The organism is Butyricicoccus sp. AM27-36, assembly GCF_003480945.1.
Classification (GTDB): domain Bacteria; phylum Bacillota; class Clostridia; order Oscillospirales; family Butyricicoccaceae; genus Agathobaculum; species Agathobaculum butyriciproducens.
The window spans coordinates 56997-114667 of record NZ_QUJR01000003.1; the positions used below are offsets into that span (position 1 = coordinate 56997).

Genomic DNA, 57671 nt, shown 5'->3' on the forward strand with positions numbered 1-57671 from the left:
TCGGGCACTTAACGACAGGGGACGCGTCGATCCCAAGGTTGCGGCACGCGTGCGCCGCATTGCGGCAGAGCGAGGCTACCGCCCGAACCGTGCGGGACGCATGCTGGCACGCGCGAAAAACCCGATCAGGATCGGTGTGATCGTCCAGTCGGTCGAGACCATGTTCATGCACACGGTATTTGAGGAGATCGAACGCGCATCGGCGCACTTTACCACCACCGGCGCAGAGGTCCTCGTGCGGCCGCTTGAGGGCATTGATGCACAGCAGCAGCTGGACGTGATCGACGAGCTGCTCGAGGCAGGCGTGCAGGGCATCGCGCTTTCTCCGGCGGAGGACGAGCGGATACGCGCCCGTATTCAGGAGCTGTCCGGGCGCATGCCGATCGTTACCTTCAACTCGGATCTGCCGGACTCGGGCCGCCTGTGCTATGTCGGCGTGGACAATTTCGCGTGCGGACGTATGAGCGCCGGTCTGATGGACCTGCTGCTCGCCGGTCACGGGGAAGTCCTGCTGGTTGCCGGTCAGGAAAACAACTGGTCGCATCAGCAGCGTGTGGACGGCTTTCAGACCGAGGCTGCCGCAAATTTCCCCGGTTTGAGCCTGCTGCCGCCGCAGACCTGCGGGGACGATCAGCAGCTGGCGCATGATATTGTGTGCCGCGCCGTGAAGGAGCATCCGTCGCTGCGCGGTGTGTACGTTTCGGTAAACGGTCAGCTTGGCGCGTGCGACGCGCTGCGTGAGCTGGGGTTACAGGGCAAGGTGCATTTGATCTGCCACGACTTGATTCCGGCAAATGCGGAGAATGTCCGCCGCGGACTCATCGACTTCCTGATCGATCAGGATGCCGCCCTGCAGGGGGCACGTCCGATCGAGCTGCTTATGGACTACCTGTTGGCAGGCGAAAAGCCGGAGACCGACCGCATTCTTGCGTGCATTGATATCCGCAACCGCTACAACGTGTGAGGTGCGCGATGAAAGAGGTTTTGCGGCTCGATCACGGCGTTTTGACACATTTTCCGGCATCAGCCGGACGGAATAAGCCTGCGCTCATCCTGTGCCCGGGCGGCGGCTACGAATACTGCTCCATCCGGGAGGGCGCACCGGTCGCGCGTGCGTTTGCGCGGGACGGCGTGGAAGCGTTCGTGCTCGAGTACGACTGCACGGAGGTGCCGCTTGGCGTAAAGCCGCTGCACACGCTGTCCGCGTCTGTCGCCTGGGTGAGAGAACATGCGGCACAGCTCGGCATCGCGGCAGACCGCATTGCGGTCGGCGGATTTTCGGCGGGCGCCCATCTGGCGGGACTGCTGGCGGCGACGTGGCACGACGCAGACTGGTTTCCCGCGGGCACGGATCTGCAGGCGCACCGACCGAATGCGGCGGTGTTGTGCTATCCGGTGGTCTCGGCGGGAGCATATGCACACCGCGGCAGCTTTGTGCGTCTGGCAGGTGAAAATGCTGCGGAACAGCGGAGATTTTCGCTGGAAACGCTGGTTTCCGCGCACATGCCGCGCACTTTTTTGTGGCACACCCTGACGGACGCGACCGTTCCGGTCGAGAACACGCTGCTGCTCGAGGCGGCTTTGCGCCGAGAGAACATCAGCCACGAGCTGCACCTGTTCCCGCACGGCGTGCACGGACTCGCGCTCGCGGATTTGGAGACAGCCGACCCGATGAAAGGGCGCGTGCCCGACCGGCATATCAACCGCTGGCAGGCGCTCTGCACGGAATGGCTGAAGGAGGAATAACAATGCAGATTCGACACGCCCGGCCGGAGGATCTTCCGGTGATGCAGGAAATTTTTGCAGACGCGCGGGCATTTATGCGCGAAAACGGCAATCCCGATCAGTGGGGAGACAGATTCCCGACGCGGGAAATGCTGGACAAGGATCTTGCACTGCACCGCAGCTACGTCTGCGAGGACAGCGGCAAAATCGCAGCGACCTTTGCGTTTACGACCGACGGTGAGCCGACCTACCGCGTCATTCGCGGCGGCGCCTGGCTGGACGATGCGCCGTACGGCGTTGTTCACCGTATCGCGGCGGCAAAGGGCACGCACGGCGCAGCTTCGTTCTGCATGAACTGGTGCATGGAGCAGTGCGGAAACATCCGCATCGACACGCACGCGAACAACAAGCCTATGCAGGGTCTGCTGAATAAGCTCGGCTATACCTATTGCGGTGTCATTGAGCTGGAGAACGGGCGCGGAGAACGTCTGGCGTTCCAGAAACGAGTAGAAAAGTAAGTAAGAAACAGCAAACGGCATACCGGAGAGAATCTCCCGGTGTGCCGTTTTTATTTTCGGATTTTGATAAAATTAAAGGTTGACTTTAATATAATTTAATATTATAATGAAGTCACAATGAAAGGAAGTGATAGACGTGGCAATCGAGGTAATGCCGGAGTGGCTTGCGTCGCTGGACGAGGAGGACGTGTCGTTCATCAAAAAATTCGTGCTGGCGTCGGGGTCGCTCAAGGAGGTCGCGGGCATTTACGGCGTGACCTACCCGACCGTGAGACTGCGTCTGGACCGTCTGATACAGAAGATCAGGCTTGGCGAGCAGGCGGACGAGGAGCCGTATATCGCGCTCATCAAGCGTCTTGCGGTCAAGGACAAGTTGGATTTTGACACGGCGAAGCTGCTCATCAACGAGTACAAAAAGCTGAGAGAGGGGAACAAATCATGATGATTGCAACGGTTTCTACAATTATTTCGCTGATTTTTCTGATCGCGTTTGTCGCGGCAATGATTATTTTGCAGGTCTATCTTTCCAGACGGGAGAGTAAACTGCCGGGACTGGTACTGCCTGCCATCACGTTTTCGGGGGAGCTGTTCATCCTGCTGAACGTGGTGACGAATGTGGTGATGACCTCGGTGGCTGACAATGCGGTTGGCGGAGTGGATTCGTATGACGTGTTCGTGACGGTGCTCAACACGGTGCTGACGCTGCTCGTTATCTCCATGCCGACCATCGTGATGCTGGTAATCTACTTCCTCTGCCGCAGAGGGATGAACCGCAAAAAGCAGATCGAGAAGATGAATATTCAGGATTTGTGAGTTTTTCGCTTACTTTAAGCGAGGGGATGCGCCGTCTGCGGACGGCGGGGATTTGCCGCGCCCCGCGGCGGGGAATGCGCTGACGCCGCGCGGGCGTACAAGAGGGTAGACAACCTGCGGTTTTCCACCCTCTTGTAAATCTCCCCTTTTCCCTTGGAGAGTCTGGCGCAGATTGCCGACATGTGACTGCTTCGAAATAGGGGAACGGCAGAGGATTTTTTCTACCGTAGGGGAGCACAGTGTGCTCCCATTTCTTTACCTATTCGCAGTGTCAGATACCGTTCTGCTACACATAAGATTAAGTCCACGCAGAGGGCGGCATGACAGTGCCGCCCAATTTTTTTGCGTGTTATACCGCCCGGCACCTGCGAAGATAAATTGTACCGAATGCTTATTCCGCAGGTGCCGTGCGTTACAACATGCCAAAGTGTTGCGCGACACTGTTATGTCGCGCCTGCGTAGAATAACTCGCCTGTGTAGCAGTATGCTATCTGTGAACTGCGAAAAGGTGGAGAGAGCCACGCAACGGTAACCCGACTGCCGTTCCTCTTTTCGAAGCGGTCGCCGGTCTCTGGTCTGCGCCAAATTAGGAAGCAAGGGAAAGGTAGGAGTTCAAAGAGGAAGGAAAACCGCAGGTTGTCCTTCCTTTTTGCCCCCGCCGCGGGCGCGGCGAATCCCCGCGCTCCGCAGAGCGCAGCTCCCTGCTGAGGTTCAGCGAAAAACTCCCCGCCCGTCAGGGACGAACCCGCCTGCGGCAGTTCGTGTACCCCGGTCAGCCGATGCAGAAAAAGAGCCGCCCGTCAGGGGCGAACCCGCCTGCGGCAGTTCGTGTGCCCCGGTCAGCCGATGCAGTAAAAGGAGCCGCCCATTAGGGCGAACCCGCCTGCGGCAGTTCGTGTGCCCCGGTCAGCCGATGCAGAAAAGGAGCCGCCCGTCAGGGGCGAACCCGCCTGCGGCAGTTCGTGTGCCCCGGTCAGCCGATGCAGAAAAGGAGCTGCCCGTCAGGGTCGAACCTGCCTGCGGCAGTTCGTATGCCCCGGTCACCTTGTGCCGAGAAAAGAAAAGCACCGCAGAATTACTTCCACGGTGCTCAAAGTATGCACTTTTACTCAAATCGCAGCAGCGTATCGACATCCTTACGCGCCGGAGCCTGCGGGTCCTGTGCCGGATGACCGAGTGCGATGAGCGCGGCCACTTCCTGACCCTCGGGGATTTCCACGACCTTGGCAACTTCGGCGGGATCGTAAATGCCCATGATGACCGTGCCGAGACCGAGCGCGTGCGCGGCAAGGCAGAAGGTCTGCGCGGCGATGCCCGCATCAAAGGACTGCCAGTGAGTGGCAAGCGGGGTGCTGAACGAGCCGTCGCGCTCGTAGCCCGAGCGACCCTTGATCATGGTCAGCACGACCAGCGCCGGTGCGCCGTGGGTGGTCTTCTGGTTGTAGGCAAAACCGAGCATGCAGTTGTCGGCCAGCTTGTCCTTCTTTTCCTTGTCGGTCACAACGATGTAGCGCGCGATCTGCGTATTCTTCCAGCTCGGCGCAAAGGCGGCAGCTTCAACGACCTGACGAACCTCGTCCTCGGTCACAGGCTGCTCGGTGAACTTGCGGATGCTTCGGCGGGTTTTGATACATTCCAGTGCTTCCATGAGAATATCTTCCTTTTTAGAGTATGTTTGACTTTATTATAGCAGAGCGGAAAAGCAAGTGCAAGTTAATTATCCGCCATTACCTTAATATAGTAGCGGCGATGGCGCGGACCGTCGAACTCGCAGAAGTACACGCCCTGCCAGATGCCGAGGAGGGGCTTGCCGTCCTCGATGAGCACGGTCTGGCTCGGGCCGACATAGCTGCACTTGAGGTGCGCGGTCGAATTGCCCTCGGCATGCCGGAACTCGCGTCGGTCGGGAAACGCCTCGCGCAGACCGAGCAGCAGGTCGTGCTGCACATCCGGGTCAGCGTTTTCGTTGATGGTGATACCGGCGGTCGTATGCGGGCAGTACACCACGGCAAGGCCGCTCTGCACGCCGCTTTCGCGGATGACTTCACGCAATCTGGCGGTGATATTGTACATGCCCTCGTGATCGGTCGAGATGGAAAATTCTCTGGTTTTCATGCTCATTCTCCTCGGTTTTCGTGCAGATAGGTCGCTTCCAGATCGGAAAGGTGCAGCTTTACGGCAAGCGGGTACTTCTCGAACGCGTGCGCGAGTGCGAAGCTGCCGCCCTTGACCGATTCGTCAAAGCCGCCCATGTGCCAGCGCACGGCGATGGCCTCCTCCGTGCGCAGCCGCATGAACCGCTCGATAAGGAACACGGATTTTTCGCCGTGACCGTACGGAAACTGGTCGTCTACTGCGTAAACCGGCACCTTTTCCCACTCGCCGCGGTCGTTTTTGCGGTTGCGGAGCTCGGTCTTGTAGAAACCGGCCTTGCACAGATCGTGCAGGAGCGAAACGATGGTGTAGCTTTCCAGATCGTCGGTTTCGGGATTGAAATGCTTGGAGATCAGCACGTTGTACACGTTGAGCGAGTGGTCGAGCAGACCGCCCTCATACGCAGCATGGAACCGCGTGGACGCGGGAGCCGTGAAGAAATCCGTGCCCTCAAGCCACGCAAGCAGCTTTTCCGCGCCCGGACGATGGATGTTTTTGTTGTAGGTTTCGATGAAAATCTCTTTATTTGACATGTTGTTCCTCCATTCGGATGCGGGCAAGCCGCAAAAGCGTATCCCGCCGATTGTCGGTCCGGCCGTCTATCACGGCGTCCAGCAGGGCGTGCAGCATTTCACCGACCGACCTGCCGCGCAGACCAAGCGCCTGTAAATCGGCTCCGTTTACGGCAAGCTGCCGCAGCGAGAAGCATTGCTCCTGCGCGAGTACGCGGTTCAGCAGCGCTTCGGTCTCAAACAGCTGCGCCACATAGTCGCGGCTGGTGCCCTGACCGACCGCATCGCCTTTTTTGATCGCCAGCAGGTCGCGGAACCGCGCCTCTCCGATGCGCGACAGGCTGCGCCGCACCAGCTTTTCGTTGTCGCCGAGCGGTGTGTCGTGCCGCTCGACCAGCAGGAGAATGCGCTCGCTGTCCTCGGTCGAAAACCGCAGACGCGCAACAACGCGCTCCGCAATCTCTCGGCTGACCTTGGGATGTCCCCGGAAATGCCCGATGCCTTGCTCGTCCACGGTCTTGCAGGCGGGTTTGCCGCTGTCGTGCAGCAGCATCGCCCACCGGAGCACCGGCTCGGCCGGCACCTGACCGACCGCGCGCACGGTGTGCTCCCACACATCGTACAGGTGGTGCGGATTCTGCTGCTGACAGCCCTGCATCGGCGCAAGCTCGGGCAGGGCAGAGGTGATAAGGTCAGCATAAGCCATCAGCGTGCGCTGCACATAGCGGCCGCACAGCAGACCGGTCAGTTCCTCGCGGATGCGCTCGGCGGCAATGCAGTCCAGGCGATGTACCTGCCGCCGCATAGCAGCGGCGGTTTCCGGCTCGATGGCAAAACCCAGCTTGGATGCGAAGCGCAGTCCGCGCAGGATGCGCAGCGCGTCCTCCTGAAATCGGGTGTCTGCATCACCGACAGCACGCAGAACGCCGTTTTTGAGGTCGGTTTGCCCGCCAAACGGGTCGCACAGACCGCGTTCCGGGTGCCACGCCATCGCACCGACCGTAAAATCCCGGCGTGCCAGATCCTCACGGATGTCGGTGACAAAGCGCACGCCGTCCGGATGCCGTCCGTCCGAGTAGCCGCCCTCCGTGCGGTAGGTGGTAATCTCGAGCGGGCCGCCGTCCGTGAGCACGGTCAGCGTGCCGTGCCTGAGTCCGGTCGTGAGCACACGCGCGTCCGCGAACACAGCCTGCATCTGAGCCGGAGACGCGGACGTACACAAGTCCCAGTCGTGCGGCGGGACACCGCGCAGGCTGTCGCGCACGCAGCCGCCGACCGCCCACGCCTCAAATCCGGCACGCTCTAATCGCCGGATGGCGTGTGCCGCGTGTTCGGGCAGCCGCATCACTTTTTGTCCTGCTTCAGCTTGTACGAGCTGCCGTCCGGATTGATAACCACCGTGTTGTCCAGCTGTGCCTTCAGGCTCTTGCGGAAATCGGCAACGTACTCTGCGCGGAGCTCCTGCTGCTCCTTCTTTTCCGCGTCGGTCAGTCCTTCGGTCTTGGCCTTTTTGGCAAGCGCGTTGATGCGTGCAATTTTTTCGTCTGTCATATTGCAAAATCTCCTTGATTATCCTTATGCTATCTTTATATTATATCAAATTTCTATCCGTAATGAAAGCCTTTTGCGGACGCTGAGCAGCCGTTTCCGGTTATACCGCTGAATCCATGCGAACGGCAGGTTCGCCAGCTGAATCGCAAGCGCAATGACCGCATACCGGATGAGCCACGCCGTCCGGTCGGCGCTCAGCAGACAGAACGTAAGCGATACCCAGCCGAGCACGCCGATCACATAATGAATTACCTCCGCACGGCAGGTGATGAACAGAAAACGGTCGAGGTATGCCGTATCCCGCCCGGATTTGAGGTGCCGCTTGTCAAATTCGGGATTAAACTGCGGCAGCCGGTCCTTCCATTTCGGCAGACCGATCTTGCGGAAAACCCGCATTTCCCAATCGGAAACCGTGAAAAAGCGCCGGTTTGGGTCGAACCACCGTGTCTGCACGCCCTGCGGCAGAGCGCACACTGCGCTAGCCGTACCGAAATGCAGTCCGACCCAGAACGCTGTATTCAGCAGAGTAATGAGCAGATCCTTCATGTGGTTTGCCTCCCTTCGTACTGCCTCTATCATACCATGATACCGCCGTTTGTTCAACCGAACCGCCTTGACCGACAGGCTTCTGCATGCTACAATAAGTGGAGATTCTTCTACGTTAAATCATAGTAAAGAGGTAGTCTATATGAAAATCGAAACAAAATGCCTGCATGAAGGCTACAAGCCGGAAAACGGCGGTCCGGGCGTCATGCCGATCGTGCAGTCCACCACTTACCGCTTTGACTCGACCGAAAAGATCGCGTCCCTGTTCGATATGCCGACAGAGTGCATCTACTCGCGCTTTGCCAACCCGACCTGCGACGCGGTAGAGAAGAAGATCGCGTCTCTTGAGGGCGGCGTCGGCGCGATGCTGACTTCCTCGGGTCAGGCGGCATCCCTGCTGTCCATCCTCAACCTGTGCTCGGCAGGCGACAGCTTCATCGCGGCTTCCACCATCTACGGCGGCACGATCAACCTGTTCGGCGTAACGCTCAAAAAGCTCGGCATCGAGTGCATCTGGGCGGACGCAGAGGCGAGCGAGGAGGAAGTGCAGAAGCTGTTCAAGCCCAACACCAAGGCTGTGTTCGGTGAGACGCTGGCCAATCCTGCTCTGACCGTGTTCGACATTGAAAAGTGGGCGAACATCGCGCACAAGAACAACGTGCCGCTCATCGTGGACAACACGTTTGCAACGCCGGTGCTGTGCCGACCGATCGAGTGGGGCGCGGATATTGTCATCCACTCCACCACCAAGTACATGGACGGCCATGCCGTACAGGGCGGCGGCGTGATCGTGGACGGCGGCAAGTTTGACTGGGCGGCATCGGGCAAGTTCCCGGATTTCACCGAGCCGGACGAGAGCTACCACGGCGTAGTCTACACCCGCGAGTTCGGCGCGATGGCATACATCATCAAGGCGCGTATGCAGCTGATGCGTGACTTCGGCTGCTATCCGGCGGCGCACTCGGCGTTCCTGCTCAACCTCGGTCTGGAGACCCTTCCGGTGCGTATGCGTCAGTACTGCGAGAACGCGCTGACCGTTGCCAAGTTCCTCGAGTCGAGCGACAAGATCGCATCCGTTCGCTATCCCGCACTGCCGGGCAACGAGCACTACGAGCGTGCGCAGAAGTACCTGCCGATGGGCACCTCGGGCGTTATGTCCATCGATATCAAGGGCGGACGCGCTCCGGCGATGAAGTTCATGGACAGCCTCAAGCTGGCGTGCAATGAGGTTCACGTTGCCGACATCCGCACCTGCGTGCTGCATCCGGCGTCCGAAACCCACCGTCAGCTGACCGACGAGCAGCTGGTTGCCGCAGGCATTGAGCCGGGCATGGTGCGTATTTCGGTCGGTCTGGAGAATGTTGAGGACATTATCGCTGACCTCAAGCAGGCGCTCGACACCCTCGATTAAGACGATTTCATCGTCTTAATCGAAGAGAACGTACCGAACACGTTCGGATACGTCCCATACGAACATCGGCGCGTCGCACGGCGGCACACCGATGTTCTTTCTTGTATAAAAAGTCAGGCGCATGTCCTGACTTTTTATGAATTTCTGCGAAATTCTATTAAATGCGCGCTACGCGCAAAAAGAAAGGTTAAACTATGCGTATTCGCTCTATTGAAGCCGCTGACCGCGAATTCTTTATCGACCGCTGCCATGCGTTCTACAAAACGCCTGCCTGCGACCATGAAATCCCGCAGCAGAACGCCGAACGCACGTTTGAGCTGCTCCTGCACGGCACGCCGTATGCGGACTGCCTGATTGCCGAGGACGAGAACGGACAGCCGTGCGCGTACTGTCTGCTGGCGCTCACCTGGTCGAACGAGGCAGGTGGCTTGTGCGTCTGGCTGGAGGAGATCATGGTGGATGACGAGCAGCGCGGCAAGGGCATCGGCAGCAGGATTATTGCCGCGGTGCACGAAAAGTACAACACAGCCGCGCGTTATCGTCTGGAGGTAACAGAAAGCAACGTGCGGGCAAGTGCCCTCTATCACATGCTCGGCTTTGAGGATTTGGAGTACAGGCAGATGATACTGGACACGCCGCCGCTCGGCTAAGCAGATCGTTGGTATTTTTGTCACAAACTTGTTACAAATTACCTCTTGATTTTGTGCACTAAGCGCACTATAATAAAGACATCAAAAGGAAGGAAGGTGGATCCGATGGACAGTGAAATTCAGCAGTACGCGGGAGATATCCTTGCACATCCGCGTTTTCAGCAGCTTCGCACGTTCTGTCACCACGGACTGGACAACTCTGTGTATGACCATTCCGTTGCGGTAGCGGAAGCAGCCTGTCAGATCGCCCGCCTGATGCGTCTGTCGGAGAGCGAAACGACTTCGGTTGTCCGTGCCGCGCTGCTGCATGACTTTTTCGGCTATGACTGGCACGGCGAGCGCTTCCGCCGTTATCTGAGCCATTTTTCCGGCGTGCACCGCATTGCCCACATGCACGGGTTCATTCACGGCCACATCGCAGCCGACCGCGCCAAGCATACCTTCGGTCTGTCCGAGCGGGAGTGCGAAGCCATCGCACGGCACATGTTTCCGCTGGCGGCCATGCCGCGCACAAGAATTGCGTGGATCGTCACCGTGGCGGATAAAGCCGTGGCGTCCAAGGAAATGACCGCCGCTGTCGGCGGTTACGTCTCGCACGCGTACCATAAAATTTTCGCATAAAAAGCACCCGATCTCCATTGTGTCTGTTGGAGATCGGGTTTTTGTTATTCGTAGATGGAGTCGATGATGGATTTCATTTCGTCAACAGATATGGGAGCAGATATAAGCACCTCATAATCGTCCATCATCGCAGCAGCATTCAACCGCTGTAAGTTGTGCATAATATACCATGTTGTATTTTCTTTGGTATATTCAATGACAGGTCGATCATCTTTTTCAATCGTATCACCGGTTGTGTCGGTGATTTTTAAGATTTGAATAAACATTTTAGAATCACCATTGTCATAATCCGCACGCACATCATAAGTACCGAGCATGTGGTCATTTGTAACCTGGATACGAGTTTGTTTATATCCATCGGGAAGCCGAGATGGTGCCATTGGATAGTTTATCTGCAATGCCGTTAAAGTCTCTTTTAATGATACATTTTCGACTTCAAACCATTCTATTGTATGTGAACCATCCCAAGAAGAAGTACCTTTTTGCAATCCTATATCAGATGAATCGGTATCGGGTAAATCTGCATATTCCGGAAGTGCTTCACCTTGTTCGATTGGCGTTTGTGTTTCCGCTGAATCTTCTGCGGCAGAAGTATCATTTTCGGGCAACGCAGTATAGGTGGTATGGTCATAGTCGGGCATGTCTGTACGGTCATCATGTGAACCATCTGGATAATAAATGATTTTTCCATCTTCTGACGTAGCAAAATCATCATGGTAAAAGCCGAATGTTTCCGCACCCCACATCGCCGCATAGTCGAACGGATTGTGTCCGGTAGCCAGTGCAAATACGGTTCCTGCGGCGAAAACAGCCGCCGCGACAACAAAAACGCGGTAGCACAGCCGCCGTCCGCGGTGTGGCTTGACGAAAAATTCCTTATGGTCGGCCTTGAACTTTTTGAGCGACGCTTCTGTGTCGATTTCCGGCGCGTCCGTCTGCGTCTGCAAATACTGCTCGAGCGCAGGCAGAGCCGCATCACCGTTTTCGCAAACGTCGTCCATCAGCCGGAACAGCTCGTCAATCTGTTTAGAATCCTGCATTGTCATCACTCCTTTCCATAAGTTCGGCGCAGTGCCGCCGTGCGCGGCTGTACTGGCTGCGGCAGGCGGTCTCGGAAATGCCGAGTATTTCCGAAATGGTGGAATAGTCCATGTCCTCAGCGAGCCGCAGGGTCAGAATGCGCTGTTCGGACGCGGATAAGCCCTTTGGCAGCATGCCGGAAAACGGTATCAGCTCGGGTTCGGCTGCACGCAGAATGCTTTCCTCAAGCGGCGCGGCCGCGTGTCTGCACTGCGCGCGGTATTCGCTGATGGCGTTGTTTTTCAGCACACGGAACAGCCATTTGACCGGCTGCTCGTGCTCCATCACGCTGTTTATCCTTGCCAGCAGGATGAAAAAGGTGTCGGCCACAATGTCCTCGGCAATATCGCGGCTGCCGACAATGGGCAGAACGGTCTGCACCATCATCGAGTAATATTTTGTATATAATTCCTCGAAAAAGAGGATTTGCTCCTGTGTCAATTTGGTTCCCCCTCGGGTTGGAAATGATACCATTCAATTATACAACGCCTGAGCGGGATTTTCTGTGGCAAATTTTTTGAAAAAAATCCTTAGCGGTTTGTTGTCACAAAACGGCGCTCCCGGTCGTTATAATGGTATCAGGAAAATGGATTGACAGAATATGATTTTTGTTGTATGTTATAGGTATGGATAGAAAAAACTGTATTTTATTATGTGGAGGGGCAATTATGACTAAGTTCAAGAAAATCGTAAGCGGCACACTCGCGGGCTGCCTGATGGCGTCCGCGCTGATGATGAGCGCAGGCGCAGCCAATGTGCAGACCACCGTGATTTCCAAAGCCGGGGTGCAGGCGGCAGCGCAGACTGCGGCACAGGTTCGCACCGCCGTAAAAATCAATCCGCAGAGCGCGGACATCTATGTAGAGGGCATTCCGGCCACCTTCCCGAGCGAGGACGGCAAGACGGTTTACACGGCGCTGAGCTACAACGGCTCAACCTACATGCCGCTGCGCACGGTTGGCCGCTGGATGGGCAAAAATATCTCGTGGGACAGTGCATCGCGCACGGTATTCCTGTCGGGTACTACGGAAAAGTCCTATCCGTGTGCGGATGATGACGCGTACCACAAGGAAGGCGTAAAATATGTCGGTGCGACCGGCACGGCTACGCTCGATAAGGGCGTGAAGGTGCTCGTGGATGGCAAACAGCAGACCTTCAAGAACCAGAAGGGCGAGACGATTTATCCGCTGTTTTATCGAAACTCCATCTATCTGCCGCTGCGCAACATCGGTGAGCTGACCGGCATGGACGTAACGTGGTACAGCGCCAAGGCGGAGAACGACGTGAATGCCATCTTCCTGCGGATGCCGCTTTCGGACAGCAAGCGCGCCGAAATGGAAACCTACGCGACGAACCTCATGAAGCAGCTGCTCGATATGCGAACGGATACGCAAAAGTTCAAGAATTGCGATTCTGAGGTGAAAAACGGCAGCTATACCGACTATGTGATTACTGATAAGGCCGTTGCTATGGCGGCTCTGGATTCCATCAAGCGCAAGGCGCAGACCATCCGCAGCGGCATGACCGAGCAGGCCAACCCGATTCGCTACTACAACAGCAGCCTGATGAACGAACTGGATTTCCTCATCAATAATGCGGATACCGTAATGGATCGTGTAAAGAACGGTCGGGTCGTGGTCGGCAGCAGTAATCCGGATACGAGCGTAGTCGATCAGACCGCCGTTATGTTCGGCGCGGATGATACCATGCTCGACTGCGAACGTATGGTTCGCATGCTGCGGCAGAATATGGATAGACTGTTTTAACAGACAAACAAAAGAAGCTGAGACAAAATCTCAGCTTCTTTTTCATGTTATCCGCCGCAGACCGAGCAGGCCGTGTAACCCTGCCGCTTGGCCTCGGAAAGCGACATTGGAATCTGGCTTTTCTTCAAATACCGGCAGCCGGCGCTGTGATATTTAGAGCCGGTGTTCGTGACGTAAACCGTTTCGCTTTGGTCGTCCGAGCTGCTGTAAGCCGCCGGGACGGACGCAGAACTGCCGCCGCTCGACGAACTGCCCGAACTCGAGCCGGACGAGGAACCGCTCGATGCACCTGCTTTGAGCGTATCCACCTGTTTCTGTAAATCCGTCTTCTGGCTCGTGAGCGTGTCCACCTGACTTTGCAGGCCGTTCTTCTCCTCGGTGAGTGAAGCCACCTGCGCTTTCAAACCGTCAATGGCCGGCTGGGATTCGTCCACCTGCGCCTGCAGGTCGGAGACCGAGCCTTCCAGATGGCTTACCTGCGACTGCAGGGAAGCGGTCTCGTTCATCTGCTCCGCCAGATGATGATAATAGGTGTACGATGCACCGCCTAAAATGCAGTTCAGCAGCAGAGAAGCCGCGATTACAAGTGTTTTCAGCGTGTTTTTGTCAAATTTTTTGCCATCCATGGATGTCCTCGCTCCTTTCAGTCCGGTTTCATTGTATCGCCTAAAATCTGGCTGTGTAAATGCGACAGAGCGAATTGTCGATATCTGTCGAACTTATGGCAGCACTTTTGCGGCGATGTTTGTATAATTTTCGTGTCTAACATTGAAAAACAGTCGGGAAGTGTGTATAATGAAACTAACTGAAAGTATCTGAGGATATGCAAAGTTATTTCTCATTTTGGAGCGTAAAAATTTATGGCATATGAAAAAAACAGACGCCGTCCTCCGGTCGAGGATGACGGCACACTGATCGAGGGACGCAACGCCGTCCTCGAAACGCTGCGCGCAGGCCGTGCAGTGGATAAGGTGTTTGTGGCCGAAGGCGCACACATCGGTGATGTGGCGGCAGAAGCGCGCAAGCATCGCGTTCCGGTCGTCACCTGCGACCGGCGCAAGCTGGACGGCATGAGCCCGACCGGCAACCATCAGGGCGTTATCGCACAGGCGGCGGCACAGGAGTACGTTTCGCTCGACGATATTTTCCGCGTCGCCGAGGAGCGCAGTGAGGTGCCGCTCATCGTTGTCTGCGACGGCATCGAGGACCCGCATAATCTGGGTGCCATCATCCGTTCGGCAGAGACCGCAGGCGCACACGGCGTTATCATCCCGAAGCGCAGAGCTGTCGGTCTGACCGCGGCTGTCGCTCGTTCGGCGGCGGGTGCACTCGCATATGTCGGCGTACACAAGGCAAACAACCTTGCGTCCACGCTCGATGAACTCAAGGAACGCGGTGTATGGCTGTTCGGTGCAGAGGCTGACGGTACAGTCGGCCTGTATGACGCACCGTTTGACCGCCCAACCGCCATCATCATCGGCTCGGAAGGACAGGGCCTCAGCCGCCTGACCCGCGATAAGTGCGACTACATCGTCAGCATCCCGATGAGAGGCCGTGTTAACTCGCTGAACGCATCCAACGCGGCGGCTGTGCTGCTGTTTGAGGCGCTTCGCCGACGCACGCAGGGCAATTAAGGGGGAAGTGAACATGGATAGAAAAGACGATATGGATCTGGAATCGCTGAAAAATATGCTCAGCGATGTACCGGATACCGATGAATTTGATTTGGATTCCATCATCGCCGAGGTGTCCGGTCAGGCGCCCGCAAAGGCGGCAGAGCCAATGCCTAAGGCAGCGGCAGAGCCGGAAAAGCCGGTCGAGCCGCAGCCTGCACCGGCGGCAGAGACCAAGGCAGAGGAGCCGCAGACGGCTCCCAGGAATAAGAAGGATAAAACGGCAAAGAAGGCCGCAGAGACCGCAGCCGCCGCCGAACACGAGTCTGTTGAAGAAGCGCGCGAAGCGCGCATCGCGGCGCGCGAGCAGAAAATGGCAGAGCGCGAGCGCAGGACCGTGCAGAAGATCGCCGAGCGGCAGGCACGCCGCGAGGCCAAGCTGGCAGAAAAGGAAGCCGCCGAGCAGGCTGCCGAGCAGCAGGAGATCGTGGAAGAAGCCGCCGCCGAGGAAGCAAGCCGCAAGGCGAGCATCTCGCGCAAGCAGGCAAGAGCGGCACGCATTGCCGCCGATCAGGCCGAGGAAGAGGAAGAGATCAAGCTGGTCGATCCCGAGACGGCTATGCACGCGGCACGCCGCCGTTCGGGCATTCTGTCGTTCCGGTCGGTGCTGGTGCTGATCCTTGCCGCAGCTGCCGCGTATCTCAGCTTTGCACCGAGTTTTGAGGCACTGCCGCTTCCGGTCGTGCTCGATATTCTGCAGAACCCGACCATCGGCATCGGCGCACTGGCTGCCCTGCAGATTCTGGCGCTGCTGATCGGTATTGACGTGTTCGGCAACGGTTTTTCCTCGCTGCTGCACGGCCGTCCGGCACGCGGCACGCTCGTGTCGTTCGCGGCGCTGGCATCGCTGCTGCACTGTGCCTCTCTGCTGGTATTTCCGGATCAGGGCGGCGTCGCCGTACCGTACACGGCGGTTTCCATCCTTCTGCTTTACGCCGAAATGCGTGAGGCACGCGGCCGCAGTCTGGCGCAGGCGCGTTCCTATCGTGCCGTCTGCGAGGCAGAGCAGCCGCTGGCGGTTTACAGCCATTACGACAGCGAGATTGACGCGTGCAATGCCGTCAAGTGCCCGCTGTACGACGCAAGCTCGTTCCTGACCGAGATCGAGCGCCCGGACACGGTTGACCGCTTCTCGCTCATCTATACGCCGATTGCACTGGCGCTCGCAATCATCCTGTCGCTGGTCGCTTCGTTTAACTGCGGCGAGCCGGTGCGCTTCTTCTGGGCGTTCTCGGCAATCCTGTCGGTGTCCGCTCCGATCGGTCTGCTGTGCGCGTTCGGTGCAAGCTACAAGAATACCGCAAGCCGCCTGCTGCGCTCGGGTGCAGCCATTGCGGGTGCGCGTCAGGCCAACCTGCTGCGCGGCACGGAGAAGGTCATGCTGCTCGAGAACGATCTGTTCCCGACCGGCTCGATCGAGCTTGAGGCCATCGACAATCTGGGTCGTATCACGGACGAGCAGATTCTCGGCTGTGCAGCCGCGCTGACCGAATCCGCCGGTCTGGAGCTGGGCCGCGTGCTGACCGATACCACGAAGGAGCGCTTCGGCATCACCTTCACCGCGCGTGACGTGCGTCTGGTCGAGGGCGGTGTAACCGGCGCTGTCGGCACCAGCCGTATCGTGCTCGGCACGGCAGCGCTCATGGTCAAGATGGGCGTTCCGATCGAATCCGGCCATAAGGGTCAGATCAATATGTATCTGGTTGTGGATAACGCGCTCGCAGGCGTGCTGACCATGCGTTACCAGACTACCAAGAATACCTATAAGGCGATGCGCCTCATGCGCCGCATGCACATGAATGCGGTCCTCGCTGTTCGTGATTTCAATATCTCCCCGGCGATGATTGAGGAGGAGTTTGACCTTCGACGCGGCTTTGCCGACCAGCCGGACCCGGCAGGCGTGGATCGTCTGCTGAATCCGAATTACGCCAAGGGCGATGCACCGGCGGCTATCCTCACTCGCGAGGGTGCCGGTCCGTTCATGCAGGTGCTCCGCGGCGCGGATAAGCTGGCGGGCGCCGTCCGCTCGGCGCTGACGCTCGGCACGTTCGCCGGCCTGCTCGGTATGCTGATCGTGTTCTACCTGCTGTACCAGAACGCCGCAGATGCGCTTCCGGTGATGAATATCCTGCTGTATCAGCTTATTTGGTACATTCCGGTGTTTATTATCACCCAGCAGACGAGATAAGACATAGAAAAACCTCCGTATGGTTCATACGGAGGTTTTTACATCTGTTGGCAGTAATTAGGCGGGGGACACGAACTGCGTCAGCGGGTTCGCCCTGTCCGTGCGTCACCTTTTTCTCTGCACCGGCTGAGCGGGGGGCACGAACTGCCGCAGGCGGGTTCGCCCTTTCCGGGCGGCTCCTTTTCTGCATCGGCTGAGCGGGGCACACGAACTGCGTCAGCAGGTTCGCTCCTAACGGGCGGGGAGTTTTTCGCTGAACCTCAGCGAGGGGATTAGCCGCGCCCCGCGGCGGGGCAAGAGGGTAGACACCAAGGTTTCTACCCTCTTAACTCCCACTTCCTTTTATTTCTTAGCCTGGCGCAGATTGCCGACATGTGACCGCTGCGAAAATAGGGGAACGGCAGAGGATTTTTTCTACCGTAGAGGAGCACAGTGTGCTCCCATGTCGAGACATATTCGCAGTGTCGGATACATTACTGCTACACAGACCGGAAAGTCTTCGCAAGCGCGGCATAGCAGTGCCGCGCAATTCGTTAGCGCGTTATGATAGACAGCACCTACGAGGATAAATTGTACCGAACGCTTAATCCGTAGGTGCTGTCCGCAAACTCCAGACTTACGACTTGCGCGGCACTGCTATGCCGCGCCTGCGCAGATTTAACCGTATGTGTAGCAGAACACTATCTGACCCTGCGAATAGGTTAAGAAAAACACGGAAGAAAAAATCCTCTGCCGTACCCCTTTTCGCAGCGGTCACATGTAGGCAATCTGCGCCAGACCCTCCAAGGGAAAGGTAGGAGTTCAAAGAGGAAGGAAAACCGCAGGTTGTCCTTCCTTTTTGCCCCTGCCGCGGGGCGCGGCACGTTCCCGCCGTCCGCAGACGGCGAATCCCCACGCTGAGGTTCAGCGGAAAACTCTCCGCCCGTTAGGGGCGAACACGCTGCGGCAGTTCGAGCACCCCGATCAGCCGGTGCAGAAAAGGAGCCGCCCTGTTAGGGCGAACACGCTGACGCAGTTCGAGCACCCCGGTCAGCCGGTGCAGAGAAAGGAGCCGCCCCGTTAGGGCGAACCTGCTGACGCAGTTCGCGTGCCCCGGTCAGCCGGTGCAGAAAACAAGTCTCGTGTTCAGGTTAAACTGTTTTTCCGATAATGCGACGGCGAAACGCCATACACAAGCCGAAACCGCTTGATAAAGTAGCTGAAATTATCAAATCCGACGCGAAACCCGACCTCCATGACCGGCAGATCGGTCTCACGGAGCAGACGCGCCGCCTGCTCGATTCGCAGGGAATTGATATGCTGGGTGAATGTTCTTCCGAAATTATCCCGGAAAAAGGTGCTGAAATACTGCGGCGACAATCCAAACTCCGCTGCAACCGCCGGCAGCGAGAGCGGTTCGGTGAAATGCTCACCGAGGTAGCCGACGATCTCCTTAAGCTGCTGCGCCTTATAGTCCGCGCCCGGGCGCATTTGATGTCCGACAAGTCTGCCGTACTGTGCGCACACCGCCACGATGCCGAGCAGCGCGGCCTTCACGGCAAGCTGACAGCCGGGCGCCTGCACCTGCCACGCGCGCACGATCTGTGCGAGCAGCGCACGGATTTCGTTCTGCCCGGGTTCACCGGCGCGAATGCAGGTGCCGAATCGCAGCCGTCCCTCGGCGAGCGGCGACAGCAGCGCGAATTCGCTCTGGTCGGCGCGCGAAAACTGCAGGAAATCCGCCGCAAACACGAACGAGCGGAACTGATTTTCCCGTCCGGCGGCACGAATTTCGTGCAATTCCTCACCGGCGGCGAAGAACACATCGCCGTGCGCGCCCTCGTAGGTGTGGTCGGCGATGGTGAGCGAAACGTGGCCCGCGTCCACCGTGATGATTTCCAGCTCCGGGTGCCAGTGATAGGGGATGAAATCGCTGTCATCGGCCTCACTGCCGTCCAACGCGGGGTAGATCTGGAACGGGAACGCCAGTGTGCCGTGCTCTTTTTTCTCTCGGCGGGCTGCATCCATGGCGAAAATCCTTTCTGATGCACACGCTGCGTGCATACCTTAAAATCGTGTTATTACTGCTGAAGAAATTGCAAGCAATCCTTTGAATATCTGCTATAATTATAGTTGAAAAAGGAAGGGAAGGCAAGAGTGCGACACAAACCAATCGTATTTTTGTTGTATCATTTGCGAGAAAATCCACTCGGTTTTTTGTGCTGAATGCCAAAGCCTTTCCGCACCGCGCCGAATCCGTTCAATGAGTGGTTGAAACTGGCTGTTATGGCGTGGTATAATGATAACAGATAGGCTGTTTTGCACAGCTGAATCTGCGTGACCGGATGCTCTGCACCGGTCACCGCACCAAAAAATTATTTTTTGGAGGGAATTCCTATGTACATGGATAAGCAGGTCAAGCGCGGATACAACGAGTACATCCGTCTTGACGAAGGCATCGGCAAGGATGCCATGATGGACGTTGCTCTCCTCGTGATGGAAGACGGCGACACCTGGAGCTGCGAGGAGCCTGAGAAGGAAGTTGCAGCACTGGTATTCGACGGCAAGTGCACCATCAAGTGGGAGAATGAGTCCTACGACGTAGACCGTCCGAATCCGTTCGATTACAACCCGTCCTGCCTGCACGTTTGCAAGGGCGTAAAGTTCGAGATCATCGCACACGGTCCGTGCAACATCTACATCCAGAAGACTTTGAACGAAAAGACCTTCCCGAGCAAGATGTACAAGCCGGAAGACACCGATACCTGGGCACGCGGCAACAAGGGCGAGCTGATGGGCTGCATCAAGCGTGATGTACGCACCTGCTTCGACCTGGACAACGCGCCGTACTCCAACATGGTACTGGGCGAGGTTGTCAACCTGCCGGGCAAGTGGTCCTCTTACCCGCCGCATCATCATCCGCAGCCGGAGTGCTACTTCTACCGCTTCGACAAGCCGATGGGCTTCGGCGCTGGCTGGGGCAACGGCGAGATCTACGAAACTCACCACAACGGTCTGGCTATCATCACCGACAAGATGCATTCTCAGGTAACTGCACCGGGCTACTCCTGCTGCTACGCTTGGGGCATCCGTCATCTGCCGGGCGACCCGTGGGACAAGACCCGCATCGACGATGAGGAGCACCTGTGGCTGCTTGAGGACGATGCAAACGATCATATCTGGCACTGCCCGAGCGGCAACTAAAGCCTGCCGGAGTATAGGGGGGACGCTGTCCCCACTATATACGAAAAAAGTTCCGTAGAAACTTTTGGCGATACCCCTCTCACCTTTGCACGGCAAAGGTGGCTGCGCCGCCACGGCGCAGGCAGGGGTATCAAAGTCCGGCGGAGCTGGACTTTGATAAGGAACTGCATCTGCCGCGTGCGCGCGGCAGGCACGAGACCTGTCTCGTGCGTTTGGGAACCTATGGTTCCCTTGCCCCTCCTTTTGGAGAGGGAGGGTGCTAAGTCAAGGCTTGTTGGAGACTGGCTTTGATTCATCATTATTTGTATTCTATTTAGGAGGATTTCCAACATGATTCATATGGAAACCGTTCGTCTGACTGCGTCTCAGGCACTCGTTCGCTTCCTCGAGAACCAGTATATCAGCTATATTGATATGGATGGCAACGAGCAGGAGCACAAGTTTGTTAAGGGCATCTTCATGCTGCCGGGCCACGGCAACGTAGTTGGCTTCGCTAACGGCGTTGAGCAGGAGCTCAAGGACATGGTTGTTTACCAGGGCAAGAACGAGCAGGGCATGGCTCTGGCTGCAGTTGGCTACGCTAAGCAGATGCGCCGCAAGTCCATCTTCGCCTGCACCTCTTCCGTAGGCCCCGGCGCGTGCAACATGGTTACCGCTGCTGCAACCGCAACCGCTAACAACATTCCGGTTCTGATCCTGCCGGGCGACATCTACGCTTCCCGTCAGCCGGACCCGGTTCTCCAGCAGATGGAGCAGCCGCAGAACCTGTCCATCTCCGCTCATGATGCTTTCCAGGCTGTTACCAAGTACTGGGGCCGCATCAACCGTCCGGAGCAGGTTATGACCGACATGATCTCCGCTATGCGTGTTCTGACCGATACCGCTAACACCGGTGCTGTTGCAATTTCTCTGCCGCAGGACGTTCAGGCTGAAGCATACGATTACCCGGTTGACTTCTTCAAGAAGCGCGTATGGCGCGTTGACCGCCGTCCGGTTACCAAGTACGCTCTGGACAAGGCTGTTGAGGTCATCAAGAACGCAAAGAAGCCGCTCCTGATCTGCGGCGGCGGCGTTCGTTACGCTGAGGCACACAAGGTATTCAAGAAGTTCGCTGAGGACTTCGGCATCGCATTCGGCGAGACCCAGGCCGGCAAGTCCGCTGTTGTTTGGGATCACGAGCTGAACCTCGGCGGTCTGGGCACCACCGGCGGCATCGCTGCAAACAAGCTGGCGCACGAGGCTGACGTTGTAATCGGCGTTGGCACCCGTTACACCGACTTCACCACCGCTTCCAAGTGGCTGTACCGCACCGACGCTAAGTTCGTCAACATCAACCCGTCTGAGTTCCAGGCTTACAAGATGGATGCTACTCCGGTCGTTGCTGACGCAAACGAGGCTCTGACTGCTATCGGCGAGGAGCTGGCTAAGATCGGCTACCACACCGACAAGGCTTACGCTGAGGAAGTTGCTGCTCTGCGCAAGGAGTGGTGGACTGAGGTTGAGCGTCTGGACAAGGTTGAGTACACCGATCCGGAGCACTTCACCCCGGAGTGCAACGACGACAACCGTGAGTGCGTTGAGAAGTACATCGAGGATACCGGCTGCAAGCTGTGCCAGACCACCGTTCTGGGCACTATCAACCATCTCATTGATGACAACGCTATCGTATGTGCAGCAGCAGGCTCTCTGCCGGGCGACATGCAGGGTCTGTGGCGTGCACGCAAGGAGAACACCTACCACATGGAGTACGGTTACTCCTGCATGGGTTACGAGGTTGCTTCTGCTCTGGGTGCTAAGATCGCTTGCCCGGACCAGGAAGTTTACGCTATGTGCGGCGACGGTTCCTTCGACATGCTGCACTCCGAGCTGATCACTTCGGTTCAGATGGGCCACAAGATCAACGTTATGCTGTTCGATAACGCTTCCTTCGGCTGCATCAACAACCTCGAGGTTTCCAACGGCAACGCTTCCATCTGCACCGAGAAGAACATGCTTGAGGAAGGCGTAACCAACGGCGTACACAAGGGCAAGGTAATCCAGGTAGATTACGCTGCAATCGGCGCTGCTTACGGCTGCAAGACCTACACCGTTAAGACTCTTGACGAGCTGAAGGCTGCAATCGAGGATTCCAAGAAGCAGACCGTTTCCACCCTGATCGACATGAAGGTTCTGCCGAAGACCATGTCCGCAGGCTACGAGGCTTGGTGGCGTGTAGGCGTAGCTGAGGTATCTCAGAAGGCTGAGGTTCAGGCTGCCCGCAAGCGCATCGAGGATCACCTGTTCGAGTCTCGCCACTATTAATAGCGCGCGATAAACTCGCTTTAGGTTTACGAAAGCTCCCAACCGTGAGGTTGGGAGCTTTTTTGCGGTTTCAAGTATGCTGAATGGAGAATGGGAAATGGCGCTATCCTGCGCTCAGCCCGTCCTGCGGTACCAGTATAGAATAAAAGAACTCCTCCCATCGCTTCAGACGGGAGGAGTTCTTTTTTACAGCATTTGCAGCAGCTCGATCTGCTCACCGGACGGACCGGTAAAGAACCAGTTCTGGAGGCCGCCGAAGGTATTCGGCAGCACCTTCTTCTCCGGTGCGGTGAAGCTGATAACGCCTGCCGCCTTGAGGTCAGCCGCGGTCTTGTCGAGGTCATCAACGTAAACGGCAAAGTGCGGGATGCTGCCCTCGCCGGACGGCACGAGCGTGCCTGCGGGCGGCTCGATCAGCTCGAGCAGGAAGCCGCCGAATTCAACGAGCGCCAGCTTCTTCAGGCCTTCCGGCGTCTCTACGCCGTCGCGCTTGAATACACTGCCGCCGATCATCTCGTAAAATGCAATGCTCTGGTCCATATCTACGGTGTAGATCGCAATATGGCCGATACCTTTATAGTGTTCCTTCATGGTGATTCCTCCTTGTGCGGGCGTTCTCGCCTTAGTATTAGCATAGCACGTTTTTGCGGATTTGCATAGGGGATAGGCATAAAAAAACGACCGTCGAAAGACGGTCGTTTTGAGTTGCATTACTGAACGGAATCGGAAACCGAAGCAGTGGTCTGATTCTCGAGGTAGTTCTGGTAGGTGGTCTTCTCGCTCTTGCCGAAGCCAAGGGGAGAGAAGATTACATAAGCCAGAACCATGATCAGCAGGGTAACGGTAGCCCAGATCTTGCCGTTCTTCCACGGGGTCAGATCTACAGCGCCTACGTCCTTCAGCTCGAAATCGGTTGCACGCGGATGCTTCTTAACGATTACCCACATCAGCAGCATGTCGAATACGAACAGGATCGCGGTGAAGTACAGGTAGTGGATGTTGTTCAGTGCCGGGATTACGTTACGCAGACCGAACTGGAGAATGAAGTACAGTACAACGTGAACCGGGATGACGATCTTAGCAGCGATAGCCGGAACCTTCTTCCAGAAGAAGCCGCACAGCAGGCAAACAAAGATCGGGGTGTTGAACGCAGCGAAAGCAGAGTTTACGAAGCTCGTGATGCCGCCCATGTACAGCATGAACGGGGACATGATGGTGGAAACAACTGCTACTACAGTACCGAAGTTCTGGCCGATCTTAACCATGCGGGCATCGGATGCGGTCGGGTTGAACAGCGGACGGTGAATGTCGAGTGCGTAGATGGTGGATGCGGAGTTCAGTACCGAGTTGAAGGAGGACAGGATCGCGCCGAACATTACAGCAGCGAAGAAGCCCAGAATCGGCTTCGGCATAACCTGTGCTACCAGCATCGGGTAAGCGGAGTCGCCGGAACCCCAGTCCATGCCCGGGTAAGCCAGTGCGCAGATAACGCCCGGAACAACGATGATCAGCGGAGTCATGATCTTGAGGAAGCCTGCAAATACGGCGCCCTTCTGTGCTTCCTTCAGGTTCTTAGCACCGAAGGTACGCTGGATGATGGACTGGTTGGTTGCCCAGTAGTACATGTTGTTGACCAGCAGACCGGTGAACAGCAGCGGCCACGGGAGCCACGGCTCCGGGGTGTTAACCTCGTTGATGGCGTTCAGGTAGGACGGATTGGTGTGCAGGAACTTGTCGAAGCCGTCCATGAAGGAGCCGTCACCGCCGAGCTGGCCGGACAGGAACATGAAGCCGAATACCGGAACCAGCAGGCCGCCGACGATCAGGCCGAGGCCGTTGATGGAGTCGGACAGTGCGATTGCCTTCAGGCCGCCGAAGATGGCGTAGATAGAACCGATGATTGCGGTTGCAACACAGACGATTGCGATTGCTGCAAAACGGGAAATACCGAACATCTCGTCAATGCCGAAGATGTTTACGAATACCTGTGCGCCTGCGTACAGGATGTTCGGCAGCATGATTACAACGTAGCTGAGCAGTACGATGATGGAAACCAGACGGCGGGTGCCTTCGTCGTAGCGCTGCTCAAAGAACTGCGGAACGGTGGTCAGACCGGTCTTCAGGTACTTCGGCATCAGGACGAATGCGAGGATTACCAGAGCGATTGCAGAGGTTACCTCCCAGCCCATGGTGGACATGCCGACGCGAACTGCCTGACCGTTGTTGCCAACGAGCTGTTCTGCGGAAAGGTTGGTCATCAGCAGAGAACCGGCAATGACCGGGCCGGTCAGGCTGCGGCCGCCGAGATAGTAGCCGTCCTGCGTGTCGAGGTTGTCACCGCGGGTTTTCCACCACGAGATGAGTGCGACGAGTGCCGTGAACGCCACGAAGGTGATCGCGGTAAACGCCATGGAGTTTACGAAGTTCATCTTTTTCTCCCCTTGTAAAAATTTCGTGTCCCGGCGGAGATCCCTCAAAATCCACCGAAACGATTTCTGAATGACGGCCTCGGTCTGCGCTTGCGTGCGCGTGCCCGCAAGATCCCAAAAAACAAGACCGTCAATCGAAGGACTGAAGATCTGTCGAATGGGCAAACCGCGTTGCCGTTTGTCCGAGAGTTATTTTAACACTATACAGAGGCTATAGCAAAACATTTTTTTTACTTTTTTTGCACTTTGGATACTTGCACATAAACAAGAAGGCGTATTTGTGCATTTCGACGTTAACTAAAAGCGGATTTACAAAGTGAACGTTAAAAAATTATCAATAACAACGAAAAAATTCGTAAAAATGTATCTTTTTTACAAGAAAAAATCCCCACATAAAGTGGGGATTCTGTACGGAATTACGGTGTATACCATTCATCGCTGCGATTTTTTGCGTCAAAAATCTGCGCATATTCCGCATGGTGATAATCGTTCAGCAGGTCGTTTTCCGGCTGTTCACTCTGCGGATACCAGGAGCCGTCCGGCAGGCGGTAGCCGTTGACGTTCATCACCGGAATCTGCTGCTGCAGGGCAAGGCGCATCTGGTCAAAGCCCGAGGTCGAGCAGCCGAGCGCGTTCAGCGCATACGCGGACAGATAGTTCGCGCTGATCTGCACGTTTGCCTGCTCCTCGATGTCGTAGTTCGCCCAGATGAAGAACGGCGTTACCATCTTTTTCTGGCGCAGCTCGGCATCTGAGAGATCGCCGCGCTGACTCTCGAGCAGGGTGTTGTAAAAGTCCTCCGGCAGATTGGGCTGGTGGTCGCCGAAGAACACGATTGCCGTCGGCTCATCCACCTTGGAGAAGTAGCTGATCAGCTCCTGTACGGCATCGTCGCTGTACCGCACGAGCGACAGGTACTGGTCAACCGTCGGGTACTTGTCCTGCTCCTCGCCGGTGAGGTAGATGCGCTTGTCGAAGTAACCGTCGCCGTCCCAGTCGTAGCCGCCGTGGTTCTGCATCGTTACGTTGAACACGAACAGCGGCGTGTTTTCCCTCTTGTTCTCGTACAGCTCGAAAATCTTCTTGTAGCTTGCGCTGTCGCTGATGTAATCACGCACACGACTGGCGTCAGCGGCAAAATCGTCCTGATAATACTGCGCTTCAAAGCCGAAGAAGCGGTAGACGTTCGTGCGGTTCCACGAGGTGGACAGATAGGGGTGAATCGCCGCCGTCTGGTAGCCGAGCGAATCCAGACCCGAGGTCAGATTGGGCATTTCGCTCTTGATGAACACCTGATACGCCGAGCAGTTGTACGGCAGGAACGCCATCGAATCGCCGGTGAGGAACTCCAGCTCGGTGTTGGCGGTGCCGCCGCCGAAGGTCGAAACGGTCAGCTGACCGCTGATGGTGTTCTCCTGACCCTGCATCAGCTTGTGTACATACGGCATGGGGTCCTCGTTGGTCTCAAGCGCACCGACCGAGCCGAGATCCGAGAAGGATTCGTTCATGATCACGATCAGATTGGGCGTTTTCGTGCCCTGTTTGCCGGTAAATTCGCTCTGTGCGTCAGAAAGCGAATCCACGCTGTAGCCCTCCGGCTGCTTGACAAACGAGCTGGTCGCGCAGCGCAGGAAGTAGAAAATCTCGCTGTACTGGCGGCTGGACTGCCAGAAAGCCAGTCCGGTGCCGACCGTCTGGATGCCGGTGTAGGCGATGAACGCCAGCACGAGCACGCACGGCAGCGAAAACAGTCTGCGGAAGTACCAGCGCTTGTGCACCTTGAAGCTGCGCTGCATCAGGCACACGCTCACGCAGAACAGCACAGCCGCCGCCGCGGCGCGGAGCACGGAAAGCTCTATCGGTGCAGAGTAGCCTTTGGACACGTTGGCTGCCGTGCCGATGGCGGCAATGTCGCTCAGCATGACAGGCGTGCCGCGGAACAGCATAACGTAGTGGTCGATCATGCCGTGGATCATCGAAATTGCCATGCCGAGGCATACGCCGACACGCACGTTGCCGCAGATCAGATACGCTGCTGCATAAACCGCCACATAGCAGATCCAGCCCTGAAAAAACGACTGCTTGAGCGTGATGACGCAGCCCTTGACCATGTATTCCACCAGGATCAGGCTGACAGCCGCCGCAGACAGGAACAGCAGCACGTCATGCACCAGCAGAACCGCCGCGTACAGCCGCGTGTGATTTTCCGCAAACGGGTGGTTGCGGCGCCACGGACGCAGCACCAACGGAACAAATGCGCCTGCGGTCAGCCAGTGCGAGATGGTCGGCTGATACATCAGCGAGCCCCTGCTCAGCAGGGGATGGAACAGCAGGAAAAACGCAACGAGCAGCAGTACGTTTGCACCGATTCGGTATGGATTTCTTCCGGTTTCGTTTTGAACCTTGCGTTCAATGCTCAAAAAAGTTGCTCCTTTCGCAGAAACGGAAAAGCCGCTGTGGTGTTTCCGCAGCGGCTTCTCAAGTCGTTAGAATTTATGCCTCAGGCGTTTCTTCTACGCGGGTAACTGCGATAGAGAGATCGTCCAACTGCTTGTCATCTACGATATCCGGGCAGTTCATCATCAGGTCGGACGCGTTCTGAACCTTCGGGAAGGCGATCACGTCGCGGATGGAATCCAGACCGGCGAGCAGCATGCACAGACGATCCAGACCGTAAGCCAGACCACCGTGCGGAGGTGCGCCGTAGGAGAATGCAGTGATCAGGTGACCGAACTGCTCCTTGGCCTTCTCCTCGGTGAAGCCGAGGACCTCGAACATCTTGGTCTGCAGCTCGGGATCGTGGATACGAATGGAGCCGCCGCCCAGCTCACAGCCGTTGAGGATAATGTCGTACGCCTTGGCACGAACCTTGGCCGGATCGGTGTCCAGCAGCGGGATATCCTCGTCCATCGGTGCGGTGAACGGATGGTGCATGGCAACGAGGCGGTTCTCCTCTTCGCTGTACTCGAACTGCGGGAACTCGGTGACCCACAGCAACTTGAAGTCGTCCTTCTTGGCAAGGCCCAGACGCTTAGCCAGCTCGCAGCGCAGCGCGCCCAGAGCCACAGCGGCGGTCTGCCAGTTTGCGTCGGCAACAACGAACAGCAGGTCGTTCTCCTTTGCACCTGCGCGCTCCTTGATGGCTGCAATCTCGTCCTCGGACAGGAACTTGGCAAACGAAGAAGTCATGCTGCCGTCTGCGGCAATCTTCATCCATGCCAGACCCTTTGCGCGGTAGGTCTTGACGAACTCGCCGAGCTTGTCGATCTCCTTGCGCGGGAACTTGTCCGCATAGCCGTTTACGTTGATGAGACGAACCGTGCCGCCGTTCTCCACGGTGTCCTTGAACACCTTGAACGAGCAGTTTGCGGCAATGTCGGAAATATCGCGGATCTCAAAGCCGAAGCGAACGTCCGGCTTGTCCGAGCCGTACTTGTCCATGGCGTCCTGCCAGGTCATGCGCGGCAGCGGCAGCTGAATGTCAACATCGAGCACTTCCTTGAACACGCGCTGGAGGAAGCCCTCGTTGACGGCGATAACGTCATCCTGCTCAACGAACGACATCTCAAGGTCGATCTGGGTGAACTCCGGCTGACGGTCGGCACGCAGGTCCTCGTCGCGGAAGCAGCGGGTGATCTGAATGTAACGGTCCATGCCGGACAGCATGAGCAGCTGCTTGTACTGCTGCGGGGACTGCGGCAGGGCGTAGAACTTGCCCGGATGTACACGGGACGGCACGAGGTAGTCGCGCGCACCCTCCGGGGTGGACTTGGTGAGCATCGGGGTTTCGATCTCGAGGAAGCCGTGCTCATCGAAGTAGTTGCGGGCAACCTGCGTTACGCGGTGGCGCAGCATCAGGTTCTTCTGCATGGACGGACGGCGCAGGTCAAGGTAGCGGTACTTCAGACGAATCTGGTCGCCGACTTCCTTGGTGTCGTCGATCTCAAACGGGGTGGTCTCCGCCTTGGACAGAATGCGAATGTCCTCGGCAATAATTTCGACCTCGCCGGTCGGCATCTTCTTGTTGATGGCGGCCGCGTCGCGGGCGACCAGCTTGCCCTTTACCGCTACAACGAACTCGGTGCGGCAGGTGAAGGCAATGTCGAACAGGTCAGCATTGACCGACTTGTCGAACGTGCACTGTACAATGCCCGCACGGTCGCGCAGCAGCAGGAACAGTACGCCGCCGTTGTCGCGCACGCGGTCAACCCAGCCGTTTACGGTAACGGTCTGACCGGCGTGCTCCAGGCGAAGATCGCCGCACATATGCGTGCGCTTCATGCCTGCAATAGATGTGTTATTCATGTTTATCAATCCTTATTACTAAGATTTCGGCTGTCGCGAAACTACAGTTTCGCCGACAAGCAGGAACGGACCGGGGGCCGTTCCAAAGTCGTCCGAAAGTTCCTGTGCAGAAACTTTCTCCCTCTTAGGGTATAAAAACCGTGATACATGCTCCCGGTTTTTATGAATTTGCAGAGCAAATTCTATTTAATACGCGCTGTCGCGCGGATTAGCTGAGATATGGATAATTTAAGTTACTCATTGTCTGTATTCTTCATCGCCGGGCGGACATGCTCATAATAGCCGAGAAAGACCATAATCGCAAATAAAATAATGCCGGCGAAGGCGATAAGGAACATAATGGAAGCGCCGTCGGCAATCGACGCGGAAAGCGCCAGAATAGCCGCAATGACACCGAGCATGCCGGTTATCATGAGAATACCGCCGTAAATAAGCTGTTTCATAAACAATCCCTCCATATTCAGTTGAAAATCTATCTCTACCAAAGGCGGGTCACCCGCCCTGCAATTTAGCGATTTATTTGTCGCAGATGACCTTGCCTGCGTTTTTCTTCGCCAGACCGTCATGGATGAGCTTTGCTGCCTCGTCAAGCGAAATTTTGACCTGCTCGCCGCTCTCCATATCCTTGACAGCGACCACGCCCGCGTTAATTTCATCCTCGCCGAGGAAGATAACGAACGGAATGCCCAGCTTGTCGGCGTAGCCGATCTTGTGCTTGAACTTCTTCTGCTCGCTGTACAGCTGGGTGCGGATGCCCGACTCGCGCAGAGCGGTAGCGGTCTTGATGGCCGCGCCCATGTCGTCGGTCATCGGCAGGATGAGTACGTCTGCCGGTGCCTTGTTCATCTGGTCGTTCAGATAACCCTGCTCACCGAGAACGTAGAACAGACGGGTCAGACCGATGGAGATGCCAACGCCCGGCAGCTGCTTGTCGGTGTAGTACTCGGCGAGGTTGTCGTAGCGGCCGCCCGAGCAGATGGAACCGATCTCCGGATGGTCGAGCATAGCGGTCTCGTAAACGGTGCCGGTGTAGTAGTCCAGACCGCGTGCAATGGTCAGGTCGATCTCGAAGTGGTCAGCCGGAACGCCGAACGCCTGCATATAGGTTGCAACCGTTTTCAGCTCCTCAGCGCCGAGGTCGAATACCTCGTTCCTGCCCTTGTATCCCTCCAGCGCCGCGAGGATACCCTCGGTGCCGCCCGGGGTCTCGATGAACTTCAGCAGCTCGTCAGCCGTAGCTGCTTCCACGCCGAAATCCTCGACCAGAATGGTCTTTACCTTCTCTGCGCCGATCTTCTCCAGCTTGTCGATGGTACGCATCACATCGCCGGCCTTCTCGGTCAGACCGAGGATAGCAAAGAAGCCGTTGAGCACCTTGCGGTTGTTGATGCGGATCTTGAAGCGCTCGAGGCCCAGGGAGGTGAACGTCTTGTAGATGATGCTCGGCACCTCGGCCTCGTTGATGATGTCCAGCTTGCCGTCACCGATGACGTCGATGTCCGCCTGATAGAACTCGCGGAAACGGCCGCGCTGTGCGCGCTCACCGCGGTAAACCTTGCCGATCTGGAAACGGCGGAACGGGAAGGTCAGCTCGCCGTAGTGCTGGGCAACATACTTTGCCAGCGGTACGGTCAGATCGAATCGCAGGGACAGATCGCTGTCGCCCTTGGTGAAGCGGTAGATCTGCTTTTCAGTCTCGCCGCCACCCTTGGCAAGCAGCACCTCGGAGGACTCGATCAGCGGGGTATCCAGCGGATAGAAGCCGTACAGCGCATAGGTTTCGCGCAGTACCTGCATGATGCGCTCCATCTGCACCTGCGGTGCCGGAAGCAGCTCCATAAAGCCGGATAAGGTTCTGGGTTTTACTTTTTCCATAACTATTTTGATTCTCCTCAAGACAGACGTATGCACCGAATTGGCGTACCCGATCCGGTGCAACGAATGCTATTGTTTATTTTTTGTTCTTCGGGTTGACAATATTACGCCAATCCAGATCACCGCGATCCAGACCGAGGATGAGCATCTCGGCGGTTGCCGAGTTGGTTGCAATCGGGATATTGTGCATGTCACACAGGCGGGAAATCGCATGAACGTCCGGTTCGTACTGTGCGTTGGACATCGGATCACGGAAAAACAGCACGAGGTCGATCTCGTTGTAGGCTACGCGCGCGGAGATCTGCTCCTCGCCGCCCTGCATACCCGCAAGGCACTTGTCGATTTTCAGACCGGTAGCTTCTTCAACAAACTTGCCGGTGGTGCCGGTGGCACAGATATTATGCTTTGCAAGAATACCGCAGTATGCCATGCAAAATTGTACCATCAGTTCTTTTTTGCGGTCATGTGCGATCAGTGCTATATTCATCAGGAATAACCCCTTTCCTGTATATTCATTTTGAGATTACTTACAATTTAAGTGGAATACGCTCGCCGTTGAGCCGCCGGGCGATATTCATAAAGGCGCGAGCCGCGCCCGTGTGCTTGACGGCATGAATGCTCCTGCCGCTGTTGCTGCACGAAATGAGGTCCACATCCTCGGGCACGAGACCGAGCAGGGGAAGTCCCGCTTCGTCCATCGCGTCGTCGATGTTGCCGGATTTGCCGTGGCTGATGAGCTGCGGACGCACGCGGTTAAGCACCATGCGGATGCGCTGTATGCAGTATTCCTCCTCCAGCTTGCGGGCGCAGCGTTCTGCGCCGCGGACACACACGCGGTCGGTCGAGGTGACGATGATCGCCTGCGTGGCAATATGCGCCAGAAAGGAAAGCTCAGCCGGCAGTCCGGCGGGACCGTCGATCAGCAGGTAGTCGAACCCGGCCTCCTCGGCCTGCACAGCCAGCTGCTCCATGCCGCGCTCGCTGAGAGCGGGAAGCGCCACCGGTGCAGTGAGTAAGTACAGCGTTTTCATATCCGGATGGCACGCCATGGCATCCGCGAGGGGAACCGCGCCGCCTGCCACATCGGCAAACGAGTAGACCACCCGGTCGGACATGCCGAGCACGATATCCAGATTGCGCAGACCGCAGTCGCCGTCAATCAGCAGCACTTTGCTGCCAAGCTGCGCGAGAGCCGCGCCTACGCCCGCTGTAAGGGAGGTTTTTCCTGTGCCGCCCTTACCGGACGCAACAAGAATCACCTTCAACATACCGCCTCCGAAAGAAAACCTTATTTAAGGCAATGCTGCATAATTAAAGCTGCGGCGCTTTGCGGAAATTTTGTGCCCTGACTTTGGCTTCGGTTCCTTGCGCGAGTTCCGTCCGCGCTGCCGAGATTTCACGGTAATACATCAAGTATTACCGCAAAACCGCGCCTTGTCAGAACGCAAAATTTGCTCGCAAATCGCTCTTGTTCAATTATGCGGTATTGCCTTAAGGCAATACTGCATAAATCTGCAGATTCGCCTACAAGTGTATTATAAACTAACAGCGGGCGGTTTACAAGCGTTCCTCGAGATTTTTTTGTTGAAAACTTGGAAAGCCGCCTGATTTAAACGCAGAAAACCCGGCAAAATCACATTTGCCGGGCTTAGGCTGCCGCGAAACTGCAGTTTCGCTTACAATTGTTTTATCGAATCAGGGTGTTCTCCGCCTGACGAGAGGCTGCGCTGTCCGACTTGCCGATGGAGAAATACTCATCGAGCATATCACGTACGATCGGCGCAACGTAAGCGCCGTGGCCTGCGCCTTCACCGACCACGCAGATAACGATCTGCGGGTTGTCAAAGGGCGCAAACGCGATGAACAGACCATTGTCGAATGACTCGCCGTTCTCGAACATCTCGGCCGTACCGGTCTTGCCGCCGACCTTGATGGGGTAGTCTGCGAAAACGCTGCCTGCGGTACCGCCCTCGTCGGTAACCTCGCTCATGCCCTGCATGACAAGCTCACGCGTGGCATCCGAAATGTCGATCTTGCCGCGCACCTCGGATTCATCGGTTTTCATAAAGCTGCTGTAATCGTAGCTTTTGATGCTTTTGACGAGCGTCGGCTTGTACAGCGTGCCGCCGTTTACAATCGCGGAAACATAGTTTGCCAGCTGCAGCGGCGTAAAGCCGTTATCCGACTGACCGATCGCTGCGTTCAGATCATCGCCGCCCTGCCATTCGCGGATCGCCGGGTCGGCCTTGCGCTGCTGCTCACGGTAGGTCGGGCCTGCCGCCTGACCGGTGGCTTCGCCGACCTCGATGCCGGTCGCCGTGCCGAGACCGAACTTCTTAGTCCACTGCTCGAGGTGCTCACCGGTCAGCTTCTGGCCGACCGTGTAGAAGAACGTATTGCACGAGTATTTGAGCGCATCCGTGACGTTGAGCGTCATGGGCGTGTCGTGGTTGTTGCAGCGGAAGGTCTGTCCGCCGTACTCGTAGGTGCCGGTGCAGGTAACGTAGGTGTCGCCGGAGATGATGCCTTCCTCCAGACCCGCGATGGCGGTCACCATCTTAAAGGTGGAGCCCGGCGGGTACACACCCGAGGTTGCACGGTTTACCTCCGGATGGCGGCTGTCCGCCTGGATGGAGGCGTAGTTTTTGTTGTAGTTTGCCAGATCGTAGGTCGGGTAGGACGCCATCGCGAGCACCTCGCCCGTGTTCGGGTCGAGCGCAACAGCCGCGCCGCCCTTGCCGTAAGCGGAGAGATTGCCTGCCAGCGATTTCTCAGCGACTTCCTGCAGGTCAAGGTCAATCGTGGTGATAACATTGTCGCCGGGCTTGGGAGCCGTAGCGGTGGTCTGCTCGGCAATAGCCGAACCGCCAAGGTCGGTCTCCACCGTGCGGGAGCCTGCCGTGCCATGCAGGTAGGACTCGAGCGCGCTCTCCAGACCGGACTTGCCGATGAGATCGCTCATCTGGTAGCCTGCCTTGTCCTTGTAAGGGCCGCCGTTTTTGTCGGAACTCCACTCGTCGGAGGTCAGGGAGCCGATCGTGCCGAGCAGGTGCGCGGCGGTGGCGGTGTCGTACTGGCGGACGGCTTCGCTCTGGATTTCAATGCCCTGAAAATCCGCGCTGTGCTCCTTGATATAGGCGATCAGGTCCATCGGCACATTGTCCGCGAGCGTGTAGGTCGCCTGATTGCTGAAGCCGACCGTGCGCATGCTGTAATAGATGCCGACCATCGTGCGGGCGTCCGCAAGCGAGAGATCGGTCGGCATGCCGAGGTTTTTCTCCATATAGGCGCGCATGGCATTGATAAACTCGGTCGGGGAGACCAGCTTGGTCGCATCCACCTGCGCTGCCTGATCAATGATGCTGCCGTTCTCGTCGGTCTTGGGGTCGGTCTCGCTCGCCTGCTTGGCAGCGTCTACGGCCGCTGTAACCGCATCCAGACCGAGCGACTTGGCGCTGTCCTTCATATAACCCGACAATTCGGTCAGCGATGAGCTGTTGTAGGTGAACGGCGCGGACTGCGTGATCGGCAGCCGGTCGTTGATGGACGGAATTGCCGCTGTGTCCGCAGAAACCGCCTGCGCGGTGTCGGTCGGGGTGTCCGAGGACGTATCCGTGCTGCCTGTGGCATCCGCAGAGGTGTCACTCGAGGTATCGGTGGCAGCAGCCGCCTTTGCGGCATTCTGCTTGGCGGTCGCGTCCACGGCTGCGGTTTGGATACGGTGCGTCAGATCGAGCAGGGTATCAAACCGCTTGTCGTTGCCGTCCCAGAAGGACGAGTAGATGAGCACGAGCGAAAAGCCGGTGTTGTTGGTGACGAGCGGTCTGCCATAGCGGTCGAGAATCTCACCGCGGGCTGCGGAAACCGTAGACGTGGTGGTGAGAAACTCCGCCGAGCGGCGGACATACTTTTCGCCGCTCAAAATCTGCAGCTGGAATAACTGCGAGAGCGCCACACCGCTGCACAGCAGCAGCAGTCCGCACAGCGCGAGCAGACGGCGAAGCAGTTGAGGTTTATTTAACATGGGGAAGTGCTCCTTTCCGCAAAGGGTCAGCGGCTGCGCTTGCGGGATTTGCCGCTGAGCCTGCGCAGCGGCAGGTAAACGACAAAGCAGAACAGGCAGGTCAGCACCGTACCGACGGCAAGCTGCCGCAGGACGATCAGGAAGGACGCGCCTGCATGCATCAGCGAGAAGAGATACCGCAGCAGACCGAGCAGCACACACTCAAACGCCGTGAGGATGAGCATGGAAATATAATTGCGGGTGAGCAGTCTCTGGCAGAGCTTTCCGGCGGCATAGCCGAACAGCAGGAAAAACAGGGGATAGAGACCGTCCACGCCGGTGAAGCTGAGGTCATAGCAGATGCCGACCGTTACGCCGGTAACAGCCGCCTCCGCCGGGCCGCCGAGCAGCGCGGCTGCCGTGACGAGTGCGGGCAGCAGATCGACCGCAGAGCCGAAAATGCGCATGCCGCCGAACGTGCCGGTCTGCAGCGCGAAGATAATCACCGAAAACAGCACATACACGATCAGCTTCGGGATGGAAATATGTTCTCTCTGCATGGCTTACTCCGCTGTGTCCGTGTATTCGGTGATGATGGAAACCGAGGAAACGCTGTCCACGCTGACAAACGGCTTGATGACCGCGTAGTACGACAGGCCGCTTTCCTCCGGCTGCACGCTTTCCACCGTGCCGATGAGGATGCCCTTGGGGAATACACCGCCGCGTCCCGAGGTCTCGACCGTATCGCCGACGACCACCTTGGAGTCCTCGCGCAGATAGGACAGGCGAAGCGCACCGCGTGTCATCAGGTTATAGTCGCCCTCCGCGATGGCGGTCTCGCGCGTGCGGGTGACAAGCGCGCCGCACTGCATTTTCGGGTCGGTGATGGAAGTCACCTCGCAGGTGTTGTCGGTCACCTCGCTGACAAAGCCGAGCATGCCGTCCACGGTCGTTACGAGATCGTCCTTGTTGACGCCGCTCGAGCTGCCCTTGTCCAGCGTCAGCGTATCCGCCCAGTCGCCCGGACTGCGGGCGATGACCTCGGCGCTGACCGTGGTGGTGGTGCGGGTGTTCTCCGGCTGTCCAAGCTGAGAGCGCAGCTGGTTGTTTTCCTCGAGCGCGATCTGTGCGTCGCGCACAAGCTGTGCATTGTCGCTGATCTGCTGCTTGAGCTGCTCATTCTCGGCCTTGAGTGCATCAAACTCGGTGAAATAATCCAGTCCCTTGCTGAAAAAGTGTCCGACACCGGTGCCGAACCGCTGAAACGGCCGGACAACCGTACCGGCGGCTCTCGTGATCGGCGAGGAATTGCCGCTGATGCCGCTGTACACCGCGGAGAGAATGCACAGCAGAATGACGACTGCCGCACCGATCAGGAGCGGAGAGCCGACTTTATGACGTCGTCGCAAAACGAATCTTCCTTTCATAATGTTGCACTGAAATGTGGAATTTCAGCAGGTAAATGCGGCTTATACCGCATGAATATCGCGCAGAATGGTATAAAGCGGAGCCACAGGCAGACCCATGACGCTATAATAGTCGCCCTCAATGCCCTTGATGAGCAGTGCGCCGTGGCCCTGGATGCCGTAGGCGCCGGCCTTGTCGAGCGGCTCTCCGGTGGCGAGGTAGGCGGCAAGCTCGTCCTCCGCAAAATCGCGGAAGGTGACGCGCGTGCAGGTGTGCAGCGTGTGCGCCCCGCCGTCCGGCGTGAGCACGGCAAGTCCGGTCAGCACCTCGTGGGTGCGTCCGCGCAGACAGCGGAGCATGGAAGCGGCCTCGTCCGCGTCCTTCGGCTTGCCGAGGCGCAGTCCGTCGATTGTGACCATGGTATCCGAGCCGATGCACACGGCGTTCGGGTGCTGCGCCTGCACAGCCTCGGCCTTGAGGCGGGAAAGACGGGTGACTTCCTCACCGAGCGGCGCATCCCGCAGGGTTTCATCCGCATCGGCAGGGCAGACCGTAAAGTGTTCGGTGATAAGGCTCAGAAGCTCCCTGCGCCGCGGCGAAGCGGACGCTAAAACGATCTCCATTATTCGACTCCTCTTTTATATAATCCGTTGGTAAATTCGCCGTCCAGCGGTGCGCCGGACAGGAACGCGCGGGCAATCCGCACACATTCCTCGGGCGATTCGATGGTGAACTGCAGACGCGCGGTCTGTACACCCAGGCGGGCAAAATCCTCGCGCAGACACAGCGGACGGCTGTTCAGCAGCGTGTTGCGGCAGCCGAATTCGTTCAGCAGCGGGAAACGCTCCCGGCGTCGGTCGGTGAGGTACGTCACGCCGTTCTGGCACGAGCACTTGCCGCCGTGCTGACGGCGAATGGCGCAGTTTTCAAAGATCATCAGCGGCAGACGGCCGTAGACGATCAGGTCGGTCTCGAGCGGACCGCGCATATCTCGAATCTGCGCCAGACGAGCCTCGAACGAAAGCGTCTGGCGGGAAACGCCCATTTCAGCCAGCGCACTCAGCGTTTTGCTGTTGTAGGCGTTCAGACCGAAATCGCCGTGCACGGTAAAGCCAAGCCGCTTGGCAAGCGGGATGTGACCGATGTTTCCGGCGAGAACCGTGTCGGTTCCTCGGCTCATGGCTTCGCCGAGCAGCATCTCGATCTGCGGCTGCTCATTGTCCGAGAACACGCGCGGCAGGATGGCGGGCAGTCCGGTCTGCGCTGCAACTTCAAGCGGGACGTAAACGGTCTCCAGACCAAGCTCGCGCAGCGCATCCGCCTGCGCCTTGGTGCGCACCGTGGCGGTGTAGCCGCGGAAGCCCTCGCGGGCAGCGGCCTCATCGTCGCGCGGCAGCACGCTGCCGTGCAGCCAGTCGCGGGAGGGCGCAACGCCGCGTTTTGCCAGCAGAAGGTCGAGTGCATCGCGGCGCATGCCGTTCATCACGGACGCCGGTATCATCAGACCGTCCTGCACCTCGATACGCATATTCTCAATATAAAACGGCGTACCGCCGGTCTTTCTGAGCGATTTTTCGATCATCTCCGGTGTGGTCGGGCGGTTCTGCGCCTGCTCGACCGGCATGACGACCGAAACGCCGTCCGCGCTGAGCACCGCACCGGTGTCCTTGCGGGCGGTAAAGCAGAGGGAAACCGGCACGAGCGGTGCCTCCTTGCCCTCGGCAAAGCGGTGCGCGGCCTCGTCATAGAGTTTCTTTACCTCGTTCATCGGCACATCGGTCTTGGTGCCGAACATGCTGTCGCCCAGCTTGCCGGTGTAGTAGCCGTCGGTGAAGCCGTCGCGCGAGAATACGCGGCGCAGGATGTCGCGCTCCTCGGCGGTCGGTCTGCGGTGCTCGCGGAGCAGGTCAGAGTAGACCTTGGTTACAATAGCGGCGTACTCCGGACGCTTCATGCGACCCTCGATCTTGAGCGAGGACACACCCCAGTCGGAAAGCTCGGCAACGTGTCCGGCGAGCATGAGATCCTTGAGCGACAGCGGATAGCCGCCGCTGTACGGCAGGCGGCACGGCTGTGCACACAGACCGCGGTTGCCCGAGCGCTGACCGATCACGGCGGACAGGTAGCACTGACCCGAGTAGCACATGCACAGCGCACCGTGCACGAACACCTCGGTCTCGACACCGGCCTGCTCGGTGATGAGTTTGATCTCCTCGCGGGAGCATTCCCGGCTGAGCACTACGCGCGAAAAGCCGATGTCGCGCGCCTGCTTTGCTGCGTCGAGTGTGTGAATGGTCATCTGCGTGGAGGCGTGCAGCGCGAAATCCGGCGCGTGTGCGTGGATGAGCCGCGCAAGTCCCAGATCCTGAATGATGAGTGCGTCCGCGCCTGCCTCGTACAGGAACTTTGCGTCCTCGAGTGCGTCCTCAAGCTCGCGGTCGCCGGCAAGAATGTTGAGCGTGATATTGGTTTTTACATCGCGTGCGCGGCAGTAGGCGATGGCGTCCGCCATCTCGTCATGCGAAAAGCCCTGTGCGTTGCGGCGTGCGTTGAACATGCCGAAGCCCATATAGACCGCGCCTGCGCCGGACTGCACAGCGGCGCGAATGCCCTCCGGCGAACCGGCGGGAGCAAGAAGTTCTACTTTATTCCTCATTTGCGGTTGTGATTCGGGTGCTTGCCGTTATTCTGCGCCTGCCGGTCGCGCAGTGCGGCAAGCTCGGCTTCGAGGGCACGGCATTTTGCCTCAGCGGCTTCGGCGGCAGACTTGGCCTTGATGTAATCATCCGCCAGCGTGATCGTTGCCAGTGCCAGCGCGCGTGTGGATGCGAACGACGGCGAGCCGCCGCAGTGCGCCACGGTCTGGCGTGCCAGCTCGGCTACCTCATTCATATAGTCCGCGCTCTCGTCGGAGACCAGATTGTATTTTTGACCGGCAATATGAAGAACCATGCGGTTTGCCATAACGGGTCCCTTCCTTTCATTATAATATATATGCGGACAGCGCCGCTGAAAAGCAGTACTGTCGAATTTGGGCATAAGAAGATAAGATATAGTATAGCACAATATGACAGGTTTTGAAATAAAAATTCTGTGCAAACGATAAAAATCTCCGTATAAAATTTTCACAATGTGTATAAAGTGTAAAAGATTTGCGTTCGGCTTGTCTCTCGCGTTTTAGTGTGATAAAATGTGTATATTGGCGGAAGTCCGGGGAAAGGCTTCCACGTTATCTTTTGGAGGTCATTTTTATGCTGAACATGAACGAGGTCCGGCGTATTGTCGTCAAGGTCGGCTCCTCGACGCTGACTTATGACAACGGCAAGCCGAATATCCGCCGTATCGAGCGTCTGGTACGCACGATCAGCGACCTGCAGAACCGCGGCTTCGAGATGGTGCTCGTATCCTCGGGTGCGGTGGCGGTCGGCACGGCAAAGCTCGGTCTGGCGGAGAGACCGAAGGAGCTGTCGGTCAAGCAGGCGGCAGCGGCTGTCGGGCAGTGCGAGCTGATGCACATTTACGACAAGATGTTTCTGGAATATGGCATTAACGTGGCGCAGATCCTGCTGACGCGCGAGAATATCGTCGATGACGACCAGCGCACCAACATCCATAACACGTTTACCGCGCTGACCAAGATCGGCGTTGTGCCCATCATCAACGAGAACGACACGGTTGCAACCGCCGAGCTGAAGCACATCGAGAACTTCGGTGATAACGATACGCTGTCCGCAGTCGTGGCACGCATGTGCGATGCCGATCTGCTGGTTATCTTCTCGGATATCGACGGCCTGTACGACTCCAACCCGCGCACCAACCCGCAGGCCAAGCTGATTAACCACGTCGGCAGGATCGACGCAAAAATCCGCCGTATGGCGGGCGGCGCCGGTTCCGCGCACGGCACGGGCGGCATGGCGACCAAAATCACCGCCGCAGAGCTTTGCATGGACGCAGGCATTCCAATGATGGTTGCCAACGGCGATAAGCAGGGGTTGCTTTATGATATTGTGGACGGTAAGGAAGTCGGAACCCTGTTCCAACGCGAACGCTAACGTATACCGTAGGGCGCGACGACTCGGCGCGCCGTTTCTAACGAATTGCAGATGGTTTACAGCGGCGTGCCGAGGTCGTCACGCCCTACGAGATAAATTGTGCAGATTATGAGGTGAATATATAATGAGAACGCTTATGCAGATTGCCGAGGACGCCCGCCGCTCCAAGTACGCGGTGGCGAAGCTCGGCACGAACGACAAAAACCGCGGCATTCTCGCCATTGCGGACACGCTGATGGCACATGCGGACGAGATCATCGCGGCAAACAGGATTGATATTGAAAACGGCAGAGCGGCAGGTCTGAACGACGGCCTGATCGACCGCCTGATGCTGGACGAAAAGCGCATTGCGGGCATTGCAGAAGGCTGCCGTCAGGTGGCGGCGCTGCCCGACCCGGTCGGTGAGGTGCTTTGGATGCACAAGCGTCCGAACGGCCTGAACATCGGTCAGAAGCGCGTGCCGATGGGTGTGATCGGCATTATCTACGAGGCTCGTCCGAACGTTACCGTGGATGCGGCTGTGCTGTGCTTCAAGGCGGGTTCGGCGTGCATTCTGCGCGGCGGCAAGGAGGCGTTCCAGTCCTCCATGTGCCTGACCAGGCTGATGCGCGAGGCACTGGCGGCCGAGGGTCTGCCGGAGAACGCCATCAATCTGGTGGAGGACACCAGCCGCGATACCGCAACCCAGATGATGAAGCTCAACGGCTATCTGGATGTGCTTATCCCGCGCGGCGGTGCGGGTCTGATCCGCTCTGTCGTGATGAACGCGACCGTGCCCGTCATCGAAACCGGCACAGGCAACTGCCACGTTTACGTTGATGCGACTGCCGACCTTGAGATGGCGAAGAATATTCTCGTCAACGCCAAGTGCCAGCGCCCGAGCGTATGCAATGCGGCGGAAAGCCTGCTCGTCCACAAGGACGTTGCGGAGAAATTCCTGCCGATGGCGGCAGATGGTCTGGCACCCGAGCATGTGGCAATTCACGGCTGTCCGCGCACGATGGACATCCTCGGTGACAGCATTGCACCCGCGACCGATGAGGATTACGGCAGAGAATACCTCGGCTACGAGATTTCGTGCAAGGTGGTCGATTCGCTCGATGAGGCCATTGACCACATCAACCGCTTTAACACCGGTCACTCGGAGTGCATCGTCACCCGCGATTATGATGCGTCGCAGCGATTTTTGGAGGAAGTGGACGCGGCGGCTGTCTATGTCAATGCGTCTACGCGCTTTACCGACGGCTTTGAGTTCGGTTTCGGCGCTGAAATCGGCATTTCGACCCAGAAACTGCACGCACGCGGTCCGATGGGTCTGACCGCGCTCACCACCACCAAGTATATCATTTACGGAAACGGACAGGTGCGATAATGGATAAAACGATGGAGAAGGAATATAAGTGGCGTGCCGACGAAAAGCTGCTCGGTCAGGCGCTGCTATGGGCTTCCTCGCGGATTGGCAGCCAGAGCCGAACCATCAACATGGAATCCAGCTATTTTGATACGGCGGACGGACTGCTGAAGGAACATCAGGCGGCACTGCGTCTGCGCCGCGAGAACGACCGCAGCGTGTGCTGCATGAAGCTGCGCAACACGGATACGCCGGACGGCATGCGTGCCCACGAGGAGTACCAGTGCGAGGCGGTCTCTCTGCTTGACGGTCTGCGCCGTTTGCCCGAGCTGGGCGCTCCGAACGACCTGTGCGAGCGGGCGCTGGCAGCCGACCTGCAGGAAATCTGCACGGTTTCATTCCGCCGGTGTGCGGTTCTGCTGCAGGAGGGCGATACCGTGTGCGAAATGGCGCTTGACGAAGGCGAACTGCGTCATAACGGTAAATCGGCGCCGCTGTGCGAGATCGAACTTGAGTATGTCGCAGGCAGCGAGGATACCTTCCACGCGCTTGCCGCAGAGCTGGCGCAGCAGCTTGACCTCGTGGTTGAGCCGACCAGCAAGCTGGCGAGAGCGATGGCGCTGTAAATTTCGCTTTACAAACCGGTTCCTATACCTTATAATAAGAACTGCAACAGGGGAATGAGGTTCTCCCTTGGGTAATACCCTAAACCGCTTTTTTAGACTTTTTTTAGACTTAAAGCTGATGACTTCTGCGTACTATTTCTGCGCAGATGCCATCGGCTTTTCTGCGTTTTTGGGAGGAAAAAACTATGCTTACTTCACTCGCACTCGTATTTCTGCTCGGTCTGGCTGCGGCGGCATTGTGCAGCCGGATTGGTCTGCCGCGCATCATCGGCATGCTGCTCGTGGGCATTCTGATAGGCCCGTGTGTGCTGAACTGGCTGGACGATTCCATTTTGTCCATCTCGTCCGAGCTGCGGCAGATGGCGCTTATCATCATCTTGATCAAGGCCGGTCTGTCGCTCAACCTGTCCGACTTGAAAAAAGTCGGCCGACCGGCAGTCATGATGGCCTGCGTGCCTGCAAGCTGTGAGATTTTGGCGTTTTTCCTGCTCGCGCCGCACATTCTGGGCATCAACCGGATAGAAGCGGCCGTCATGGGTGCCGTGCTCGGCGCGGTATCTCCGGCGGTGGTTGTGCCGAGAATGGTACAGCTGATGGAAGAAAAGCGGGGAACAGGGCAGGGCATTCCGCAGATGATACTGGCGGGCGCGTCCTGCGACGATATTTATGTGATCGTGCTGTTCTCGACCTTTGTCGGCATGGCACAGGGCGGCAGTGCCAACATGATGGATTTCGTGAACATCCCGATTTCCATTGTGCTCGGCGTGGTGCTCGGCGCGGCTGTCGGTCTGCTGCTGCACCTGTTCCTTGAAACCGCGTACCGGCATGGCTGTTACGTCCGCAACAGTACCAAGGTAATCCTGATTCTCGGCCTGTCGTTCCTGCTGATGGCGGTAGAGACATGGCTCAAAGGCATCGTGTCCGTGTCCGGACTGCTGGCCGTTATGAGCATGGCGTGCATCCTCAAGATCAAAAGTCCGGAAAAAGTCACCAAACGTCTGTCTGCCAAATTCGGCAAGCTGTGGATCGCTGCTGAGGCGATTCTTTTCGTGCTGGTCGGCGCGGCTGTGGATATCCGCTGCGCGGCACAGGCCGGTGCAGCCGCTGTGCTCATGATCGCGCTGGCGCTCGTGTTCCGCGCGGTCGGCGTGAGCCTGTGCATGCTCGGTACCAGGCTGAACCGGAAGGAGCGTCTGTTCTGCGTCATCGCCTATCTGCCGAAGGCAACCGTGCAGGCGGCCATCGGCTCGGTGCCGCTGTCGATGGGTCTGCCGTGCGGACAGCTGGTGCTTTCGGTGGCGGTGCTCGCCATCCTGATTACCGCGCCGCTCGGCGCCATTGGCATCGACCGCACCGCCGGACGCCTTCTCATGCAGGAGAACTCGTCCGATATTGCAGAATGAGGATATGTTGGGTGCGTTTGTGATAACTGCTGTCATTTTTCTTGGCAGAAAATTGTGCAAAGTGTATATTTTTTGCTAAAGATGCAATTTCCTTCGTGAAATCTTGCAAAATTGCACGTTTCCGTGTATAATTAAAATGAAATTTTAGGAGGGTAAAACATATGACTTTCGACAGCATAATCACAATAGCGGCATTCTGCTGTTACCTGATCTTTATGCTCTGCATAGGCATGTATTTCGTCGGCAAAAACCGCACGACAAATGAGTATTTTCTGGGCGGCCGACAGCTTGGCTCGTGGGTAACCTCCATGAGTGCACAGGCATCCGATATGTCCGGCTGGCTGCTGATGGGCCTGCCGGGTGCGGCGTACCTGTCCGGTATTTCCGCAGGCTGGATCGCCATTGGTCTGGCAATCGGCACTTACCTTAACTGGCTGTTTGTTGCCAAGCGTCTGCGCCAGTACACCAAGACCGCAGACGACGCGATTACGCTGCCGCAGTTCTTCAAAAACCGTTTCCACGATGAAAGCGGCTGGATTTCGGTTATTGCAGCGGTGTTCATTCTGGTGTTTTTCCTGTTCTACACCGCGTCCGGCTTTGTATCCTGCGCGAAGCTGTTCTCGTCCGTATTCGGCATCCCGTATCTGGTTTCTCTGGTGATCGGTGCGGTGGTCGTTATCTCGTATACGTTTGCGGGCGGCTTTTTCGCCGTTTGCTGGACCGACTTCTTCCAGGGCATTCTGATGTTTTTCTGCGTGCTCGCGGTTCCGACCATCGCTATCTTCTCGATGGGCGGCCCGACCGAGTTCTTCTCGCAGGTGGAAGCATTCAATCCGAACTTCCTGAATATGTTCGTTGACGGTGCGACCGGCGTGCCGTATACTGCAATGGGCATTATCTCGCTGCTTGCATGGGGTCTCGGCTACTTCGGTCAGCCGCATATCCTTGTTCGTTTCATGGGTATTTCGTCCCCGCAGGCGATTAAGAAATCGCGCCGCATTGCAACCATCTGGGTGCTGATTTCCCTGGCGGCTGCAATTATGATCGGCATTTCCGGCCGCATGTTCCTTGGTGACAGCATTGTCCTGACCGACGGCAACCAGGAGACCATCTATATCAGCATGGTAGCGAAGATCTTCCCGGTATTCATCGCCGGTATCTTCCTGTCGGCTATTCTGGCAGCCATCATGTCCACTGCGGACAGTCAGCTGCTAGTTACCGCATCTGCGCTGACCGAGGACTTCTACCACAACAAGGTTCACAAAAACGCAAGCGAGAAGGAGCTGATGTGGGTCTCCCGCGGCTGCGTTATGGCGGTAGCAATTATCGCTGTTTTGATCGCAACCAACCAGAACAGCACCATCCTTGGTCTGGTATCCTACGCATGGGGCGGCTTCGGCTCTGCCTTCGGTCCGCTGGTTCTGTGTTCGCTGTTCTGGAGACGCACGAACAAGCAGGGCGCGTATGCCGGCATTATCGTCGGCGGCGTGGTCGATCTGGTATGGGCGCAGCTGTCCGGCGGCATCTTCGATCTGTATGAGATCGTGCCGGGCTTTGTGTTCGGTCTGCTTGCTATCGTTGTTGTCAGCCTGCTGACGCCGGCACCGACCAAGGCAGTGACCGATGAGTTCGATTCCTACCATCACTGCGTAGAGTAATCTGCAAAAGCAGAATTTAAGGCAACATCGCAAAATTTATTCGCAAATAACTCTTGTTCAATTATGCGATATTGCCTTAAGAGTTAAGTAATGTAAGTAAAGGGAATACCCGATGTGGTACCGCCCGGAATCAATGAGGCGAGGAGGAGACTGCTATGACAAAGCAGACCGGAATTGTAGACCGTTTTGAAGGCGATTCCGTAGTCGTTGAAGTAAACGACGAAATGGTGAATTTCGACCGTGCCGATGCACCGGCAATGCTGTGCGAGGGCATGGTGGTCATCATCAAGGACGACCGTATCGTTGATATCGACGAAATCGAGACCCAGCGCATGGAAAACGATATGCGCCGTCGATTTGAACGAATTCTCGGTAAGAATACTGATTGAATACCCCAGTAAAGGAAAGGCAAATACCAATGGAAAAGAAACCCTTTTTGACGCTCCAGCAAGTGCAGGAGATCACTAAAACCTATCCGACTCCGTTTCACATTTACGATGAGAAGGCGATCCGTGAGAACGCCCGCAAGGTAAAGGAAGCATTTGCGTGGAACCCGGGCTACAAGGAATACTTCGCTGTAAAGGCAACGCCGACCCCGCGTCTCATTCAGATTCTGCATGAGGAAGGCTTTGGCTGTGATTGCTCCAGCCTGCCTGAGCTGCAGCTCAGCGATGTGTGCGGCGTAAAGGAGCATGACATCATGTTCTCCTCCAACGTCACGCCGGCAGAGGACTACAAGCTCGCATCCGACCTGAACACCATCATCAACTTCGATGATATTACCCACCTCGATTTCTACGACAAGGTAGTAGGCGACTGGAAGGAGACCATGTCCTGCCGCTTCAATCCGGGCGGTGACTTCGTGCTGAACAACTCCATCATGGATACCCCGCAGGAGGCCAAGTACGGCATGACCCGCGAGCAGCTGGTCGAAGCGTTCAAGTACATGAAGCAAAAGGGTGTTAAGCATTTCGGTATTCACGCATTCCTTGCCTCCAACACGGTTGCCAATGAGTACTATCCGGCACTGGCACGCATCCTGTTCCAGCTGGCGGTTGACGTGCAGAAGGAGACCGGCGTGCATATCGCGTTCATCAACCTGTCCGGCGGCGTAGGCATTCCGTACCGTCCGTCGCAGGAGCCGAACGACATTATGGCCATCGGTGAAGGCGTACATCAGGCTTACGACGAGGTTCTTGTTCCGGCTGGCATGGACGATGTTGCCATCTACACCGAGATGGGCCGCTTTATCCTTGGCCCTTACGGCGCTCTGGTTGCCCAGTGCATCCACCAGAAGCATACCTATAAGGAGTATGCCGGTCTGGACGCCTGCGCTGCGAACCTCATGCGCCCGGCGATGTACGGCGCATATCACCATATCACCGTGCTCGGCAAGGAAAACGCGCTGTGCGATCATACCTACGACGTGACCGGCGGTCTGTGCGAAAATAACGACAAGTTTGCCGTTGACCGCAATCTGCCGCAGATTGACATCGGCGATTACGTTTATATCCACGATACCGGCGCGCACGGCTTCTCGATGGGCTATAACTATAACGCAAAGCTGCGTTCCGCAGAGCTGCTGCTTTGCGAGGACGGCTCGGTAGAGATGATCCGCCGCGCAGAGACCCCGAAGGACTACTTTGCAACGTTTGATTTTACCGGACTGTTTGATAACATTAAGTAAGAGCCTTACGCACACAGAAAAGGACCCGTTTGGGGTCCTTTGAGGCTGTCGAAAAACTTTGTTTTCCGAACAGCCTCTCGCTCGAAACCACGCTTTCGAGCGAATCTCGAAGAAAAACCGCGTCCTGCGGACACATTTTTTCTTCCCTTGTATAAATTCCGAGATACATGCTCCCGGAATTTATGAATTTGCAAAGCAAATTCGATTGAATGCGTGCTGCCGCACGAAGCATAAAAATCGAATATTGCTTTTTCGACAAGCTGAAAGGACCCCTTTGGGGTCCTTTTTGCGTTCTGTGGAGTAATTGAGGATTGAAAATGGAGAATGGAAAATGAACGTACAGATGAAACAATGTCTCCGGTTGGGTTTAACATAAGGGGGTTATTGGGGAACGGCGGGGTGAGGGCACCCCCGCCCTACGGATAGTTGTTAAATGATATTAATGGATTATATTCGTAGGTGCCGTCCGTAATAACGAGCCGACGAGTTGCGCGACACGGGTATCCTCCAGAGGACCCTCTCTTGCCCTTTGGGCAATTCACCTTGTGTCGCGCCTGCGTAGAGTAAACCATATGTGTAGCAGTAATGTATCTGGCATTGCATAGAGGTAGGGGAATGAGCGGACACATTGGTCCGCTCCTACGGAAGAAAAAATCCTCTGCCGTTCCTTTATAGTCTCAGTTCTGCAAATTTCGCCGTGCTATCCCAAAGGGAAAGGGGTGAAAATCAGAGGGTGGAAACCGCAGGTGTCTACCCTCTTGTGCCCCTGCCGGGTAGGCAAACCAATGTTAAATGTGTGTAAAGCCTGCGTATTAACGCAATTTTTATTGACAGTACCATGTAAAAACAATATAATTAAAATGTATGCGAATTGTGAAGAAATAATGAAAATGATTATGTAACAAAACGGGAGGAAGCATATGGATTTTGATGTGCTGTCAATCGTGCAGATGATCGGCGGTCTTGCGCTGTTCATCTACGGTATGACGACAATGGGAAAAGGTTTGGAGCGCGCAGCGGGCTCTAAACTGGAGAAAACGCTTGAAAAAATGACGGGCAATGTCGTTACGGCTCTGCTGATGGGCATGGTCGTTACCATGGTCATTCAGTCTTCGTCCGCAACGACCGTTATGGTTGTCGGCTTTGTAAACGCCGGTATCATGACGCTCAAGCAGTCGGTCGGCGTTATCCTCGGTGCCAACATCGGTACCACGATTACCGCGCAGATCCTGCGTCTGTCCGGCGGCGAGGGCAGCGGCAGCCTGTTCATGGATCTGCTCAAGCCGAAGAATCTGGCATATATCATCGTACTTGTCGGCGTAATCATTATGATGATTGCCAAAAAGCGCCGTACCCGCGATATCGCGGATATCTTCACCGGCTTCGGTATTCTGTTCATCGGCATGTCGGTCATGGAGGGCGCGGTTGCACCGCTGGCTGATCTGCCGCAGTTCGCGGATCTGTTCGCTGCTATCTCCAATCCGGTGCTCGGCGTGCTGGTCGGCGCGGGCGTTACCGCGATCATCCAGTCGTCCTCCGCATCGGTTGGTATTCTGCAGGCACTGTCCACCACGGGTGCGATCACCTATTCGGCTGCTATCCCGATCATCCTCGGTCAGAACATCGGTACCTGTATCACCGCATTCCTGTCCTCGGTGGGCGGCTCCAAGAATGCCCGCCGTACCGCGATGGTGCACTTCTACTTCAACCTGATCGGCTCCATCCTGTTCCTGGTCGGCATTTATGCGATTCAGTACACGGTTGGTTTCTCTTTCTGGGATAACGCAATCGACAAGGGCGGCATCGCAAACTTCCATACGCTGTTCAATCTCACCTGTACGGTTCTGTTCCTGCCGTTCACCGGTCTGCTGGTCAAGCTGGCAACGGCGAGCGTGCCCGCAGAGGAGACGCAGGAAGATCCGCTGGCAAAGCTGGAGCCTCGCTTCCTGACCACGCCGTCCCTGGCACTCGATCAGGCGCAGCGCTGCATTGCCGACATGGGCGACACTGCCAAGCAGAATTTCCATCTGGCAACCGACCCGCTGTTCGGCGGCGCGGCTGCAAACGAGGAGATCTTCCACGAGCACGAGGCCTTCCTCGACCGTGCAGAGGTTGAGATTGGCCGTTACCTGACCACCATCCACAACATCCGTTCGGTTGATCAGCGCCGCCAGATGGCCGAGATGATGCACTCGCTGTCTGATTTTGAGAAGATCGGCGACTATGCGCAGAACATCTTCGAGCGTGCCGACGAGTTCCGTGAGGCCGGTCTGTCCTTCTCGCCGAGTGCGATGCAGGAGCTGCGCACCATGTGCGAAGCGGTTGCCGAGGTGCTCGACATGACCGTTGACGGCTATGACAATCAGGCTGTTTCGACCGCCCGTATGGTCGAGCCGCTGGAAGAAGTCGTGGATACGATGAAGGAGCGTCTCAAGAGCCGCCACATCGAGCGTCTGGGCCGGAACGAGTGCACCATGCAGACCGGTATCCACTTCCTGGATATTGTGCATGACCTTGAGAAGATCAGCGACCACTGCTCGAATATCGCCATTTATACCATCCAGCTGGCCGAGGGCGCAGCCGAGTTTGATACGCACGCCTACGTCAAGCAGGCGTACAAGGAGACCCCGCAGTTCGCGGAGAAGCTCAAATTCTATCAGAATAAGTACCTCACCAAGATTGATGAAGTCGAGGCGATGGAGTAACCAAAAAGAGATTGGCTTTGCCAATCTCTTTTTTTATTGAGAATGGATAATGGAGAATTGAGAATTGTGGTATCGCACCGTGCGCGATATAATAACGCGCGCAGCGCGTACTTCCACGCGGCGAGGATGGAACTCGCGCAGGGATAGCGTTATTTTCCATTCTCCATTCTCAATTTTCCATTACTTCACCGGTTAACTCAACTGCACATACTGAGTCGGATCTACCTTTTCATCATTCACCTGCACCTCAAAATGCAGATGCGGGCCGGTGGAATTGCCGGTATTGCCGGAAAGCGCGATTTTATCGCCCTTGCTGACCACATCGCCGACCGACACGAGCAGCTGTGAATTATGCCCGTACAGCGTCTTGAAGCCGTTCCGGTGGTCGAGGATGATATAGCTGCCGTAGCCGTTGCCAGAGTCCTCTGCAACGATGACCTTGCCGTTATCCGCGGCATAGACCGGTGTGCCTTCGTCCACGGCGAGGTCCACGCCGCCGTGCAGGCGGCCCCAGCGGTACTTGAACGCCGAGGTGAACGTGTAGCTGGTCAGCGGCACGGCAAATTCTCCGGTGCCGATGCCGACATTGCGCGTGCCGACCTCAACAATTTCGTCGGTGGCCTGCCGGAGCACGGTGCGCGCAAGGATGGTGCGCGTGCGCTCCTCGCCGTCCACGGTTTCAATCTCGGCGGTGACCTGCGCTGTGCCTGCACAGCCCTGCCGAACAGTCTCGCGGTAGGTCTGGTCTTGATTTTCGTTCTCCTGCGTCACGGTGTCGAACGGAATCTGTTCGGTGTAGGTGACGGCGCGGGTCGCAGTCACATCAAGGCATTGCGACAGGGTATCATACAGCGCGGAATCGGTCTCTGCAAGCGCGGCTGGCGCAACGGCCTTGTCCACGCGGACGGTCTGCAGGAAGTGTACGTTTTCGTCTGCCGCTGTCGTATACGCGGCCTTGATCTGGTCGAGCGCGGCCTGCGCGCCGTCCGTATCGGCGGCAATGGCGGTCTGTTTGCCGTCCACCGAAATAATGGCAAGCGTGTCCAACTCGCCGCTGGCAGTAATGAGATTGCGCTCGAGTTCCTCCTGCGTCAGCAGCGGAGCAGCTGTCCGCACCGGTTTGGCCTGCAGGCGCAGCGGCAGGTAATAGTCCGTGCCGGAAACGGCAGATGCGCTGGATTCAACCGCGTTTACTGCGTTCAGCAGCGTTGCGCTGTCCTCGATGACACCGAGCGGTTGACCGTCCGCAAGCAGCAGCGTGCCCGGCCGGGTCAGCAGCAGAGCGGGCAGCAGGAACAGCAGTCCGAATACGCTCAGCGCACAGACCGAACGGCGGCGGCCTGCCTGCCGCAGAACACCGGCGAACCGGCTCCAGACCGGCAGGTCGTATACGCGGCAGATCGTGCGGTCGAGCAGCAGGATGAGCCGCAGAAGCAGGTAGAGCAGGCGTGAAATCACGCCCAAAACAAAAGATAACAGGTTTCGCATGATAGTAGTATGGCGGAATGATGTGCGCCATATTCACTCCTTTCAATGGTTACAGTTTGGTAACAGCACCAAGAATACCCATTTCAGGGAGCGAAGTCATACGAAACCTGTCGCTAAGTTATTAAATTTTTACTTTTTGATGGGTGTGCCCGTAAAATCCGTGGGGAAAAAGCGCGGATCGAGCGGCTTCTGCTGATAATAGCGGTCGAGAGCGGCACGCTGCAGCGAGACCGCCAGCGGCACGGCGGCATCAAACAGATCGTAGAACGAATCCGTTCGCTCACCGGTGCGGGATGTCCACGGACGGTGCTCCTGATTGGTGCAGTCCGCCGAGAGCGGCTCTGTCGGACGGATGAGCGAGGACGCAAAACCGGATTTGCCGATCAGGTGCTCGAACCGCTGCAGACGGCTGAGTGCAGAGGCACCCTGATGCGCGAGATGGTGCATGCGGCGCATATCGTTCATCGAGTGGTAGACGGCGGCAGGCGTGATGTGCACGCCATACGTCTCCCGCAGGGCCTGCGCCAGAATTTTCGCCGCGAGAGGGGACTCGGGTGCATCCGGCTCCAGTTGGCGGTACGCTTCGTACTCGGCGGGCGTGTCCGAGACAAAATCCGCGATCATCACACCGTCGATGTCGCTCTCGACTAAATGGCGGCGTGCCTCGGCAGAGTAGCCCGGCATGAACTGCGACAGCCTGTCCGCCTGTGCGGAAACAAACGAATAGGTTACGCGGCTGAGTGCATAGTGCGTGCAGAATCCGAATACATATGCGAGCGCAGCCGTGTTGTGCGACGCGACGGCGGCTTTGCACAGTGACTCGAACAGCGGCGCGGGCGGCTCGGTGCAGACGCGGTTCGCCAGTCTGCGCAGGGCGGACGGGAACGGCGCGTGATAGAGCGCCAGCGGGTCCGCTCCCTGCGAGCCCCATCGGTAGGCCGCCGGATAGGAGGACGCGATATGGGCAACCGAATCACTGGTTACGCGCTGTACGGTAGCCGCAAAAATATGGTAAGTGACATAAGAAGGCATGGCTTTTCACCTCTTGCAGACAAATTGGTATCTTTAGTATAGCGCAAAACATTGCAAAATTCCAGCGAAAGCGGTATACTATTTTTATGCAGAAAACGGGGAGCAGAAAATCCCCTTATAAAGTTGGAGGAATTACATTATGAAACTCGGCATCGTCGGACTGCCAAACGTCGGCAAGTCTACCTTGTTCAACGCAATTACGCAGGCAGGCGCGGAAAGCGCAAACTATCCGTTCTGCACCATCGACCCGAACGTCGGCATGGTTGCTGTACCGGATGAGCGTCTGCAGCCGCTGACCGATCTCTATCACGCAAAGAAGACCACGCCTGCTGTGGTCGAGTTCGTTGACATTGCCGGTCTGGTGCGCGGCGCAAGCAAGGGTGAGGGCCTTGGCAACAAGTTCCTGTCCCACATCCGCGAGGTTGACGCCATCGTTCACGTTGTCCGCTGCTTCGACAACGAGAACATCGTGCATGTTGAAGGCTCGGTCGATCCGGCCCGTGACATCGAGACCATCAACCTCGAGCTGATCCTTGCGGACATCGAGCACCTCGAGCGCCGTCTCGAGCGCACCCGCAAGGCTGCGAAGGCAGACAAGAAGCTGCTCCGTGACGTGGAGATCCTCGAGAGCCTGAAGGCGCATCTGGAGGAGGGCAAGACCGCCCGCACCTTCGAGGGCTTTGGCGAGGACGAGGACATTGACCGCGTCATCGGTGAGAGCGATCTGCTGTCCGCGAAGAAGGTCATCTACGCAGCAAACATGGACGAGGAAGGCTTTACCGGCAACGATACCGAGAACGAGCGCCTCAAGGCGGTACAGGCCATTGCAGACGCAGAAGGCGCGATGGTTCTGCCGATCTGCGCAAAGCTGGAGGAAGATATCGCCGGCATGGACGCAGAGGAGAAGGAGATGTTCCTGTCCGAACTCGGTCTGCACGAGTCCGGTCTGGACCGTCTGATCAAGGTCTGCTACGACCTGCTCGGCCTGATGAGCTACCTCACCGCCGGCGAGCAGGAGGTTCGCGCGTGGACCATCGAGAAGGGCACAAAGGCGCCGCAGGCTGCCGGCAAGATTCACACCGACTTCGAGCGCGGCTTCATTCGCGCTGAGGTTATCAACTATAAGGACCTCATCGAGCTTGGCTCGCTGGCTGCTGCCCGCGAAAAGGGTCTGGTTCGCTCCGAGGGCAAGGAGTATGTGATGCAGGACGGCGATGTTGTTCTGTTCCGTTTCAACGTCTGATTCAAACATTTTACGCAGACCACAGTCGTTTTGACTGTGGTTTTGCTTTGTAAAAGGAGAAATTTCGCTCCCTGCAAGATAGTGTTTATCAGCAGCTTTATTCGTAGGTGACAGACGCAACAACGTATAAACGAGTTGCGCGGCACTGTTATCCCACAGGGAACGCTCTCTTACCCGACGGGCAACTCGCCTTGTGTTGCGCCCGCGCGGTGTCAGCGCAAATTCCGTCTGCTTCGCAAGTGACCAATCCAAATTTGGCGACCACACCAAAATAATCCCTTGTTTTTTGTGCAGCTTTGCTGTATAATGGAGATGTGTTTTATAATACGGAACGAAGGGAAGCGTTTTCATGGCGGAGCAATCGACCGTTCAATCGCTCGACCGCGCATTCGATTTGCTGGAAACTCTGTGCCGCAGCCGCAACGGCATGAGCATCGGCGGCCTGTCTGCGGAAACCGGCCTGCACAAAAGCACGGTTCACCGTCTGCTGACCAGCATGTGTGCGCGCGGCTATGTGCAGCGCGACGCGGAAACCAGCGTCTACCGCGCCGGTATGCGTCTGTGCGAGTTGAGCAGCTATATTGTGGATAATCTGGATATTGTTGAGAGAGCACGCGCGTCGCTTGAACGGCTCGAGCAGTGCACGGATGAGACGGTTCACCTTGTCATGCGCGACGACAAGGACATTGTGTACATCCATAAAGTGGATAATGGCTCGTCTGCCATCCGCATGTTCTCGCGCATCGGCATGCGCTTGCCGCTGTACTGTACGGGCGTCGGGAAGGCAATTCTTGCCACATGGGACACCGCAGAGGTGCGCGATGTGTGGCAGCACAGCGATGTGCATGCGTGGACCGAGCACACCATCGTCGATGAGGACGCGTTTTTTCGTGAGATCGACAAGGTGCGTCAGCTTGGTTACGCGCTCGACAATGAGGAGAACGAGCTTGGCGTGCGCTGCATTGCGGCCGCCATTCCGGACTACCGCGGACGCGCGTCCTACGCGATTTCGCTGTCTGCGCCGGTCAGCCGCATGACCGACCAGCGCGTGGCAGAGCTGCGTGCGCCGCTCATGGCTGCGCGGGACGAAATCGCGCGCGCGCTCGGCGGCAGCCGCTTTTGAGGAGGGCAGAGCATGAACACACTTTCGGTTGTGCATGATGTGCTCCGGCGGCAGGTTCGGGAAGGCGATTTTTGTATTGATGCGACCGCGGGAAAGGGCAGAGACACAGCACTGCTGTGCCGTCTGACAGGCGAAAACGGCCGTGTGCTGGCCTTTGATGTGCAGGAGGATGCCGTCCGGCAGACCCGCGAGCTGCTGGCGAAGGAGCACCTCAGCGCCGAGGTTTACCTCGACAGCCACGCTAACATGGCACACTACGCCGAACCGGAGACCGTGGATTGCATCGTGTTCAATTTCGGCCGTCTGCCCGGCGGAGACCCGACAAAATTCACCACCGCAGAGACTTCACTGCCTGCTGTGGATGCGGGACTGAATCTGCTCAAAAAAGGCGGATTGATGGCGCTTGCGCTCTATTACGGCAAGGAAAACGGCTATGAAGAGCGCGACGCGCTTCTGGCTCACTTGCGGGAACTCGACGACCGAACCTATACCGTGCTCGGCTGTGAGTGGATGAACCGCAAAAATGATCCGCCGCTGCCGATTTTCATCTGGAAGGAGTAACGAATTATGCCTTGGTGCCCGAAATGCGGCGCGGAATACGTCGAGAATGTTCGTAAATGCAAGGATTGCGACGTGAGGCTGCTCGACCATAAGCCGACACCGGACGAAATGCTTCCTCCGGACCCGAAGCCGACAGGCTGGCGGCGGTTTGTCACAAGAGAACGATTCCTGCGCGTGCTGAAAACGCTGATCGCCATTTTGCTGGCGCTGGCGGCTGCGCTGTCGCTGCAAGGATTACTGTAAACGTGTTGTAGATGTAAAAAGGAGAATGGAACGAATCCATTCTCCTTTTGTGCTGTCTGGGTTATTTTTGCTTGCGCAGGGCGCGGTGCATGATTTTGCCGGTCGCGGTGTGCGGCAGGGAATCGACAATGTTGTAGATGCGCGGCCACTTGTACGAGGACAGCACGGGACTGTTCGTGCAGTACTCCTTCAGCTCCTCAACGGTGAGGGAGGGGTCGCTCGGCACAACATATGCCGCAACAACTTCGCCGCGCAGCTTGTCCGGCGCACCGATAACGGCGCTCTCTGCGACCTTGGGATGGTCGTTCAGCACGGCCTCGATCTGCGGCGGATAGATGTTTTCGCCTGCGGAAACGATCATATCGTCCTTGCGGCCGCGCACGGTGACGAACTCGTTCTCGTCCCATGTGCCGACATCGCCGGTGTACAGAAATCCCTTGTAGAACTTCTGTTCGGTCATTTCCGGGTTGTTGTAGTAGCAGAATGCGCTCTTTGCCGGAGAGGAGATGATGATCTCGCCCTCGGCCACGTTGTCGTGCGGGACCAGGTCGTCCGGCTCGGAATGGGAGCCGTCCTCGCGCAGCTTTACGATGCGGACCTCGTCATCCGTACACGAGCGGCCGGCCGAGCCTGCGTTATCCGGCAGGTCGAACGGGCGCAGAAATGTGTTCCAGAAGGATTCCGTTGTGCCGTATCCGTTGAAAATGTTCGGCGTGAGCAGCTTCATATATTTCTCACATGCGCTCTTTTCAAACGGCGCGCCCATGGTGACAATGCCGCGCAGCGCGGACAGGTCGTGCGGGGTGCGCTCCTGCGTGCGGGCGAGCATGGCGATGATGGTCGGTACACCGATCAGGAACGAGATGTTGTACTTAGCGGCATATTCCAGGCAGCGCTTCGGTGCAAAATCGCGCAGAATGACAACTTCGCCGCCCGCATAGAGGGTCGGGCACGGGCCGCCGGAGTGGATGCCGCCGCGGTGGAACCACGGGGTCATGTTCATCGTGCGGTCGGTCGGACCGAGAGGGAAGTGCATCATAACGTCATGCGCGGAAAGCACCTCGTTGATATTGTTGATCGGCACGCCCTTCGGACGGTTGGTTGTGCCGGAGGTGTACAGACGGGTGGTCTCGTCGTAGATGTGCGGGTCGAAGTCGATCGGCGGGTCGTTCTCCGGCTGATCGGCAACGTAATCCGCATAGCGCACCTGACCGGCAGGTGCGGCATCGTCTGCGCCGACAACGATCTTGATGGCAGGCTTGCTCTCGCACAGGTCGAGCGCACCGCCGGACAGCTCGCCGAACTCGGCGTCATAGATGAAAGCCTTGGGCGTGCTGTCATCAATGACGAGTGCAATCTCGCCTGCGCCCTGCCGGTAGTTGACCGGACACGCGATCGCACCAATCTTGTGCGCCGCCAGATAACAGAAAACAAACTCCGGCGAGTTGAGCAGGGTGAACATGACAACGTCGTTCTTGCCGACGCCGTCCGCGCGCAGCGCATGCGCCAGACGGTTGGCTTCGGCGTTCAGTTCGCGGTAGGTCCAGCGGCGGCCGGAACGCGGGTCAAAGAGTGCCGGTCGGCTGCCGAAACGCGAAACATTGCGAAGAAAACCGTTCAGATAGGTGAAACGGGTTTCAAATGTGTCGCGGAACATGGAAATATCATAGGTGTATTCGTGACTCAAGGGATCACCTCGTAATAATTTGTATGGGGAATTAGCAATTCGTAATTACCTCAGGAAATGGGTTGTATGTAGAGTTAAAAACTACTTAACGAATATTATAA

Annotated in this window: 53 protein-coding genes and 1 riboswitch (1 of these 54 only partly in view); of the genes, 26 read left to right on the forward strand and 27 right to left on the reverse strand. The window is 57.1% G+C overall.

Annotated elements, in window-relative coordinates:
* The 5 genes from DW724_RS05420 to DW724_RS05440 all read left to right on the forward strand — a co-directional run.
* On the forward strand, positions 1–964 hold the 3' portion of the coding sequence (locus DW724_RS05420; protein ID WP_118760897.1) for a LacI family DNA-binding transcriptional regulator. The gene continues 59 nt to the left of window position 1, outside the view; only the last 964 of its 1023 coding nucleotides appear in the window; the start codon falls outside the window, past its left edge; the stop codon is at positions 962–964.
* Positions 965–972: 8 nt separating this feature from the next.
* Positions 973–1746 carry an alpha/beta hydrolase gene (locus DW724_RS05425; protein WP_118760898.1) on the forward strand — a complete coding sequence of 258 codons (774 nt, stop codon included), beginning with the start codon at positions 973–975 and terminating at the stop codon, positions 1744–1746.
* A gap of 2 nt (positions 1747–1748) precedes the next feature.
* Positions 1749–2243 carry a GNAT family N-acetyltransferase gene (locus DW724_RS05430; RefSeq protein ID WP_118760899.1) on the forward strand — a complete coding sequence of 165 codons (495 nt, stop codon included), beginning with the start codon at positions 1749–1751 and terminating at the stop codon, positions 2241–2243.
* A 136-nt stretch (positions 2244–2379) separates the two neighbouring features.
* On the forward strand, positions 2380–2685 hold the full coding sequence (locus DW724_RS05435) for a DUF2089 family protein (RefSeq protein WP_116704792.1): 306 nt from the start codon (positions 2380–2382) through the stop codon (positions 2683–2685).
* The gene (locus DW724_RS05440; RefSeq protein ID WP_118760900.1) at positions 2682–3056 is read left to right on the forward strand and encodes a hypothetical protein; all 375 of its coding nucleotides are present in this window, start codon (positions 2682–2684) and stop codon (positions 3054–3056) included. Before DW724_RS05435 ends, DW724_RS05440 begins: the two co-directional genes overlap by 4 nt.
* Positions 3057–4161: 1105 nt before the next feature.
* Here DW724_RS05440 and DW724_RS05445 read toward each other — a convergent pair.
* The 6 genes from DW724_RS05445 to DW724_RS05470 form a co-directional block, all read right to left on the reverse strand.
* Entirely contained in the window at positions 4162–4704 is a 543-nt protein-coding gene (locus DW724_RS05445; RefSeq protein ID WP_118760901.1) for a nitroreductase family protein, read from the reverse strand.
* A gap of 65 nt (positions 4705–4769) precedes the next feature.
* Positions 4770–5171, reverse strand: a complete 402-nt coding sequence (locus DW724_RS05450; protein ID WP_118360230.1) for a secondary thiamine-phosphate synthase enzyme YjbQ — start codon at positions 5169–5171, stop codon at positions 4770–4772.
* A 2-nt stretch (positions 5172–5173) separates the two neighbouring features.
* Entirely contained in the window at positions 5174–5743 is a 570-nt protein-coding gene (locus DW724_RS05455) for a hydrolase (RefSeq protein ID WP_118760902.1), read from the reverse strand.
* Positions 5733–7067, reverse strand: a complete 1335-nt coding sequence (locus DW724_RS05460; RefSeq protein WP_118760903.1) for a CCA tRNA nucleotidyltransferase — start codon at positions 7065–7067, stop codon at positions 5733–5735. The genes DW724_RS05455 and DW724_RS05460 overlap by 11 nt, the downstream gene beginning before the upstream one ends.
* Entirely contained in the window at positions 7067–7273 is a 207-nt protein-coding gene (locus tag DW724_RS05465; RefSeq protein WP_116704796.1) for a DUF896 domain-containing protein, read from the reverse strand. The genes DW724_RS05460 and DW724_RS05465 overlap by 1 nt, the downstream gene beginning before the upstream one ends.
* A 45-nt stretch (positions 7274–7318) precedes the next feature.
* Complete coding sequence (locus DW724_RS05470; RefSeq protein WP_118760904.1) at positions 7319–7819, reverse strand: hypothetical protein; 501 nt, start codon at positions 7817–7819, stop codon at positions 7319–7321.
* Between the two features lie 142 nt (positions 7820–7961).
* On the opposite strand from DW724_RS05470, the gene DW724_RS05475 reads away from it, so the two are divergent.
* From DW724_RS05475 to DW724_RS05485, 3 genes are all read left to right on the forward strand, one after another.
* Positions 7962–9230, forward strand: a complete 1269-nt coding sequence (locus DW724_RS05475) for an O-acetylhomoserine aminocarboxypropyltransferase/cysteine synthase family protein (RefSeq protein WP_118760905.1) — start codon at positions 7962–7964, stop codon at positions 9228–9230.
* Between the two features lie 194 nt (positions 9231–9424).
* Positions 9425–9880 (forward strand): GNAT family N-acetyltransferase, encoded by a 456-nt coding sequence (locus tag DW724_RS05480; protein ID WP_118647224.1) that lies wholly within the window; start codon positions 9425–9427, stop codon positions 9878–9880.
* 105 nt (positions 9881–9985) lie between these two features.
* Positions 9986–10501, forward strand: a complete 516-nt coding sequence (locus tag DW724_RS05485; RefSeq protein WP_110437311.1) for an HD domain-containing protein — start codon at positions 9986–9988, stop codon at positions 10499–10501.
* Positions 10502–10545: 44 nt separating this feature from the next.
* Here DW724_RS05485 and DW724_RS05490 read toward each other — a convergent pair whose 3' ends face one another.
* Entirely contained in the window at positions 10546–11541 is a 996-nt protein-coding gene (locus DW724_RS05490; RefSeq protein ID WP_118760906.1) for a DUF4367 domain-containing protein, read from the reverse strand.
* Complete coding sequence (locus DW724_RS05495; RefSeq protein WP_158580222.1) at positions 11528–12022, reverse strand: RNA polymerase sigma factor; 495 nt, start codon at positions 12020–12022, stop codon at positions 11528–11530. The genes DW724_RS05490 and DW724_RS05495 overlap by 14 nt, the downstream gene beginning before the upstream one ends.
* Positions 12023–12249: 227 nt before the next feature.
* On the opposite strand from DW724_RS05495, the gene DW724_RS05500 reads away from it, so the two are divergent.
* The gene (locus DW724_RS05500) at positions 12250–13347 is read left to right on the forward strand and encodes a stalk domain-containing protein (protein WP_158580223.1); all 1098 of its coding nucleotides are present in this window, start codon (positions 12250–12252) and stop codon (positions 13345–13347) included.
* Between the two features lie 47 nt (positions 13348–13394).
* Here DW724_RS05500 and DW724_RS05505 read toward each other — a convergent pair whose 3' ends face one another.
* Positions 13395–13973 (reverse strand): hypothetical protein, encoded by a 579-nt coding sequence (locus tag DW724_RS05505; RefSeq protein WP_118760909.1) that lies wholly within the window; start codon positions 13971–13973, stop codon positions 13395–13397.
* Between the two features lie 234 nt (positions 13974–14207).
* On the opposite strand from DW724_RS05505, the gene rlmB reads away from it, so the two are divergent.
* The 3 genes from rlmB (at position 14208) to DW724_RS15420 (ending at position 18271) form a co-directional block, all read left to right on the forward strand.
* A complete protein-coding gene (gene rlmB, locus DW724_RS05510) occupies positions 14208–14981 on the forward strand; it encodes a 23S rRNA (guanosine(2251)-2'-O)-methyltransferase RlmB (RefSeq protein ID WP_117752336.1) in 774 nt (257 codons plus the stop codon).
* A 13-nt stretch (positions 14982–14994) separates the two neighbouring features.
* The gene (locus tag DW724_RS05515; protein ID WP_118760910.1) at positions 14995–17208 is read left to right on the forward strand and encodes a hypothetical protein; all 2214 of its coding nucleotides are present in this window, start codon (positions 14995–14997) and stop codon (positions 17206–17208) included.
* Between the two features lie 838 nt (positions 17209–18046).
* Positions 18047–18271: a hypothetical protein gene (locus DW724_RS15420; protein ID WP_147358641.1), complete on the forward strand. Its 225-nt coding sequence runs from the start codon at positions 18047–18049 to the stop codon at positions 18269–18271.
* Positions 18272–18333: 62 nt separating this feature from the next.
* On the opposite strand, the gene DW724_RS05520 is transcribed toward DW724_RS15420, so the two are convergent.
* Positions 18334–19215: a helix-turn-helix transcriptional regulator gene (locus tag DW724_RS05520; protein ID WP_158580224.1), complete on the reverse strand. Its 882-nt coding sequence runs from the start codon at positions 19213–19215 to the stop codon at positions 18334–18336.
* Positions 19216–19584: 369 nt separating this feature from the next.
* On the opposite strand from DW724_RS05520, the gene DW724_RS05525 reads away from it, so the two are divergent.
* Both DW724_RS05525 and iolD read left to right on the forward strand, forming a co-directional pair.
* Positions 19585–20391: a 5-deoxy-glucuronate isomerase gene (locus tag DW724_RS05525; RefSeq protein ID WP_117555212.1), complete on the forward strand. Its 807-nt coding sequence runs from the start codon at positions 19585–19587 to the stop codon at positions 20389–20391.
* A 339-nt stretch (positions 20392–20730) separates the two neighbouring features.
* The gene (gene iolD, locus DW724_RS05530) at positions 20731–22692 is read left to right on the forward strand and encodes a 3D-(3,5/4)-trihydroxycyclohexane-1,2-dione acylhydrolase (decyclizing) (protein ID WP_118761005.1); all 1962 of its coding nucleotides are present in this window, start codon (positions 20731–20733) and stop codon (positions 22690–22692) included.
* 186 nt (positions 22693–22878) lie between these two features.
* On the opposite strand, the gene DW724_RS05535 is transcribed toward iolD, so the two are convergent.
* The 14 genes from DW724_RS05535 to DW724_RS05600 form a co-directional block, all read right to left on the reverse strand.
* Positions 22879–23283, reverse strand: a complete 405-nt coding sequence (locus tag DW724_RS05535; RefSeq protein ID WP_118285092.1) for a VOC family protein — start codon at positions 23281–23283, stop codon at positions 22879–22881.
* Between the two features lie 119 nt (positions 23284–23402).
* Positions 23403–25121, reverse strand: coding sequence for a solute:sodium symporter family transporter (locus DW724_RS05540; protein WP_116704803.1), 1719 nt, complete (start codon positions 25119–25121; stop codon positions 23403–23405).
* Between the two features lie 416 nt (positions 25122–25537).
* Positions 25538–27541, reverse strand: a complete 2004-nt coding sequence (locus DW724_RS05545) for an LTA synthase family protein (protein ID WP_118760913.1) — start codon at positions 27539–27541, stop codon at positions 25538–25540.
* Positions 27542–27614: 73 nt separating this feature from the next.
* The gene (aspS, locus tag DW724_RS05550) at positions 27615–29426 is read right to left on the reverse strand and encodes an aspartate--tRNA ligase (protein ID WP_118760914.1); all 1812 of its coding nucleotides are present in this window, start codon (positions 29424–29426) and stop codon (positions 27615–27617) included.
* A 233-nt stretch (positions 29427–29659) separates the two neighbouring features.
* On the reverse strand, positions 29660–29869 hold the full coding sequence (locus DW724_RS05555) for a hypothetical protein (RefSeq protein WP_118760915.1): 210 nt from the start codon (positions 29867–29869) through the stop codon (positions 29660–29662).
* A 73-nt stretch (positions 29870–29942) separates the two neighbouring features.
* Positions 29943–31301 (reverse strand): histidine--tRNA ligase, encoded by a 1359-nt coding sequence (gene hisS, locus DW724_RS05560; protein ID WP_118478603.1) that lies wholly within the window; start codon positions 31299–31301, stop codon positions 29943–29945.
* A 76-nt stretch (positions 31302–31377) separates the two neighbouring features.
* A complete protein-coding gene (locus DW724_RS05565) occupies positions 31378–31788 on the reverse strand; it encodes a methylglyoxal synthase (RefSeq protein ID WP_110437294.1) in 411 nt (136 codons plus the stop codon).
* A 40-nt stretch (positions 31789–31828) separates the two neighbouring features.
* Positions 31829–32569: a nucleotide-binding protein gene (locus DW724_RS05570; protein ID WP_117490997.1), complete on the reverse strand. Its 741-nt coding sequence runs from the start codon at positions 32567–32569 to the stop codon at positions 31829–31831.
* Between the two features lie 419 nt (positions 32570–32988).
* Positions 32989–35325, reverse strand: coding sequence for a penicillin-binding transpeptidase domain-containing protein (locus DW724_RS05575; RefSeq protein WP_118760916.1), 2337 nt, complete (start codon positions 35323–35325; stop codon positions 32989–32991).
* Positions 35326–35351: 26 nt separating this feature from the next.
* Entirely contained in the window at positions 35352–35864 is a 513-nt protein-coding gene (mreD, locus tag DW724_RS05580; RefSeq protein ID WP_118760917.1) for a rod shape-determining protein MreD, read from the reverse strand.
* Positions 35865–35867: 3 nt separating this feature from the next.
* The gene (mreC, locus tag DW724_RS05585) at positions 35868–36713 is read right to left on the reverse strand and encodes a rod shape-determining protein MreC (protein ID WP_158574386.1); all 846 of its coding nucleotides are present in this window, start codon (positions 36711–36713) and stop codon (positions 35868–35870) included.
* Between the two features lie 60 nt (positions 36714–36773).
* On the reverse strand, positions 36774–37334 hold the full coding sequence (locus tag DW724_RS05590; protein WP_118760918.1) for a Maf family protein: 561 nt from the start codon (positions 37332–37334) through the stop codon (positions 36774–36776).
* Entirely contained in the window at positions 37334–39367 is a 2034-nt protein-coding gene (locus tag DW724_RS05595; protein ID WP_118760919.1) for a U32 family peptidase, read from the reverse strand. The genes DW724_RS05590 and DW724_RS05595 overlap by 1 nt, the downstream gene beginning before the upstream one ends.
* Complete coding sequence (locus DW724_RS05600) at positions 39364–39675, reverse strand: cell division protein ZapA (RefSeq protein WP_158574630.1); 312 nt, start codon at positions 39673–39675, stop codon at positions 39364–39366. The genes DW724_RS05595 and DW724_RS05600 overlap by 4 nt, the downstream gene beginning before the upstream one ends.
* Before the next feature lie 287 nt (positions 39676–39962).
* Between DW724_RS05600 and proB the strand changes: the two genes are divergently transcribed.
* From proB to DW724_RS05640, 8 genes are all read left to right on the forward strand, one after another.
* On the forward strand, positions 39963–40763 hold the full coding sequence (proB, locus tag DW724_RS05605; protein WP_117490982.1) for a glutamate 5-kinase: 801 nt from the start codon (positions 39963–39965) through the stop codon (positions 40761–40763).
* Between the two features lie 124 nt (positions 40764–40887).
* Positions 40888–42135: a glutamate-5-semialdehyde dehydrogenase gene (locus tag DW724_RS05610; RefSeq protein WP_118760920.1), complete on the forward strand. Its 1248-nt coding sequence runs from the start codon at positions 40888–40890 to the stop codon at positions 42133–42135.
* The gene (locus DW724_RS05615; protein WP_116704812.1) at positions 42135–42740 is read left to right on the forward strand and encodes a CYTH domain-containing protein; all 606 of its coding nucleotides are present in this window, start codon (positions 42135–42137) and stop codon (positions 42738–42740) included. The genes DW724_RS05610 and DW724_RS05615 overlap by 1 nt, the downstream gene beginning before the upstream one ends.
* Positions 42741–42781: 41 nt before the next feature.
* Positions 42782–42875: riboswitch (Fluoride riboswitch) on the forward strand.
* A gap of 50 nt (positions 42876–42925) precedes the next feature.
* On the forward strand, positions 42926–44143 hold the full coding sequence (locus DW724_RS05620) for a cation:proton antiporter (RefSeq protein WP_118760921.1): 1218 nt from the start codon (positions 42926–42928) through the stop codon (positions 44141–44143).
* A 161-nt stretch (positions 44144–44304) separates the two neighbouring features.
* Positions 44305–45801 carry a sodium/proline symporter PutP gene (gene putP / locus DW724_RS05625; RefSeq protein WP_118760922.1) on the forward strand — a complete coding sequence of 499 codons (1497 nt, stop codon included), beginning with the start codon at positions 44305–44307 and terminating at the stop codon, positions 45799–45801.
* A gap of 155 nt (positions 45802–45956) precedes the next feature.
* Complete coding sequence (locus DW724_RS05630; RefSeq protein WP_118760923.1) at positions 45957–46190, forward strand: DUF3006 domain-containing protein; 234 nt, start codon at positions 45957–45959, stop codon at positions 46188–46190.
* Positions 46191–46219: 29 nt separating this feature from the next.
* The gene (locus DW724_RS05635; protein ID WP_118760924.1) at positions 46220–47488 is read left to right on the forward strand and encodes a diaminopimelate decarboxylase; all 1269 of its coding nucleotides are present in this window, start codon (positions 46220–46222) and stop codon (positions 47486–47488) included.
* 920 nt (positions 47489–48408) lie between these two features.
* Positions 48409–50193: a Na/Pi cotransporter family protein gene (locus DW724_RS05640; protein WP_118563965.1), complete on the forward strand. Its 1785-nt coding sequence runs from the start codon at positions 48409–48411 to the stop codon at positions 50191–50193.
* Between the two features lie 192 nt (positions 50194–50385).
* Here the strand turns inward: DW724_RS05640 and DW724_RS05645 are convergent, their stop codons facing one another.
* The gene (locus DW724_RS05645) at positions 50386–51681 is read right to left on the reverse strand and encodes a M23 family metallopeptidase (RefSeq protein WP_118760925.1); all 1296 of its coding nucleotides are present in this window, start codon (positions 51679–51681) and stop codon (positions 50386–50388) included.
* A 129-nt stretch (positions 51682–51810) separates the two neighbouring features.
* Positions 51811–52713, reverse strand: a complete 903-nt coding sequence (locus DW724_RS05650; protein WP_116704816.1) for a hypothetical protein — start codon at positions 52711–52713, stop codon at positions 51811–51813.
* Positions 52714–52852: 139 nt separating this feature from the next.
* On the opposite strand from DW724_RS05650, the gene ychF reads away from it, so the two are divergent.
* The 4 genes from ychF (at position 52853) to DW724_RS05670 (ending at position 55883) form a co-directional block, all read left to right on the forward strand.
* The gene (ychF, locus tag DW724_RS05655; RefSeq protein WP_118647278.1) at positions 52853–53956 is read left to right on the forward strand and encodes a redox-regulated ATPase YchF; all 1104 of its coding nucleotides are present in this window, start codon (positions 52853–52855) and stop codon (positions 53954–53956) included.
* Between the two features lie 349 nt (positions 53957–54305).
* A complete protein-coding gene (locus tag DW724_RS05660; RefSeq protein ID WP_116704818.1) occupies positions 54306–55079 on the forward strand; it encodes an IclR family transcriptional regulator in 774 nt (257 codons plus the stop codon).
* A 12-nt stretch (positions 55080–55091) separates the two neighbouring features.
* The gene (locus DW724_RS05665) at positions 55092–55640 is read left to right on the forward strand and encodes a class I SAM-dependent methyltransferase (protein ID WP_118760926.1); all 549 of its coding nucleotides are present in this window, start codon (positions 55092–55094) and stop codon (positions 55638–55640) included.
* Between the two features lie 6 nt (positions 55641–55646).
* The gene (locus DW724_RS05670; RefSeq protein ID WP_118360196.1) at positions 55647–55883 is read left to right on the forward strand and encodes a hypothetical protein; all 237 of its coding nucleotides are present in this window, start codon (positions 55647–55649) and stop codon (positions 55881–55883) included.
* A 61-nt stretch (positions 55884–55944) separates the two neighbouring features.
* Here DW724_RS05670 and DW724_RS05675 read toward each other — a convergent pair whose 3' ends face one another.
* Positions 55945–57570, reverse strand: a complete 1626-nt coding sequence (locus DW724_RS05675; protein WP_202183509.1) for a class I adenylate-forming enzyme family protein — start codon at positions 57568–57570, stop codon at positions 55945–55947.
* Positions 57571–57671: the final 101 nt, after the last annotated feature.

Bases quoted from the DNA above. Each gene is read 5' to 3' on its own strand.
- DW724_RS05425 (WP_118760898.1), top strand. From the start codon at position 973: ATGAAAGAGGTTTTGCGGCTCGATCACGGCGTTTTGACACATTTTCCG.
- DW724_RS05430 (WP_118760899.1), top strand. From the start codon at position 1,749: ATGCAGATTCGACACGCCCGGCCGGAGGATCTTCCGGTGATGCAGGAA.
- DW724_RS05440 (WP_118760900.1), top strand. From the start codon at position 2,682: ATGATGATTGCAACGGTTTCTACAATTATTTCGCTGATTTTTCTGATC.
- DW724_RS05445 (WP_118760901.1), bottom strand. From the start codon at position 4,704: ATGGAAGCACTGGAATGTATCAAAACCCGCCGAAGCATCCGCAAGTTC.
- DW724_RS05450 (WP_118360230.1), bottom strand. From the start codon at position 5,171: ATGAAAACCAGAGAATTTTCCATCTCGACCGATCACGAGGGCATGTAC.
- DW724_RS05455 (WP_118760902.1), bottom strand. From the start codon at position 5,743: ATGTCAAATAAAGAGATTTTCATCGAAACCTACAACAAAAACATCCAT.
- DW724_RS05460 (WP_118760903.1), bottom strand. From the start codon at position 7,067: ATGCGGCTGCCCGAACACGCGGCACACGCCATCCGGCGATTAGAGCGT.
- DW724_RS05465 (WP_116704796.1), bottom strand. From the start codon at position 7,273: ATGACAGACGAAAAAATTGCACGCATCAACGCGCTTGCCAAAAAGGCC.
- DW724_RS05470 (WP_118760904.1), bottom strand. From the start codon at position 7,819: ATGAAGGATCTGCTCATTACTCTGCTGAATACAGCGTTCTGGGTCGGA.
- DW724_RS05475 (WP_118760905.1), top strand. From the start codon at position 7,962: ATGAAAATCGAAACAAAATGCCTGCATGAAGGCTACAAGCCGGAAAAC.
- DW724_RS05480 (WP_118647224.1), top strand. From the start codon at position 9,425: ATGCGTATTCGCTCTATTGAAGCCGCTGACCGCGAATTCTTTATCGAC.
- DW724_RS05485 (WP_110437311.1), top strand. From the start codon at position 9,986: ATGGACAGTGAAATTCAGCAGTACGCGGGAGATATCCTTGCACATCCG.
- DW724_RS05490 (WP_118760906.1), bottom strand. From the start codon at position 11,541: ATGCAGGATTCTAAACAGATTGACGAGCTGTTCCGGCTGATGGACGAC.
- DW724_RS05500 (WP_158580223.1), top strand. From the start codon at position 12,250: ATGACTAAGTTCAAGAAAATCGTAAGCGGCACACTCGCGGGCTGCCTG.
- DW724_RS05505 (WP_118760909.1), bottom strand. From the start codon at position 13,973: ATGGATGGCAAAAAATTTGACAAAAACACGCTGAAAACACTTGTAATC.
- rlmB (WP_117752336.1), top strand. From the start codon at position 14,208: ATGGCATATGAAAAAAACAGACGCCGTCCTCCGGTCGAGGATGACGGC.
- DW724_RS05515 (WP_118760910.1), top strand. From the start codon at position 14,995: ATGGATAGAAAAGACGATATGGATCTGGAATCGCTGAAAAATATGCTC.
- DW724_RS05520 (WP_158580224.1), bottom strand. From the start codon at position 19,215: ATGGATGCAGCCCGCCGAGAGAAAAAAGAGCACGGCACACTGGCGTTC.
- DW724_RS05525 (WP_117555212.1), top strand. From the start codon at position 19,585: ATGTACATGGATAAGCAGGTCAAGCGCGGATACAACGAGTACATCCGT.
- iolD (WP_118761005.1), top strand. From the start codon at position 20,731: ATGGAAACCGTTCGTCTGACTGCGTCTCAGGCACTCGTTCGCTTCCTC.
- DW724_RS05535 (WP_118285092.1), bottom strand. From the start codon at position 23,283: ATGAAGGAACACTATAAAGGTATCGGCCATATTGCGATCTACACCGTA.
- DW724_RS05540 (WP_116704803.1), bottom strand. From the start codon at position 25,121: ATGAACTTCGTAAACTCCATGGCGTTTACCGCGATCACCTTCGTGGCG.
- aspS (WP_118760914.1), bottom strand. From the start codon at position 29,426: ATGAATAACACATCTATTGCAGGCATGAAGCGCACGCATATGTGCGGC.
- DW724_RS05555 (WP_118760915.1), bottom strand. From the start codon at position 29,869: ATGAAACAGCTTATTTACGGCGGTATTCTCATGATAACCGGCATGCTC.
- hisS (WP_118478603.1), bottom strand. From the start codon at position 31,301: ATGGAAAAAGTAAAACCCAGAACCTTATCCGGCTTTATGGAGCTGCTT.
- DW724_RS05565 (WP_110437294.1), bottom strand. From the start codon at position 31,788: ATGAATATAGCACTGATCGCACATGACCGCAAAAAAGAACTGATGGTA.
- DW724_RS05570 (WP_117490997.1), bottom strand. From the start codon at position 32,569: ATGTTGAAGGTGATTCTTGTTGCGTCCGGTAAGGGCGGCACAGGAAAA.
- DW724_RS05575 (WP_118760916.1), bottom strand. From the start codon at position 35,325: ATGTTAAATAAACCTCAACTGCTTCGCCGTCTGCTCGCGCTGTGCGGA.
- mreD (WP_118760917.1), bottom strand. From the start codon at position 35,864: ATGCAGAGAGAACATATTTCCATCCCGAAGCTGATCGTGTATGTGCTG.
- DW724_RS05590 (WP_118760918.1), bottom strand. From the start codon at position 37,334: ATGGAGATCGTTTTAGCGTCCGCTTCGCCGCGGCGCAGGGAGCTTCTG.
- DW724_RS05595 (WP_118760919.1), bottom strand. From the start codon at position 39,367: ATGAGGAATAAAGTAGAACTTCTTGCTCCCGCCGGTTCGCCGGAGGGC.
- DW724_RS05600 (WP_158574630.1), bottom strand. From the start codon at position 39,675: ATGGCAAACCGCATGGTTCTTCATATTGCCGGTCAAAAATACAATCTG.
- proB (WP_117490982.1), top strand. From the start codon at position 39,963: ATGCTGAACATGAACGAGGTCCGGCGTATTGTCGTCAAGGTCGGCTCC.
- DW724_RS05610 (WP_118760920.1), top strand. From the start codon at position 40,888: ATGAGAACGCTTATGCAGATTGCCGAGGACGCCCGCCGCTCCAAGTAC.
- DW724_RS05615 (WP_116704812.1), top strand. From the start codon at position 42,135: ATGGATAAAACGATGGAGAAGGAATATAAGTGGCGTGCCGACGAAAAG.
- DW724_RS05620 (WP_118760921.1), top strand. From the start codon at position 42,926: ATGCTTACTTCACTCGCACTCGTATTTCTGCTCGGTCTGGCTGCGGCG.
- putP (WP_118760922.1), top strand. From the start codon at position 44,305: ATGACTTTCGACAGCATAATCACAATAGCGGCATTCTGCTGTTACCTG.
- DW724_RS05630 (WP_118760923.1), top strand. From the start codon at position 45,957: ATGACAAAGCAGACCGGAATTGTAGACCGTTTTGAAGGCGATTCCGTA.
- DW724_RS05635 (WP_118760924.1), top strand. From the start codon at position 46,220: ATGGAAAAGAAACCCTTTTTGACGCTCCAGCAAGTGCAGGAGATCACT.
- DW724_RS05640 (WP_118563965.1), top strand. From the start codon at position 48,409: ATGGATTTTGATGTGCTGTCAATCGTGCAGATGATCGGCGGTCTTGCG.
- DW724_RS05645 (WP_118760925.1), bottom strand. From the start codon at position 51,681: ATGCGAAACCTGTTATCTTTTGTTTTGGGCGTGATTTCACGCCTGCTC.
- DW724_RS05650 (WP_116704816.1), bottom strand. From the start codon at position 52,713: ATGCCTTCTTATGTCACTTACCATATTTTTGCGGCTACCGTACAGCGC.
- ychF (WP_118647278.1), top strand. From the start codon at position 52,853: ATGAAACTCGGCATCGTCGGACTGCCAAACGTCGGCAAGTCTACCTTG.
- DW724_RS05660 (WP_116704818.1), top strand. From the start codon at position 54,306: ATGGCGGAGCAATCGACCGTTCAATCGCTCGACCGCGCATTCGATTTG.
- DW724_RS05665 (WP_118760926.1), top strand. From the start codon at position 55,092: ATGAACACACTTTCGGTTGTGCATGATGTGCTCCGGCGGCAGGTTCGG.
- DW724_RS05670 (WP_118360196.1), top strand. From the start codon at position 55,647: ATGCCTTGGTGCCCGAAATGCGGCGCGGAATACGTCGAGAATGTTCGT.